We start from the raw sequence: 55870 nt of genomic DNA on the forward strand, positions 1-55870 counted from the left end.
AGCAGCGCCATCTCGCGGAGCCGCTGGGCAACGATCATCGCGAACGTGTTGTAGATGATGAACGTGCCGACCACTAGCGCGATGGCCCCGAACGCGAGCAGGAAGTAGTTGATGAACGACAGGTTCTGCTCGAGCTCGTTCTGCTGGCTATCGCGCGCCTCGCTGCCGGACAGGACGTCGAACCCGTCGGGCACGAGCGCCGCCACCTGCTCGCGCAGGTCCTCCTGCGAGACGCCTTCGGCGGCGGCGAGATCGAGGCGGGAGACATGGTCGCCGTCGGAGAACAGGTCAAGGGCCTGCTGCTCGACGAACTGCACCCCGATGAACCCGCCCACATCGACGGGCAGGTCGTAGGTCCCGGTGACGGAGACGGTGACGGTGCCACTGTTGGGGACGAGGACGTCCACGTCGTCGCCGACCTCGAGCCCGGCCCGCTCCATGCCGGACGAGTTGATGATGACCTCACCCTCGCGAGCGGGCGGCTCGCCGGACACCATCTCGATGGGTTGCCCGATCGCGGTCTCCGGCGGGAAGTAGGGCTCGCCCTCGCTGGGCGCGCCGCCCGTCTGCACCGCCGATCCATCCTTGATCAGGATGACCTGGCCACCGGCATACTTGACGGAAGCCCGCACGTCCGGCAGGGTCGCGATCTGATCGGCGAGCTCGAGCGGCACGCCCAGCGACGCCTGGTTCTCGGGCACCACGCGCACGTCGACGCCCTGCGAGGAACCGGTGAAGATCTGGTCGAAGGTCTTCTTCAACGTATCGGTGAACACGAACGAGCCGGTCACGAATGCCGTGCCGAGCACCACGGCGAGCACCGTGAGGAACAAACGCAGCTTGTGGGCCCCGAGGTTGCGCAGCGACACCTTGCGCATGGGCGCGCGCGACGGCGCGGCAGTCACCGGCATCAGATCTTCTCCAGGTTCTTCATCGTGTCGATGATGGAGTCCGCGGTGGGCTCGTACAGCTCGTCGACGATGTTGCCGTCGGAGAGGAACACGACCCGATCGGCGTAGCTCGCGGCGCGCGGATCGTGGGTGACGATCACGACGGTCTGCCCGAACTCGTTGACCGAGGCCCGCAGGATCTCGAGGACCTCCGTCCCGGAGCGGGAATCGAGGTTGCCGGTCGGCTCGTCGCCGAAGATGATCTCGGGGCGGCCCACGAGCGCGCGGGCACAGGCAACGCGCTGCTGCTGCCCGCCGGAAAGCTCGCTGGGACGGTGGTCGAGGCGATCACCGAGACCGAGCCGCGTCACGACAGTATCGAGCCATTCGTTGTCCGCTGCCCGGCCCGCGATATCGAGCGGCAGGGTGATGTTCTCCAGCGCCGTCAGCGTCGGAACGAGGTTGAACGCCTGGAAGACGAAGCCGATGCGGTCGCGCCGCAACTGGGTCATCTGCCGGTCGTTGAGCTCGGTGAGCTCGGTGCCGCCGATGTTCACCGACCCGGAGGTGGCGGTGTCGAGCCCGGCGAGGCAATGCATCAGGGTGGACTTGCCGGACCCGGAAGGGCCCATGATCGCGGTGAACTGGGCCCGGGCGAACTCGACATCGACCCCGTCCAGCGCGCGTACCTGGGTGTCTCCACTGCCGTAGATCTTCATGAGGCTGCTAGCGCTGGCGGCGATGTCATCGCGGCCTGGATTCGTCTCGACCATGCGCCCCATCATTCCAACCGGGGAGCCCCCGCGCCATCCGAACATGCCCCGGGATCCAAGGTGTCTCGGATCGGGGTGCTCCCTGAGTGCTAGGCGGCGTCGGCGATGGCCCGCCGATAGGGCCAGCGATAGGTCGTGGGCGTCGCGCCGTGGTGCAGGCTCAGGTCGATCGCGTCGAGGAAGGCCTGCCGGGGGCCGGAGCGCTGCAGGTGCTTGGCCTTGATCGCGAGGCGCACCACTCCGCCGCGCCGCGCGACCCGCTCGGAGGTCATGACCAGCGACCGGCACCACCACGGCTCGGACAGGAACCCCTCCCCCACCCCGAGCACGCGCGCCCGGGTGACGAGGTTGTGCTCGAGGTCGCGGATGGCGGTGAGATCGGCGCACAAGCGGAACCCGACGCGTGGCAGCATCATCAGCGCGCCCTCGGAGACGATCCAGCGTGGCGGGGCGAAAAGCCTGGTCCGCAGGCCCGATTCCTCCATCACGCGATCGGCCGCGATGAGCCGGAGCATCGCCTCGTGCGCGGGAAGGGTGGCGAACTCGGCGCGGCGCTTCTTCGTCGCGGCCTGGTCGTAGCCATGCATCAGGATCGAGGCGCCACGAGCCTGCTGGCCCCGCAGCCATTCCTGCGTCGCGGGGTCGTTGAGCAAGCGGTACTTGCCCTTCATGCGGGGCGCCACGAGCAGCGACGCCGGCACGTCCCGTCGCTCGAGCTCCTCGAGGAAGCTCGCCGCGAGATCCACGGTGGTATCGCGGATGCCGGACACCGAGACCAACAGTTCTGCGCTCATAATCCCACGGTCACATCACGGAATGTACGGACTCTGACCCCAAGGTGTCCGGTATGCGAACGTTTCGCGCCCGTGGCGCCGTCTCGGGGACGCGAGGCTCAGCGCAGCAGCGATTCGATGGCCCCGGTCACAGCTGGATCGTCCGGCGTGGTGCGCGGACGGAACCGCTTGGCCACCGATCCGCTCCCGTCCACGAGGAACTTCTCGAAGTTCCATTGGATATCCCCTGCCTCGCCCGCGTCGTCCGTGGCCGCGGCCAGCACCTCGTACAGCGGATGCCGCTGCGCGCCATTCACGTCGGCCTTCTCCAGCATCGGGAACGTCACCCCATACGTGGTGGAGCAGAACGTGGCGATCTCCTCCGCCGAGCCAGGCTCCTGCCCGCCGAACTGGTTGCATGGCACACCGATGACCGTCAGCCCGCGCTCCCGGTAGTGCCCGGCGATCTCCTCGAGCTGCCGGTACTGCGGAGTGAGCCCGCAGCGCGATGCCACGTTCACCACCAGGTACGGGCCCGGCCCAAGGTCCGAGAGAGTGGTGGGCTCGCCGTCGAGGGTCCGCAAGGGCATGGAGGCAACTGTTGTCGGCATGCCACCAAGGTACCGAGAACGGGATGGAAGGTCACGGATTCATCCACGCGCAGCGACCATTGCGTTGCGGGATTACCAGAGCATTACCTGGCCACGCGGGCACCGTGTGAGACTGGCGGCATGAGAGCTCGCTGGGGAACCCTCGCCGCCGCAAGCGTGCTAGCCATGCTCGCTGCGGGATGCATCTCCACCGAGCCCAGCGAAGCGCTGGCCGTGCGCGCGCCCGAGTCGCTGCGGGAGTCGCTCGACGAGATCGCCCAGCAGTTCGAGGACACGCACCCCGGCATCACCGTCACGATCCGGTACGACGACCCGCCGCGCGCCGGCGAGCAGGCCCTCGCGCAAGCCAGCCATGCCAACGACATCGATGTGCTGATCACCGAGGATACGTCGCTCATGTGGGAGGCAGCCGACCAGGGCCTCCTCGTCGGGGAACCCGTCATGGTCGCAAGCGACACCTACGTGGTGGCTCTCCCCAGCGGCACCCGTTCCACCTTCGATGATGTCGTTTCCGGCGCGATGGCCGTCTCCACCTGCTCGGACGAGCTTCCCTGCGGGCAGGCAGCCCACGAGGTAGCACGCCGCGCCGGGCTCGCGATCGACGCCGACCACCAGGAGCAGACATCGAGCGAGGTACTCGAGCGGGTCATCGACGGCTCAGCGGAAGCGGGACTGGTCCTCGCCACATCGGCGCGCAGCTCCACCGAGGACATCACGGTCCTCGACCTTCCCTTTCCCGCGACCGCCACCAAGCTCGCCGCGCCGCTCGCCGAGTCCCCCGACCTCGCTGCCGCGCAGCGATTCATCGAGCATCTCCGCTCCGATGAGGCGCGCGGCACCCTCGGCCATTCCGGGCTCGCCGCTGGCTAGCGGGACTGGCCGCTCGGTCATCCCTGCTAGGCGTCGGCGAGCCCCACCTGGTCAAGGACCCACGCGAACTCGAAGGCTACTTCCTTCCACTTCTCGTACCGGCCGCTCACGCCACCATGCCCGGCGCTCATCTCCGTCTTGAGCAGCACATCGCTGGCACCGGCCTCGCGCAGCCGCGCCACCCACTTGGCGGGCTCGACGTAGAGGACGCGGGTGTCGTTGATGCTGGTGATAGCCAGGATCGGCGGGTAGTCCTGCTCGGTGACGTTCTCGTAGGGCGAGTACGACTTCATGTACTCGTAGACGGCCTTCTCCTCGAGAGGATTGCCCCACTCATCCCACTCGATGACCGTCAGCGGCAGAGACGGATCGAGGATGGACGTGAGGGGGTCGACGAACGGCACGTTGGCGAGGATGCCGTCGAACAACTCGGGAGCCATGTTGGCCACCGCGCCCATGAGCAAGCCCCCAGCACTACCGCCGTCAGCGATGATGCTGCTCGCATGCCCGGTGTCGCGCAGATGGCGGGCGCACGCGACGAAATCGGTGAACGTGTTCTTCTTCGTCAGCGTCTTGCCGGTGTCATACCAGTGCCGTCCCATCTCGCCACCGCCCCGGACGTGGGCGACGACGAATGCCATGCCACGGTCGAGCAGGGAAAGCCTCGACACCGAGAACGAGGGATCGGTGCAGGACTCGTAGGAGCCATATCCATAGAGCAGCACGGGGGCGGGGCTGCGCAGATCGGTGCGCTGGATGATCGACAGCGGGATGCGCGTGCCGTCCTCGGCGGTCGCCCACTCGCGGCGCTGCTCGTACTGGCCGCGATCGTAGCCGCCGAGCACGGGCTGCTCCTTGCGCAGCAGCAGCTCGCCGCTGGAGAGCTCATAGTCGAACACTCGCACGGGCGTGATGAACGAGGTGAACCCGAGGCGCAGGTAGGGAGCCGCCCATTCGGGGTTGGTGCCAGCTCCAGCGGTGTAGAGCTCCTCGCCGAAGTCGATCTCCTGCATCTCGCCATAGCCGTCCTCGGTGAGGGGCCACAGCGCGAGGCGGGCGATGGCGCCGCGCCGGTACCCGACCACGAGCTGGTCGCGGAACGACTCGACATCCTCGATCCGCACGTCCTCGCGATGCGGGATGAGGATGCGCTGCGCCGTCGGATCAGTGACGGGCGCGTCGGCGAGCTCGAAGTTCTCGGCACCGTCGTTGTGGAGGATGAGGAACCGGTCCTCCCCCGCGACCACGACATGGTCGATGCCGTACTCGACTCCCTCGCGGCGGGGCAGCACGACGGTGAACTCGCCAGTGGGATCATCGGCCGGCAGCACGCGTGCTTCGCTGGTGATCTTGGAGCCCACCTCGATGACGAGGTACTGGCGGCTGCGCGTGATGCCCATGCCCGTCCAGTACCGCTCATCGGGCTCGTGGAAGACCACGACATCATCGCTGCTCGGAGTACCCAGCTGGTGCCGCCAGACAGTGTCGGGCCGCCAGGAGTCATCGACGGTCAGGTAGAACAGGTACGTTCCGCTGGGCTCCCACAATGCCCCGGGGAACGTGTTGGGAATCTCGTCACCAAGCAGTTCCCCGGTGCGCAGGTCCTTCACGCGCAGGGTGTAGCGCTCGTCCCCGGCGGTATCCACGCCGTAGGCGAGCAGGTTGCCGTCCTCGGTGACCGCGAAGCTGCCGAGGCTGAAGAACTCGTGCCCCTCTGCCTCCATGTTCGCATCGAGCAATACCTGCTCGCCGGGCATGCCTGCTCCCGCCTCCACGGCGGGCGGGGTCCAGTCAGCGTCATCCGAGACGGGGCAGCGGCAGCTCAGGCCGTATTGCTGGCCCTCGACGGTGCGGCTGTAGTACCACCAGGGGCCGCGCCGCACCGGCACGGACATGTCGGTCTCCTGGGTGCGGTTCTTGATCTCGCTGAAGATCTTCTCCCGCAGCCCCGCGAGATGCGCGGTGCGCCCCTCGGTGTGGGCGTTCTCGGACTCGAGGTACTCGATCACCTCGGGATCGGACTTGTCGCGCAGCCACTCGTAGTTGTCGATCACCACGTCACCGTGATGCTCGCGGCGGTGCGGGACCTGCTTGGCGCGGGGCGGGACCGGAGCCGTCATGCCTTCGCCCACGCGGACTCGCCCAGCCACTCGTCGAACGACAATCCCGAGATGCGCTCATACGCCTCGATGTAGCGCTTGCGGGTCGCATCAACGACGTCATCGGGCAGCGGCGGCGGCGGGCTGTCGGACTCCCGGTCCCAGCCCGACTCCGGGCTGGTCAGCCAGTTGCGCACGAACTGCTTGTCGAAGCTGGGCTGCACCTTCCCGGGCTCGTAGTCCTCCACCGTCCAGAACCGCGACGAGTCCGGCGTGAGCACCTCATCGGCGAGGATCAGGTTGTTGCCCGAATCGACCCCGAACTCGAACTTCGTGTCCGCCAGGATCAGGCCGCGCGCCTCGGTCAGCGTCGAGGCGCGGAGGTAGATGTCCAGCGTCTCCGCGCGCAGCGTGTACGCCAGGTCCGAGCCGAGCTTCGCCACGACCGCATCGAACGTGATGTTCTCGTCGTGCTCGCCGATGTCTGCCTTCGTCGCCGGGGTGAAGATGGCCTCCTCCAGCTTGGATGCCTCGCCCAGGCCCTCGGGCAGGGCGATGCCGCAGACGGCCCCGGTGGCCTGGTAGTCCTTCAGCGCCGAGCCCGATAGGTATCCACGGGCAACGCACTCGAACGGGATCATCGTCAGCTTCTTGACGATCAACGCCCGGCCCAGCACCTCCTCGGGGATGCGTGAATCGTCGGCGGCGGCAGCAAGATGGTTCGGCACGCCCAGCTCGTTGAAGAAGAACACGCTCATCGCAGTGAGCACGCGCCCCTTGTCCGGGATCGGGGTCTCGAGCACGTGGTCATAGGCGGAGATCCGGTCGGACACCACCATGAGCAGGCTCTCGCCGTCGATGTCGTACAGGTCGCGCACCTTGCCGGACGCGATGTGGGTGTAATCAGCCAAAGTAGGACGCACGGCGTACACCCTAGTGCTTCCTGCCGACAAACAGGGAGCCAAACTCCGCGAACCGTCCGATTGCTGGGCCAACCGGCCCTCGGGCGCCCTGGTGGCACGCCCCGCCGCCCTGCTGGAGCAGCTACTCGGGCAGGACGTTGCGGATCTGTCCGGCCTGGGCATCAAGGGTCATGCGATGCGGCCACTGGAAGGTGCCGCGCAGCCCCCACCCATCACCAGGCGTCCGGGGCAGCACATGCAGGTGCACATGGAACACCTCCTGGCCCGCGGCGACACCATCAGCGAGGAAGAGGTTGATGCCCGCGGGCTTGAGCGGGCTGCGGCGCAGCGCGGCCGCGAGGCGCTGGGCCGTGGCGAACAAGGGCCCGCCAAGAGCAGCGTCGAGCTCGGCGAGATCGGTGGCGTGCTGCTTCGGGATCACCAGCAGGTGCCCCGGCGTCATCGGGCGGATATCCATGAACGCCAGGACCTGCTCATCCTCGTGCACCACGCTGGCCTCGGCCCGCCCGGCCACGATGTCGCAGAAGATGCACGCCATCGGCACTCCTAGAGGATCGGCGCGGGCTGGTAGGCAGCGGCGTCCGGGTACTGCTCCACGAGGGCGGAGACCCGTGCGACCACGTGGGCGACCTGTGCCTCCGCGGCGCCGATGAAGGCCTTCTTGTCGGCGAGCGCCTCCTCGAGCCCCGCGCGATCGAGCGGGATGCGCGGATCCCCAGCGAGCCGGTCGAGCAGGTCCTGCCCGGCGCCCTGCTCGCGCATGGCGAGCGCGACGGCCACCGCATGCTCCTTGATGGCCTCATGGGCGGTCTCGCGGCCCACGCCTGCGCGCACCGCCGCCATCAGCACCTTCGTGGTGGCGAGGAACGGCAGGTAGCGGTCGAGCTCGCGCTCCACCACCGCCGGGTAGGCACCGAACTCGTCGAGCACCGTGAGGAACGTCTCGAACATGCCGTCGATGGCGAAGAACGCATCGGGCAGGGCCACGCGCCGCACCACCGAGCAGAACACATCGCCCTCGTTCCACTGCGCGCCGGCGAGCTCGGCGGCCATCGAGCCATAGCCGCGCAGGATCACCTGCAAGCCGTTGACGCGCTCGCACGAGCGGGTGTTCATCTTGTGCGGCATCGCCGACGAGCCGACCTGGCCCGGCTGGAACCCCTCGGTGACGAGCTCATGCCCGGCCATCAGGCGGATAGTGTGCGCGAACGAGGACGGCCCGGCACCGAGCTGCACGAGCGCGGACAGCACCTCGTGGTCCAGCGACCGGGGATACACCTGGCCAACGCTGGTGAGGACCTCGCGGAAGCCGAGATGATCGGCGATGGACTCCTCGAGCACCGCGAGCTTGCTGGCATCTCCACCGAGAAGATCGAGCATGTCCTGCGCGGTCCCCATCGGTCCCTTGATGCCACGCAGCGGGTAGCGGTCGATCAGATCGCGGATGCGGGCCAGCGCGACGAGCACTTCCTCGGCCGCGGAGGCGAACCGCTTGCCAAGAGTGGTGGCCTGCGCGGCGACATTATGGCTGCGCCCCGCCATGACCAGCCCGGAGTACTCGGTGGCCCGCTCGGCGAGGCGGGCAGCCACGGCGACGCCGCGATCGTGGACGAGCGCGAGGGCGCGCCGCACCTGGAGCTGCTCGACGTTCTCGGTGAGGTCGCGGCTCGTCATGCCCTTGTGGATGTGCTCATGCCCGGCGAGCGCGCTGAACTCCTCGATGCGGGCCTTCACATCGTGGCGGGTGACCCGCTCGCGCTGCGCGATGGAAGCCAGATCGACCTGATCGACCACAGCCTCGTAGGACTCGATGACACCCGCGGGCACGTCGATGCCGAGCTTCTGCTGGGCGCGCAGCACCGCGATCCACAGCTGCCGCTCGAGCACGATCTTGTTCTCCGGCGACCACACGTGGGTCATCCCCGCGCTCGCGTAGCGGGTAGCCAGGACATTGGGCACGGGGCGCTTGGGATCCTCGGTGGTCACAGCCCACGAGTGTAGTGCCCGGCGCGGGCAGCGCGAATTCGTGCCAGTCCGTTCCGATCCGATCGTGAGGATCTGGCCACGCGGGACGTGGCTGGATATTCACGATCCGAGGCTGGAAGTTCCCGATCCGGGGCTGGCCTGGACAGGCGCGAGAGCATCGAGCACCGGCTCGAGCGATCGCGCGACCATCTGCTCGGCATCGGGCGCACCACCGATCAGCGATTCGAGGAGAACGCCATCGAGCAGCGCACGAATCGTGCGCGTCGCATCCTCGGAAGCAACCCTGCCCGCGCGGGCCAGCACCTCCGCAAGGATCGACGCCTCCGCTTCCCGGACCCGCTGCGCGTGGGGGCGCAGCACCGGACGGCGCACCGCGGCCATCATCCGCTCGACGCGGGCAGGGATGCGCCGCGATGCAGCGGGACCACCAGCGATGATCTTGGCGATGTACCCGGCGAGCTCGCTGGCCTGCCCCGGCACGCCAGCTCGATCCGCGGCCCGTCCCGACGCTCCGCGCTCGAGCCGCTCGAGCTCCTGCTGGCCACTGCGATCGAACGCGGCGGCGAGCACGTCATCACGCGTGGCGAAGTAGTAGGTCGTCGAGGCCAGCGGCAGGCCAGCGCGCCGCGCCACGGCCCGGTGCGTCACCGCATCGAGCCCGAGCTCCTCGAACTGGTCGGCCGCGGCCTGGATCAGCGCCTGCTTGCGCCGCTCGCCCTTGGGCGTCGGGGCAGGGCTTGGCGAGGCAGGGGTCACCGACGCATCGTCACAGGTGCCATGCATCGCTGTCAGGCGAATACGTATCGGTTGACTAACTGCTCCGCTGCCACCCCAGCTCTAGGGCCCCGCTTCACGGCCCCGGGGGCCACAGCTCGGAGCGGTCCTGCCGCGGGCCTAGTCAGCGCTCGAGGAGCGGAAGCGCGCACTGAAGGCGCTCGAGGGCCTCGTGCATATCGGCGGTGGCTCCGGCGAAGCACAACCGGATGTGGGTGTGGCCGTGGGCCGTGTCGAAGTCGATGCCGGGCGCCACCGCCACACCAGTGGCGGCGAGCAGCCGCGAGCTCCAGCCGATGGCGTCGTCGGTGAGGTGACTGATGTCGGCATAGAGGTAGAACGCACCATCCGCGGGGGCGAGGCGCGTAATGCCAAGACCGTGCAGGCCCTCGAGAAGGATGTCGCGATTGATGCGGTAGCGCTGCACGTGGCCATCGAGCTCAGCGAGCGATTCGTCGGTGAACGCGGCGATGGCGGCATGCTGGGAGAGCGCGGGCGGGCAGACCGTCAGGTTGCTCGCGAGCCGATTGGCGACGTCGCGGTACTGCGGGGGAAGCAGCATCCAGCCGAGCCGCCATCCCGTCATGGAGAAGTACTTGGAGACCGATCCAATGACGGCGGCATGGCCGGGAAGGCTCCAGGCGCAGGTCTCGCCGTCGGTGCCGTAGCTGATGCCGTGGTAGATCTCATCGGAGACGAGCAGGGTTCCGTTGCGCTCGCACCATGCGGCGATGGCGGCGAGCTCGGCGCGGTCGATGATCGTTCCGGTGGGGTTCGCGGGGCTAGCGATGATGAGCCCCGCGGGCGGCTCGGGGAGGGCTTCGAGCTGGGCGAGAGTGGGCTGGAAGCGGGTACCGGGGCCGCAATCAAGCTCATGGACATGGCAGCCGAGGGCCTGGAGCACATTGCGGTATGCCGGGTAGCCGGGCCGCGCCATGACGACGGTGTCGCCAACGTCGAAGGCGGCGAGGAACAGGATCGTGAAGGCGCCGGACGAGCCCGTGGTGATGACGACATCGTCCGGATCAACGCTCACGCCGTAGCGCCGCTGGTAGTAGTCGGCGATGGTGTCCTTCAGCGGCCGGATGCCCGTGGACTCGGTATAGCCAAGGACATGCTGGTCGAGCGTCGAGCGGGCAGCCTCGAGCACAGGCCGGGGCGCGGGCGTGGAGGGCTGGCCCGCGGCGAGGGCGATGACATCACCGTGGGTGCGTTGCCGCTCCGCCGCTGCTTTCCACACGTCCATGACGTAGAACGGCGCGATGCTCGATCGCTGCGAGATGCGCGCCCCGGTCACAACGAGATGCGACCCTCGGCGGCAGCCTTGCCGATATCGGTGCGGAAGTGCCCAGCGCGCAGCGTGATGCGGCCGACCTTGTCGTAGGCATCCGCTCGGGCCGCATCGAGGTCCGCGCCGTGGCCGACGATGCTGAGCACGCGCCCACCAGCGGAGACGAGATCGCCATCGGCATTGCGGGCGGTCCCCGCGTGGAGGACGCCCTCGATGCCCGCGCCAGTGATGACATCTCCAGTGCGCGGCGAGGCGGGATAGTTCTCGGCGGCGAGCACCACCGTTACCGAGCTGCCCGGCTTCCAGCGCAGCGGGGGAAGCTCGCCGAGCGTCCCGGTGGCGACAGCATTGAGCACCTCCCCGAGCGGGCTGTCGAGGAGGTCGAGCACCACTTGGGTCTCGGGATCACCGAAGCGGCAGTTGAACTCCACCACCGCGGGACCGTCCTTGCCGATCGCGAGACCGGCATACAAGAGCCCGCTGAACGGGCAGCCGCGCTGAACCATCTGCCGCGCCACCGGCTCCACCACATCACGGACGATCTGCTCGACCATGCCGTCGGGCAGCCACGGCAACGGGGCGTAGGCACCCATGCCGCCGGTGTTGGGGCCCGAATCGTCGTCGCCGACGCGCTTGTGGTCCTGGGCGGGCAGCAGCGGCACCACGGTCTCGCCATCAACGAGGCAGAACAGCGACACCTCGGGCCCGTCGAGGAACGACTCGAGCAGCACCGGATGGCCCTTCTCCAGCAGCTCGGCGGCATGATCGCGGGCGACGGCACGATCAGCGCTCACCACAACGCCCTTGCCCCCGGCGAGGCGATCATCCTTGACCACCCAGGTGGGGCCGAACCGGTCCATCGCCGGATCAAGCGCGGCGGGGGTGTCGACGATCTCGGCATGCGCGGTGCGCACCCCGGCCTCGGCCATGATGTCCTTCGCGAAAGCCTTGGAGCCCTCGATCTGCGCAGCGGCGGCGGAAGGGCCGAAGCACGGCACACCGACCTTGCGGACAGCATCAGCGACACCCAGCACCAGCGGCACCTCGGGGCCAATGATCACCAGGTCAGGAGTCCAGTCGCGGACGAGCGCCACCACATCGTCAGTGGAGGCGGCATCGACATCGCGCTGCTCCGCGATGTCCGCTGTTCCGGCATTGCCGGGAGCGCACATCAGCGCCGTCACCGACGGATCGCGCTGCAACGCCAGCAGCAATGCATGTTCACGGGCACCAGAACCGATAACGAGGACTCGCACGGTAGACCAGCCTACGTGCTCGGGCCCGGATCGCCGGCACCGGGACGCGGTCGGTTCCGGCTTCGGAGCGTTCGCACGGCGCGGATGGTGGCGCGGGGCGCGCTGATCCACCATGCTCGTGGCATGGCATCCGTGTTCAGCAAGATCATCGCCGGGGAACTGCCCGGCAGGTTCATCTGGGAGGACGAGGACGTGGTGGCGTTCCTCTCCATCGCGCCGGTGGCAGCCGGCCACACCCTGGTGGTGCCCCGCGCGGAGATCGACCAGTGGCAGGACGTCGACCCCGGCCTGTTCGCGCGCTGCACCGGGATCGCGCAGCACATCGGCCAGGGCGTGCGCAAGGCATGGGACGCGCCCCGAGCCGGGCTGCTCATCGCCGGCATCGAGGTTCCCCACCTGCACCTGCATGTCTTCCCCGCGTGGAGCATCGAGGGCTTCGACATCTCGGGCGCCAGGCCGGGCGATGAGGCCGAGCTCGATGCGGCCGCCGTCCGCCTCCGGGCCGCGCTCCGCGAGCTCGGGCACAGCGACCACGTGCCCGCGGAACCCACCTCGGCGTAGTTGCTCGGGGCTCTCGGGGCGGGCCTGGCTCGCTTGGCAGGGCGGGCCGCGGGCGTGACTGGTCGGCGGGCGTGACTGGTCGGCGGGTGTGCGTATTGCGCGCGAGTGTGCCCGGCCCGCGAGTGTGCGAATTCCGCGCGAGTGTGCGAGGAACGACAGCCTCCGCGCCGAAACCTGTCGTTTTTCGCACACTCGCCGCCGTGGGGACGCACACCCGCCGCCGTGGGGACGCCACCGCCGCACACTCGCCGCCGTGGGGACGCCACCGCCGCGGGGCCGCACACTCGCCGGCACGGGCGGACAGCCATGATGTTGGCCACAGCGAGATAAACGTAACAGCGCCGCGAACGGGCAAAACCTACGATTCGGAGATGAGCTTGTTCACGCTTGTCACCGTTCCTGCCCGCACTGGCGCCTCTGTTGCCGGCGCGGCCATCGGGATCGCCACCGATACCGCGGCCACCGTGATCGATGAGACCAGCACAGTGCTGCGCCTCATTGATCCGCGCGGGCCGCTCGCGCTGCTGCAGAAGGTCGCGGAGAGCGCCGGCGATGATCGTGCGCTGGGCCGCGTTCTCGATGCTGACGGCCCCGTGGAGCGCCTCATGGCCAAGGATGGCGTGCTGGACAAGCTGACCGAGCCTGGTGGCCTTCTTGATCGGCTGCTCGAGAAGGATGGTCCCGTCGAGCGACTGCTCGAGAAGGACGGGCTCGTGGAGAAGCTCATCGACCAGGATGGCCTGCTCGACCGGATCCTCGAGAAGGACGGCGCGCTCGACCGGTTGCTGCAGCCCGACGGCCCGCTCGAGAACCTTCTGAAGAAGAACGGGCTGCTCGACAACCTCCTGTCGGAGAACAGCTCGATGGAGCGCATGCTCAAGCAGGGTGGCACGCTTGATCAGCTCATCTCGCTGTCGGACAGCCTCGATCGGCTCGGGCCGAGCCTCGACCTCCTCGCCAATAGCGTGGGCGCGCTGCAGGACGCGGCCGGGGTGGTCAATGGAGCGGTCGGGCCGGTCGGCGAGCTTGTCTCCATGCTTCCTGGCCGTCGGCGCAAGCCCCGCGCGGTGGACATGGCCGCGCGCCTCGCCGAGAACCCTGCCTAGCCGTTCGCGCCTCGCGTGATCGCTGCGCAGGAATCCGACGTGGGTTGCGGGGCAACGGCATAGGATCATCCCCAGGCTTTCGCATCCATCGCTCCTGGAGGAATCATGCGCCGCACCCGCGCCGCCATCATCGCTCTCGCTGCTGGCTCAGCGCTGCTCGCCGCGCCCGCCGTTGCTAGCGCCGCACCCATCGTGGAGACGACCAGCCTCGACGAGACGACGCTGGAGATCAGCTACACCAACACCAGTTCCTCCCCCGCGACCTGCGGTGGAGTGCTGCATTTCTTCGGCTCGCCGCTGTCCTGGTTCGGCTTGCCTCCCGCGGTGATCGTGCCTCCGAACGGCACTGCCACCCAGCAGGTGCCGTATGTCTTCGGCGGTATCCACACCGTGTCGTGGTGGTGCGACGTTCCTGGCGAGGAGCTGTACAGCGGACGGCTGGGCCCCGTGGCGGTCGGCGGTCTCGCTGATGTGCTCGTCGACGGGTTCAACCAGATGACGGGCAGCTAGGGCTGCTTGCCGACCCTGGCCACCGGTGCATCGGTAGGCAGCACGGATAAACGCGATAGAAACCCCGGGGAATGCCGGTCGGTTTCTATCGCGTTTGCCAGTTTCCGGTGCTTCTGCCGCGACAGACGCCCCGCCGCAGAAACACTGACGCGACAGACGCCTCGCCCGATGCTCAGCCCGCGAGATGCGTGCGGAAGAACGCGAACACCCGCTGCCACGCGTCCTCGGCAGCGTCGTGGCCGTACGCGAATCCGGTGATCTTCAGCAGCGGCGTGGCGGGGCCGTAGTCGAGCTTGTTGACGAAGCTATGCCCCACGCCCGGATAGGTGCGGGAATCCAGCTCGACACCATGCTCGTCGCAGGCCTCGCGCAGGCGCTTCTCTCCCCCGACCAGCAGCGGGTCGCGCTTGCCGAAGCTTGCCACCAGTGGGCAGGCGCCCTGCACTGCCTCCGCGAGATTGCGTGGCACCACGCCGTAGAAGGGGGCGCTCGCTCCGAAGCCCTTCGGTGCCATCACGATGGCGAATCCCCCACCCATGCAGAATCCGACGATGCCGACCGTGCTGGTGCAGTCGTCGCGGCCGAGGAGGTGGTCACGCGCGGCGAGGAGATCGTCGACGGTGCGGCCCTCCTGCGCCCACAAGTCCTTGAGCACGCGAGTGACGCAGCGGGCCTTACCGCCCCGCGAGTACAGGTCCGGCGCGAGAACCACGTGGCCCTCGTTGGCGATGCGCTGGCAGATCTGCTTGGTGTCATCGGTCAGGCCGATCGCGTCATGCACCACCACCACGCCCGGGAGCGGCTGCGTTGCTGGTCCAGCCTCTGGATGGAAGAGCCAGGCCGTCAGTGGTCCTGCCGGGGTGCTCAGTTGCTGCTCGTTCACCATGCGCTCCTTGCTGCCCGTGGGTTCGTGCCCTAAAAGTAACGGAGCGTGTTCCAGGAACATCATCGCCCTCGCGTACGGTGATCACGACCCCGGCCGCAGACGATTCCCCTGGTCCTCGACGGCACGCCGCCAGCGAGGGCACCATTGACCCAGGAGGCACATTGGCAAGCGATGCCCCGCCGCAGGCTGAGACCCTGACCGGGCTGATGGCCCGGCGGCGCGATGCGCGCGACGCCGACGACCACGACACGGTCACCGCCACCTCGCGCACGCTGTGGCAGCGCTGGATCGCGGCCGGTGACACCGAGCAGTTGCTCGCCGATGCGCGGGCCGAGCGTGCCCACGCGCGCCGGCAGGGCCTCGACGACTACCGGGCGATTTGCGACTCCGCGATCGGTCTCGCCCACCTGCGCCGCGGCGAGCTCGACGCTGCCGAGACGGCATTCCATGAGGCTGCCCGGCAGCTGACCCGCAGCGGCAACAGCGGCGAGCTCGCGGTGGCCAACCATCACCTCGGCGAGATCTGCACCAAGCTCGACCGCATCGATGATGCGCGCCGCCACCTCCAGGCCGCCGCCGGTGTCTTCCGCGAGCACAAGGCCGCTATATGGCTAGCGAAGTCGCACGTCAAGCTGGCCGAGACGTATGCGCTGCATGACAGCCAGGCGCGGCATCACTTCAAGGCCGCACTGGCCGCGCTCATGGAAGCGAAGAAGGCCCCCGAGGCCGGGCATTGCGCGATGCGGCTCGCGGCAGCCCACGCAGCGGCATCCGACACCAGGACCGCGATGACCCTCTACCAGGAGGCCGCCACGGTGCTCGAGCATGTCGAGCGGCATGCGCTCCAGGCCGAGGCACTCGCCCAGCTCGCCACCCTTCAGGCGACCAGCAACAAGATCCGCGAGGCGGAGTACAACTTCGACAAGGCGCGAACCGCCAGCATCACCGCCCGCACCAGTTCGCTCACCGCCGTGTGCGACATCGCCATCGCGCTGCTGTGGGACGAGCAGGCCCGCAAGTCGTACCGGCGCGAGGCGATCCTCTTCCACACCGTGAACCTGATGCTGCCCGCCACGATCGTCCTCACCGCCATCCACGGGACGAACGACCAGCGTGCCGGGACATGGCGCCCACTGCTCGCCCAATTGCTCGGATGGAGCACCACCGCGCTCCCCGGCCGCGAGCACGCTCCGCTGCGCAGCGCCATCACCGACTACGCCCGGCATCACGACGCCGTGAGCATCGACGACGAGCCGGAGCCGATCAGCAAGGGCCGCAAGCCGTACACCCCGACTCTGCTCCCGCTGCTGCCGCACATCGTGGACGGCATCGACAAGCTCGGCACGTTCCTGCCCGCTGCCAGCCACCTCACCGCGGCCGCGACGGGTGCGCACGGTCCCCTCGCGCCGTTCCGCGAATCGGCACTGCACCGGTTCCCGCGGCAGGCGGAGTAGCGGGCGCGCAGCCGCCGGGGCCAAGCAGCCCAGAATTGCAGCCCAGAATTGCAGCAAGGCCAGGTATCCGAACCTGGCCTCGCTCGTCGAGAGCTGGCGAAGAGACTTGAACTCTCAACCGCCCGATTACAAGTCGGGTGCGCTACCAATTGCGCCACGCCAGCGGTGGATCCCGCGGATCCGGGGATCATAGTAGCGGCTCGCGATCGTCGTTGCCGAATCTTCCGCAGTCCCTGCGGGGCGCTCGCTGGTTTGTGCGCGATTGCCCGTGCCAATGTTGGTCGGCGGTACTAGCGTTGGGGCATGAGCACGTCGGATATGGCTACGGTCCTTGCTTGGCATGAGGCGTTGAACGGTCGCGATTGGGAGACCCTGGTGGATCTGTCGAGCGATGATGTGGATATCGCGGCGGCGGATCATGCGAGCCAGGGCATCGCGGCGCTGCGGGAGTGGGCTCGCACGTTGACGGTGACGCTCTCGCCGGGCCGGATATTCGCCCACGATGGCGTGGTCGTGGTGGAGGAGCATGTGGCGGGCAGCGCGCCTGGCGACGACGCGGAGGCTGCGTCTGCGTTCCGTGTGGTGGATGACCAGGTCACGTCGATGTTCCGGCATGGGTCGGTCGAGGAGGCGCTGGCCGCTACCGGCTTGCGGGAATCCGATCTAGTGGACGGCGGCTAGCCCGAGGCCACTGCTTGAAGTGGCCGGGCAAGGCGCATGGCCGGGCAAGGCGCATAGCCGCCACCCTTGCCCCGTAGGTGCCACGGTTCCGCCATAGCCACCACCAATATTTGTGTGGCACGAGGACATGAGAGTGGCACCAATATGCGTTGGGTGGCACCTACGCACGCTCCGTGGCAGATTCGCCAACGGACGCACTAGCCAACCGACGCGCGCTGGCCACCGGGCGCGCTAGCCGCCGCAGCAAGCGACCGATGCACCAGTAACCCCCGTGGCCCGAGTGGGGCCGCGGGGGTTGCTCGTTCACGAACCGTGCTGCTCACCAGGCCGTGGCTCGCGCCAGGCGGTGATGCGGGCTTATTCGTCGTCGTCCTCGTCGGCGTCCGCGGCCATGGCGTCGCGGAGGCTCTTGGGACGGAGGTCGGTCCAGTTCTGCTCCACGTACTCGAGGCAGGCGGCCCGGCTGTCCTCGCCGAAGACGACCTTCCATCCTGCGGGCACGTCAGCGAACGAGGGCCACAGCGAATGCTGCTCCTCGTCGTTGATCAGCACGTAGAAGCGGCCGTTCTCGTCGTCAAAAGGATTGGTGCTCATCTGTCCTCACTCTGCTTCCAGCGTCGCGCCCCGCGCGGGGCAGTCCGGTGTCCCGTCCCTGCTGCTCGACCAGCCAATACCGTACTAGGCACGGTTTGGTCCCGTCCATTCGTCGCGCCGGGCACGGTCGCGGGTCCGGTGGTGTTCCGGGCGATGGTGCCGACGGTCATGTTGCTTGTCGCAGCTTATCGGTTGTGGTGCTTGTTCGGGCTCGCATGTGATCTTCCGGGGGGCGATTATTCTCACGCCGGGCCCTGGCTGCCCGGGCCATCGGCGGGGTTCTTGCCTCACGGGAGGTCATCGTCGTTGATGCTGTCCTTGTCGCGGCCTTCCCATGCGTTCCATAGCTCGGCGTAGCGGCCCCCTCTCTTGAGGAGCTCGCGGTGCGGTCCTTGCTCGATGATGCGTCCATGCTCGAGGACTATGACCCGATCGGCGCGGGCGGCCTGGGTGAGCCGGTGGGCGACGATGAGGGTGGTGCGCCCCTCGGTGGCCTCGTAGGCGTAGTGCTCGAGCTCGCGGGCTCCAGCGCTGCCTGCTTCGGCGGTGGCCTCGTCGAGGACGGCAACGGGCGGGTTCGCGAGGACGAGCCGGGCCAGGGCGATCTGCTGCGCTTGCGCGGCGGTGAGCTGGTACCCGCCTTCGCCGACCATGGTGGCGATTCCCTCGGGCAGGTTGTGCACCCAGGCGTAGGCGCCGACGGTGTGGAGGGCGGCCTGGAGGTCGTCGTCCCCGGCGAATGGGTTGGCGAGCCGGAGGTCCTCGAACAGGGGCCCGGAGAAGACGTGGACTTCCTGGCTGATGATGGCTACTTGCTTGCGCAGGTCCCGCGAGCCGAGCTCGGCGAGATCGACGCCGCCGATGCTGGCCTGGCCGGAGCTGGGCCGCAGCACCCCGGCAGCGATGGCGGCGACGGTGGTCTTTCCCGCGCCGGTGGAGCCGACGAGTGCCACCCGCTCCCCCGCCGCGATGGTGAGGGAGACGTCACGGACAACGATGGTGGTGCCGTCATAGGAGTGGCTGATGCCCTCGAGCTCGAGGGTGGCATCGGCGGGCAGGTCGTTGCGCCCGCGCTCGCGCACGACCTCGCTGTTGATGAGCCCGACGAGCCTGCGCATGCCCTCGCCCGCGGCCTGGATGTCGTTGAAGGAGAAGAGGATGTCCTGCATGGGGGCGAAGAGCCGGTAGAACAGCAGGGCCGCGATGGTGGCCTCGCCGATGGTGATCTGCTGGCCCTGCTGGATGAGCATGAAGCTGATCGCGAGCACTGCCCCGAGCCCGATGTACTGGACGATCTTGCCCGCGGAGACGAGGCGGGACAGGGATTGGTACCCGGCGAGGATCTGCTCCCGGGCCTGGCTCGACGCCTCGGAGATCTGGGCGGTCTGCTCGTGCTCGAGGCCATACGCCCGGACAGTGGGCACGCCTTGCATCCCGGCGATCAGTGCCTGCGCGCGATGGGAGGTGGCGTGGCGCTCCTGCGTGATGGCCCGCCGGGTCCGCGGGAGGTGCAGGCGCAGCACGATCAGCCCGAGGGGGATGGCGACGGCCGCGCCGAGCCCGAGCCGGTAGTCGATGAGGGTGACCGCGGCGATGCTGAGCACCACGAGCGTGAAGGTGGACATCATGCTCGCCAGCGAGTTGCGGACGAAGCGCGCGATGGCGGCGACATCATCGTTGATGCGGGTGAGCAGGTCGCCCTTGCCTGCTTCCTCGAGCACGGGCAGCGGCAGCAGCAGCGCGTGCTCGAGGGCACGCTCGCGGAGGTTGGCGAGAATGGTCTCGCCGGTCTTTCCCACGAGGTAGGTGGCGGCGCCGGTGAGCAGCCCCGCCACGATCGCGGCGAGGAGGATCTGCACGATGACCGAGGTGATGCGCGAGGTGGCCGCACCGTCGAGGACGTCGTCGACGAGCCGCCCGAGCACGTACACGGGAACGATGGTGGCGATGGCGCCGATGATGGAGAACAGGACCGCGAACGATACCTGCAGGGGTTCGCGGGCGAGCATGGACCGCAGCCACACCGCGGCTTGCCGGGAGGTGGCGATCGGGAGGCCGCGGCGCGCGGGTGGCTTGCGCGGGGTCATCGCAGCACCGCCCGGCGGTAGGCCTCGCTGGATCCGACCAGATGCTCGTGGGTGGCCATCGCCTCGATGTGGCCGTCGCGGATGACGATCACCTCGTCGCAGCGCGCCAGCAGGGTGGGGCTGGAGGTGACGAGGATGGTGGTGTGGGCGCGGGGCGTGGATCGGTGGCGGAACTCGACGAGGCCGTCGATGATCGTGTTCTCGGTCACCGCGTCCACCGCGGTGGTGGGGTCGTGCAGGACGAGCCCGGAGGGAGCGGCGACGAGGGCGCGGGCGAGCGCGATGCGTTGCCGCTGGCCGCCCGAGAGGCTCTGCCCGCGATCGGTGACGGGGTGATCGAGGCCGTCGCCGTGCAGCGAGACGACCTCGTCCGCGGCGGAGGCAGCGAGCGCCCGGTCGACGTGGTCCCCGGTGGCATCCGGGCGGCCCGCGGTGACGTTGGATCCGATGGTGCCGGTGAACAGGTCCGTGCTGTGCGGCTCGACGAGGAGCGCGCCGCGGGCTTGCTCGGCCTCGATGTCCTGCAACGGGATGTCCCCTACCAGCACGTCACCGCTGTATTCGCTGCGGGGCACCTGGCCCGAGAGGATCTCGACGAGCGCCTCGGCATCGTGCGGATCGTAGGAGACGATCCCGATGAGGCTGCCCGCGCGGGCTTCGAGCGCCAGCCCCCGCAGGGACTTGTAGCTGATGCCGCGCAGCGTGATGTCCCGCCGCCCCGGGGGCAGCTCGGCGCGGCGCTCCTCGAGGAGATGCTCGGCGCCGAGGATCGCGGAGACGTTGCGGGCGGAGGCCCGGGCGGTGGCCACCGCGCGTGGCAGGGCGGACAGCGTGCCGAGCGGACCGGGCAGGAACTGCGATAGCCCCACCACGGCGATCAGCTCGCCGACGGTGATGGTGCCCGCGAGGGCGAGGTAGCCGCCATAGCCCGCGACGAGGACGGCGAGCACGCCGTTGGCCGTGAGCGATGCGCCGGTGAAGAGTCCGTTGACCCGCGTGTACCGGGTGGCGGCGCGCAGGGCGATGCGGCTCTGGGTGCGGTACCGGTGGGCGGCCATCTCCTCGCCCCCGATGCCCCGCAGTGGCCGGAGGCCGCTGACGAGGTCGGTGGCGAGCGCGGAGGCCCACCCGGCCGCGGTCTGCTGCTCGCTGGCGTGGCGGGTGAGCGCTGGCGCGGCACGGTTGAGGGCACCGAGGATCAGCGGGGTCGCGATCACGACCGCGGCACCGAGCGCTGGGTTGATGACGAGGAGCGCGACGACCGCTACTCCGGCCGCGACGAGAGCAGCGACGGCTCTGGCCGCCACGCCGAGGATGCCGGCGGCCCGGTCCGCGGATTGCGTGCTGATGGTGAGGAGCTGGCCGATCCGTGGGCGCCGGCGCATCCCGCGCGGGTCGAGGATGCGGGCGACGAGCTCGATCCGCAGGCTGTGCGCCTCGGTCTCGATGACCCGGCGGAGCAGGCGCTGCGCGAGCCGCCAGGAGACGACGATGACGATGAAGAGGCCGAGCAGCAGTGCGCCGTACTCGAGCATCGAGTCCGTTTCGGCCGTGCCGACCACGCGGTCGATCAGCAGGCCGATCGCGATGGGGACGAGGGTCTCGGCGACCTGGTAGATGCTGAGCAGGATGACGGCAACGGGATACAGGAAGCGGTTGCGGCGGAACACGCGCGGCAGGATCTCGCGGCCCCGAGCCGCGGGGCGCCGTGCTCGTGGTGGTGAATCCTCCATGTCGCCTCCCTGCTGGGGCCATCCCCCGCCGACACTAGCCGACGCGCGGCCCCGCTGGTTGGCTCTTGGATGCCCGAATTTCGCATCGGATCGGCAGTTCGGTCATGCTGTAGGTCAAGCACGATCGCTCGTGCCGCTCGTGCTGGGCGCTGTCGAGGGCTGCGGCTCGCTGCCGGCCCCTCTGCTGACGAGCGACGATAACGCTGACGGTGACAGTACTGGAGGACAAGCATGGCCGCACGGGCCGAGAACCATGTCATCACTGATGACGAGATCGAGCCGCTCGCTGACGAGACGGCCCGGCAGGCGCAGCGCGTCGTAGCGGCGCATGCCAAGGACGCCGACGAGTGCCGCATGTTCCTCTCCATGCTGGGAATAGGTCCGGTCGCTCGCGCGGAGTGATCACTGAGCGGTTATCGTCGATACGGTTGCCGCTGCCCGGTAGCCAGGTTGGGCCCGACGAGCCAGCGAGGTGTCCGTGATTTCCTCTGGAGCTTCCTCCAGCAACAAGCCCGGTTCGGAAGCGGTGCCTGTCCCCGATACTCCGGATCCTGGCGCGCAGCTCGTGGTGGTGGCCAATCGCCTTCCTGTTGATCTCGAGCAGTTGCCCGATGGCTCCTCGCGATGGAAGCGGAGCCCCGGCGGCCTGGTGACCGCTCTCGAGCCGGTGCTGCGCCGCAACAAGGGCGCCTGGGTGGGCTGGCCCGGGGTGGCGGACGCGGATGTGGAACCCATCGTCGAGGATGGCCTCTCGCTGTTCCCGGTGCGCTTGTCCGAGCGCGAGGTCGCGGACTACTACGAGGGCTTCTCCAATGCCACGCTGTGGCCGCTCTACCACGATGTGGTGGTCAAGCCGGTGTATGACCGCACCTGGTGGAACACCTATGTGGAGGTCAATCGACGGTTCGCCGAGGCGACCGCCGAGGTGGCCCGCGAGGGCGCGACGGTGTGGATCCAGGACTACCAGCTGCAGCTGGTGCCGAAGATGCTGCGGATGCTGCGCCCCGACCTGACCATTGGCTTCTTCCTGCATATCCCGTTCCCGCCGGTGGAGATCTTCATGCAGCTGCCGTGGCGCGCGGAGATCGTCGAGGGGCTGCTCGGCGCGGACCTGGTGGGCTTCCACCTCCCGGGGGGCGCGAAGAACTTCCTGTACCTGGCGAACCGGCTGGCCGGGCACTCGACGAGCCGCGGGAACGTTGGCGTGCGCAGCAAGTTCGGCGAGGTCGCGGTGGGGTTCCGCACGGTGCGCGTGGGAGCTTTCCCCATCTCGATCGCCTCGGCGGAGATCGATGAGATCGCGCGCTCGAAGTCCGTGCGGGCGCGGGCGAAGCAGATCCGCGCGGAGCTCGGCAATCCGCGGCGCATCATGCTCGGGGTGGATCGCCTCGACTACACCAAAGGCATCAACATCCGGTTGCTGGCACTGCAGGAGCTGCTCGCGGAGGGTCGCCTCGAGCCTTCCGAGACTGTTTTCGTCCAGCTCGCCACCCCCTCGCGGGAGCGGGTGGATCACTACATGCAGATGCGCGACGAGATCGAGCGCAACGTCAGCCGCATCAACGGGGACTACGGCGAGGTGGGGCGCCCGGTGGTGCATTACATCCATCGCCCGATCCCCCGCCAGGAGCTGATCGCGTTCTTCGCCGCTGCCGATGTGATGCTGGTCACTCCGGTCCGGGATGGCATGAACCTGGTGGCGAAGGAATACGTGGCGAGCCGCAGCGACCTCGGCGGGGCGTTGCTGCTGAGCGAGTTCACCGGTGCCGCGATGGAGCTGCGCCAGGCCTACCTGGTCAACCCGCACGATCTCGATGGGGTGAAGGACACTCTGCTCGAGGCTCTCGACCAAGCACCAGCGGAGGGAAAGCGCCGCATGAAGGCGATGCGCCGGCAAGTCCTCGCTCATGATGTGGATCGCTGGGCCCGATCGTTCCTCGATGCCCTCGCGCTGGGGAAGGAGCCCCGGCCATGAGTGCTCAGGATCTTCCGATCGAGCTGCGCCGCGCGCTGGTGCAGGCGGCTCGCACTCCGCGGCTGCTCGTGGCGTGCGACTACGACGGCACGATGGCCCCGATCGTGGCCGACCCGGACCAGGCATACCCGAACTCTGCGTCGGTCCGAGCCCTGCGGGCGATGGCGACGTTGCCGTACACGACGGCGGCGGTGATCTCGGGCCGTGCCCTGCGGGATCTCGCGACGCTCTCGCGGCTTCCCGAGGAGGTGCACCTGGTGGGCAGCCACGGCTCCGAGTTCGAGGTCGGGTTCGTCCATGAGATCAATGCGGAGGCCAAGGCGCTGCTGCGCGAGCTGCAGGCCGAGCTGGAATCGATCGCCGAGCGCCATCCGGGCGTGACGGTGGAGGCGAAGCCGGCGAGCATCGCGCTGCATGTCCGTCGCGCGGAGAGCACCGCGACCGGGAACAGCGCGCTGGAGTCGGTGCGCACGGGCGCGGCCACCTGGGAGGGCGTGCAGGTCACCGAGGGCAAGGCGGTGATCGAGCTCGCGGTCATCTCCACCGACAAGGGCCAGGCGCTCGATATCCTGCGCCACCAGGAGGGCGCTTCCGCGGCGGTGTTCTTCGGTGATGACGTCACCGACGAGAAGGCATTCCGGCGCCTGCATGGCCCGGATGTGGGCGTGAAGATCGGCGACGGGGAGACCCTGGCCGAGCACCGCATCGAGTCGACCAACGATGTCGCGGCGGCGCTGGCGTTCCTCATGGAGGAGCGGCGCACGTGGCTGCACGGTGATAGCGCGACGCCGATCGAGCGGTTGACGATGATGGCGAGCCCGCGCGCGGTCGCGCTGCTGACACCGAGCGCCACGTTGAGCTGGCTGTGCCATCCGGAGCCGGATTCGGCGGCAGTGTTTGCCCACCTGCTCGGAGGCGTCGGGGCTGGGCACTTCTCGATCGGCCCGGAGCGGGATTCGCTGCCGCTGAGCCAGCAGTACGTCGATGGCACCATGACGGTGCAGACGCGCTGGTCGAGCTTGCTGGTGACGGATTACCTCCCGCATGACGCACCGGTCGGGCGCACGGATGTGACGCGCGTGATCAGTGGCGATGCGGCGGCGGTGGTGACGTTCGCGCCGCGCCCGGAATTCGGGCAGGTCCCGGTGCGGATCATCATCGAGCCGGATGGGCTGCGCGTGGAGGGCACGAACGATCCGATCGTGCTGCGCTCCCCCGGCGTCGCGTGGTCGGTCGAGAGCGACGGCGCGCAGGAGTCCGCGACGGCCGTGGTGCGGCCGAACGGGTCCGATGTGGTGCTGGAGCTGCGCTGCGGCACGTGGGACCTGGGGCCGCATGCGCTGCCCGAGGCCGAGCGGCGGCGGGCCGCCGAGTCGTACTGGGCGGACTGGGCGGCCGGGCTGCGCCTGCCACCGCTGAAGCAGGACCTGATGAAGCGCTCCGCGCTGACGCTGCGCGGCCTGGTGCATTCCGATACCGGCGCGATCCTCGCCGCAGCGACGACGTCGTTGCCCGAGGAGATCGGTGGGGTGCGCAACTGGGACTACCGCTACTGCTGGCTGCGCGATGCGGCAATGACCGCGTCGGCGCTAGTGGCGGTGGGCTCCACGAGCGAGGCGGAGGCGTACCTCGAGTGGGTGCATCGCGTGCTCGACACTGTTCCGGGGCCCGAGCGCCTGCATCCGCTGTACACGTTGCATGGTGGCGCGCTGCCGCCGGAGGCGGTGATCGACTCGCTGCCGGGATACGCGGGCTCCCGCCCGGTGCGGGTCTCCAACGCGGCGAACAACCAGGTGCAGCTCGATGTGTTCGGGCCGATCGTGGAGCTGATCCATGACCTCGCGATCGTCCGCCACGAGGCCGGGCATGCCGAGCCCTTGTCGGCGAGGGACTGGGAGCTCGTCACGGCGATGGTGTCGGCGGTATCGCGGCGCTGGGCGGAGCCGGATCATGGCATCTGGGAGATCCGTGGCGCGCCCCGGCACCATGTGTACTCGAAGGTGATGTGCTGGCTGACCGTGGATCGGGCGCTGCGCCTCGCGGAGCGGTTCGACCATGAGGTACCGCCAGGCTGGCAGACCTTGCGCGATGTCATCTCCGCCCAGGTGCGTGATCGTGGGTGGAACGATCGGATCAGCTCGTACACGGCTGCCTACGGCGGTGATGATCTCGATGCTGCGACGCTGCACATCGGGTTGTCCGGGCTGATCGATCCCTCGAGCGAGCGCTTCGCCGCGACCGTCGTGGCGACGGAGGCCGAGCTGCGCAGCGGGGCGACGGTATACCGCTACCACCACGATGATGGGTTGCCCGGTGGCGAGGGCGGTTTCCACTTGTGCGCGGCATGGCTTGTGGAGGCGTACTTGCTGACGGGGCAGCGCGCCCAGGCCGAGGCGTTGTTCGCCCAGCTCGTGGCGGCGGCCGGGCCGACCGGGCTGCTCAGCGAGGAATACGATCCGGTGGCCGAGCGCGCGCTGGGCAACCATCCGCAGGCATACAGCCATATCGGGCTGCTGCGCTGCGCGGCCTTGCTCTCGCGGTAGACGCTTGCTCAGCGGCGCCTGCTCATTGGCGCCGGGGCGCGGCGATGGTGGATCCGTGGTGGATGGAGGTCGCCAGCAGCTCCTCGCCGCTGCCGTGGCTCGCGGCGAGGGCGATGAGGATCTCCCCCGCCCGCTGCCCCTTCTCCTCCGAGGGCTGGACCACTGTGGTCAGGTCGGCGCGCATGGCGTCGACGGTCCCGTCGAAGCCGCTGACGCTCAGGTCCTCCGGGATGACGATGCCGTGCTCGGCGGCCCAGGTCATCGCGCCGAGGGCGAGCACATCGGTGGTGCAGAGCAGCGCGGTGATTCCGGGATCCTCATCGAGCGCTTCCCGCGCGGCGCGCGCTCCCGCCTCCCGGGTGTGGCTGGCGGTCTCGATGACGGTGACGGCCACTGGGCGGGGCTGCAGCGCGGCGGCGTCGGCGATGGCCTGGATGCGATCGCGCTGGACGCTGTACCTGGAGGACAGTGCCGCCTCGAGGGTGGTGGAGCCGTCGCGCTTGGTGTCGCCGAGCCGCATGGCGAGAATGCCGATGCGGCGATGCCCGAGCCCGAGCACGATGCGGGCGAGCTCGAGCATGGCAGCGTGGTCGTCGATGCCGACCCGGACGGTGCCGTCGAGCCCGGCGGGCTGGTCGCAGACGACGAGGGGAAGGTGGCGCTCCATCGCGGCGTCGAGGTAGGGGTCGTTCTCGGGGACCGAGTAGGCGACGAAGCCGTCGACGCTGGCCTTGTTGACGACGTCCGCAGCGGCACCGGGCTCGTGCTCGGGGGCAGCGGGAACGATGAGCAGTGCCCGTCCCGCGGCGTCGCAGGCGTTGGCGAGGCCAGCGACGAAGTCCACGGCGGCGGGGTCGCGGAACGAGTAGCTCAGCGGCTGGTCGAGCAGGAGCCCGATGGTGTCGGCGCGGCGGGTGCGCAGCGACCGCGCGACGGGGTCCGGGCCGGAGTAGCCGAGTTCCTTCGCTGCGTTGAGCACCCGCTCGCGCAGCTCGGGCGAGAGCTGGTCGGGGCGGTTGTAGGCGTTGGACACCGTGGTGCGCGAGACCTTGAGCTCTGCGGCCAGGGAGGCGAGCGTGACCCGTCGTCGTGGCCGGGGTGTTCGGGACATAGTGGTGGACGTTATCGGGGTTGTGTGAGGCATTGCATGAATTCGGGTTTTCGTGCTGGCCCCGTCACCCCGTAGACTGACATGGAAACCATAACCATTTCGGATAACAAGGGGGGAACCGTGCGCGCCCACACCCGCATCGGTGCCATCACTGCCTCGCTCGCGCTAGCCTCGCTCGGCCTCGCCGCGTGCGGATCGCCGGGCGACGAATCGGCCAGCGCCGGGAATAGCGCAGGGACCACCATCGTCACCAGCACTTCCACCTGGGCGAGCCTCGCCGCGGCCATCGCCGGCGACGACTTCACCATCGATGCCCTCATCAGCGATCCCGCCATGGACCCCCACCACTACGAGACCTCGCCCCGTGACATCGCCACCATCCAGGACGCGGATCTCGTCCTCTACAACGGCGGCGGCTACGACCAGTTCATCGCCGACGCGCTCGAGGCCACCAGCTCCGCCCCCCGCAGCATCAATGCCTACGACATCCACCTCGAGCATGACCACGAGGCCGATCCCGGGCATACTGGTGACCACGATGGACACGGTGAAGGTTCGGCGCCTGATGATGCGGATCACGACGATCACGATGCGCACGACGAAGGTGAGCACGAAGCTGGGGATCGTCATGGCGAAGACGGCCACGACGCTCCCGAGGGTGAGCGCGGCCACGACGACGACCACGGCCACGGCCCGGTCAACGAGCACATCTGGTTCGACCTCCACACCATGAGCGCTGTCGCCGACCACCTCGCCGAGGAACTCAGCGAGATGAACCCGGAGGGCGCCGAGGCCTACCAGGCCAACGCCGCAGCGTTCAACGAGCGGATCGACGAGATCGAGGATCGCGCGGCCAGCATCCGCACCGCCCACGAGGGCACCGAGGTCGCGCAGACCGAGCCGCTCACCGAGTATCTCCTCGCCGCGCTCGGATTCGTCGATATCGCGCCGAGCGAGTTCGTGCTCGCTGTCGAGAACGGCACCGACCCGGCCGCGAGCGTCACCGCCGCCTTCAGTGATCTCCTCGATGACCGGGAGGCCGCTGTGCTGATGTACAACGCCACCCGCGAATCCCCCACCACCCGCATCATGCGCGATCGCGCCGAGGCCAGCGGCACCCCCATCGTTGCCGTCACCGAGGCCGTGCCGGCAGGCATGGACTACGTTGAGTGGATGGACTCGATCCTTGATTCCGTCTCGGAAGCACTGGACCAGGAATGACCGATCACCAGCTCGATGATGTCATCGAGCTCCGGGCAGCCCAGCTGCGCTACGGCAACCGCACCGTGTGGGAGGAGCTCGACCTCGCGGTGCGGCCCGGCGAGTTCGTCGCCGTGCTCGGCCCCAACGGCTCCGGCAAGACATCGCTGCTGAGAGTCCTGCTCGGCGTGCAGTCGCTCAGCGCGGGCACCGCGCACGCGTTCGGCGATCCAGTCCGCGTTGGCGATCCCCGGATCGGCTACATCCCGCAGCAGAAAACGCTCGACCGCGGGCTCGGGCTGCGCGGCCGCGACCTCGTCGGGCTCGGCTACGACGGCCACCGCTGGGGGCTGCCCCTGCCCGGGCGCAAGCGGCGCGAGAAGGCCGAGCGCGTCGACGAGGCCATCGCGGCGGTGGGGGCGGCCGCCTACGCCGACATGCCTGTCGGCCAGCTCTCCGGCGGCGAGCAGCAACGCCTGCGCGTGGCGCAGGCACTCGTCTCCGACCCAGGCGTGCTGCTCTGCGACGAGCCCCTGCTGAGCCTCGATCTCGCCAGCCAGCGCCGTGTCGCTGAGCTCATCGACGCGCGCCGCCACCTCGCCGATACTGCTGTCCTCTTCGTGACCCACGAGATCAATCCCGTGCTCCCCATGGTCGATACGGTCGTGTACTTCGTCGATGGCCGCTTCCGCGTCGGCCCGCCCGAGCAGGTCATGACCTCCGAGGTCCTCTCGGACCTCTACCGCACCGAGGTCGAGGTCATCCCGGTGCGCGACAGGCTCATCGTCATCGGCACCGGCGATACGATCGACGTCCTCGGGCGCGCGGGCCACGAGCACCACGCGGAGCAATGATGTCTACCTTCCTCACCCAGCTCGTCGACTTCTCCACCACCGCCGATCTCCTCTCCCGCTCGTTCGTCCAGCACGCGCTGCTCGCGAGCGCCATCCTCGCCGTGCTCGCCGGTCTCATCGGGCCGCTGATCATCACCCGCCAGATGTCGTTCGCCGTCCACGGCACCAGCGAGCTCTCCGTGATGGGCGCTGCCGGAGGGCTGCTGCTCGGCATCTCCGTCGGCTATGGCGCCATCATCGGCTCCCTGTCGGCGGCGCTGCTCTTTGGCATCCTCGGGCTCCGCTCCCGCGAGCGCGATGCGATCATCGGGGTGATCCTGTCGTTCGGCCTCGGCCTAGCTGTGCTGTTCCTGTGGCTGAACCCTGATCGCACCGTCAACCAGTTCGCCCTCCTCGTGGGCCAGGTCGTCACCGTCAACAGCATCGGGCTGCGGCTCCTGCTCGCCACCGCCGCTATCGTGCTCGTGCTCCTTGCCGTGGTGTACCGCCCGCTGCTGTTCGCCAGCATGGATCCCGAGGTCGCTGCCGCCCGCGGCGTGCCCGTCCGTGCCCTCTCGATCGTGTTCGCCATCCTCGTGGGGCTCACCGTCTCCATCGGCGTGCAGATCATTGGTGCCCTGCTCGTCCTCGCCCTGCTCGTCACTCCAGCGGCCGCCGCGAGCCGGGTCACCGCGAGCCCGGCAATCCTGACCCTGCTCACCCTCGTGTTCGCGCTCACCGCCGCCGTCGGCGGGCTGGTGCTGTCGCTCGCGCCCGGGGTGCCCGTCTCGGTGTTCGTCACCAGCATCGCGTTCCTGTTCTACGTGGTGTGCCGGATCATCGGCTCGCGCACGATGGCCGCTCCCTGATCCACGCTCCCTGGACCGCGCGCGATGTGGCACGGTAGAGGCATGCCCGCGATGGACCTCAACTGCGACCTCGGCGAGAGCTACGGCACCTGGAGCCTCGGTGACGACTCGGCCATGCTCGGGGTGGTGACGAGCGCCAACGTTGCCTGCGGCTTCCACGCTGGCGACCCCCGCACCCTCCTCGACACCTGCGCCGCCGCGGTCGCCGGCGGCGTCGTCATCGGCGCCCAGGTCAGCTACCCCGACCTTGCCGGGTTCGGCCGCCGGTTCATCGACATCGCGCCCGCCGACCTCGAGGCCGACGTGCTCTACCAGCTCGGCGCGCTCGATGGCCTCGCCCGCGCCTCCGGCAGCCGGATCCGCTACGTCAAGCCGCACGGCGCGCTCTACAACGCGGTCGTCCACCATGAGGACCAGGCACGCGCCGTGGTCGCTGCCGTCGCCCGCTACGATCCAGCCCTGCCCGTGCTCTGCCTGCCCGGATCAGCACTGCACGCTCATGCCAGCGCCGCCGGGCTGCGCGCCGTCGCCGAGGCCTTCGCCGACCGCGCCTACCACGACGACGGCACGCTCGTATCGCGCCGGGAGGAAGGCTCCGTGCTGCACGACCCCGGCGCCATCGCCGACCGCGCCCTCCAACTCGTCCGCGAGGGCACGATCACCACCATCACGGGCAACGCGGTGGCCATCAGCGCGGAATCGCTCTGCGTGCACGGCGATACCCCAGGGGCGGTCGGCATCGCCCAGGCGGTCCGCGAAGCACTCGCCGGGCAGGGCATCGATGTGCGCCCGTTCTGCTGAGCCCGCGCCAGCACCCCGGTTCCTCGAGATGGGCCGCGACGCGCTCGTGATCGAGCTCGCCGATCTCGCCACCGTCCACGCCGCCTACGAGGTACTGCGCGAGGCCCGGCTGCCCGGCGTGATCGACCTGGTTCCCGCCGCCACCACGATCCTCGTGCGAGCCCTTCCCAGGACGACGCTGCCGCGGGCACGGATCATCGAGTTGCTCACCGATGCTTCCCCGCCCACCCGCGAGGACGGCGAGCCCACCACGATCACCATCAAGGTCCGCTACGACGGCCCCGACCTGGCCGACGTCGCCCGCCACACGGGCCTCGACCGCGACGGGATCATCGCCGCCCACACCGGGCGGCCCTGGCTCGTGGCGTTCGGCGGGTTCGCCCCCGGGTTCGCCTACCTCTCCCGCGAGGACGACCCGCTCGCCGTGCCGCGCCGCGACACCCCCCGCACGAGCGTGCCCGCTGGCAGCGTGGGCCTCGCCGGGCGGTTCAGCGGCATCTACCCCCGCTCCTCCCCCGGCGGCTGGCACCTCATCGGCACCACCGATGCGACCCTGTGGGACGCCGACCGCGAGCCGCCTGCCCTGCTGCGCCCCGGCATGCGCGTGCGCTTCGAGGAGGCCACGCCATGACGGCCGCGCTCGAGATCGTCGCGACGGGCCCCCTCGCGCTGCTCCAGGACGAGGGCCGGCCCGGCTACGCCGCCCAGGGAGTCACCTGGTCCGGCGCGGCGGACCTCGGCGCATACCGCGCCGCGAACCGGCTCGTCGGCAACCAGCCCGGCATGCCGTGCATCGAGATCACCCTCGGCGGGTTCCAGGCCCGCGCGCTGCGCGCCGTGTGCTGCACGATTACCGGCGCGGCGGCAGCCATACGGATCAATGGCACGCCGCATGCCGCGCACCACCTGCTGCGGCTCGGGCCCGGGGATCGCCTCGACGTGGAGGCCCCGGCTGCGGGATGCCGCTCCTACCTCGCCGCGCGGGGCGGGTTCCGGGGCACCCGCGTGCTCGGCAGTTGCAGCACCGATACGCTTTCCGGCCTCGGGCCTGCCCCGCTGGAGGCCGGGGACCTGCTGGAGCTCGATGATGGACAGGACCGCTGGCCGGCCGCGACGTCCTTGCCCCCCTTGATCGTCCCGCCTCGTTCGGGACCGGTGGACCTGCCGGTGCTGCGTGGACCACGCGATGACTGGTTCGCCCCTGGAGCCTGGGCGATGCTGCGCGGCAGCATTCTCGAGGTGACCGCCGAGGCCAGCCGGGTGGGCGTCCGCCTTGCTAGCCCCGAGCCCCTGGCGCGCTCCCGCGAGGGCGAGCTGCCCAGCGAGGGCATGGTGCCCGGGGCGATCCAGGTGCCGCCCGACGGCCAGCCGGTGGTGTTCCTGCGGGATCATCCTGTCACCGGCGGCTATCCCGTGATCGGTGTCGCGCTCGATGTCGACGCGGTGGGCCAGCTGCGCCCCGGCGACCAGGTGCGGTTCCACGCCGTGGCTAGCCAATAGCGCGGATCGGGCGGATCAGCCCACGAGCCCCCGGAGAACGCCCCGCAGGGCTTCGTCATCGCGGGCCCACGCTTGCACCGTGCTGCCGTCGCTCAGCCGCAGCCCGATCCCGTTGCGGCGCCTCGGCACCGTCGGCAGCTCCCCGAGCGCGCGCGCCGCCCACCAGTCGGGCTCCTCGTGCCCGGCCGCGGCAGGCAGTACCTCGGCGATGGATCCGATGCTGATCGTCTCGGCGCCCTGCCGCAGGACCTGCGCATCGCAGAACACGCTGACGTGGGCGCGGGCGGCAGCGATCTGCCACGCGAGGACCAGCGACACCACCACCACAGCGATGGCCCACCCCAGCCAGTGCACGGGCCCGGGCAGGAACGCCTCGGTGAGGATGCCCGCCACGCATCCCACCGGGACGATGAGCAGGGTCCGCCAGCTCGCGCCCTGCTCCTCGTAGGGCAGCGCCGGTCCGGTCATTCCGCGAACCAGGGCGCGGCCGAGGGCCGGTACACGAGGTAGCAGGCCACCGCGAGCGGCACGATCACCAGCAGGGCGAACATGCCGGCGAGAGGGAACGTCGCGGCCTGGTAGAGGGCGATCATGATGGAGAACGCGACGAGCGCCCGGCGGAATCGTGGCTCGCCCTTGCGGACCCGTCCGGCGACGTAGGCGATGAAGGCCCCGGCGGCGAGAGCGATGCCGCCGAACATGCGGAGCAGGTCACGCAGCCCACCAGGATCCTGCAGGCCGGGCTGCTCGCTGCGCAGCGTCTCGATGTCCACGAACAGCCAGGCGAGGCCCATCAGGACCAGCACCGCGGACGCGGCGAACCACAGCCAGTAGGCGGCCGTCACTACCGTGGGACGCATCGGCTGGTCACCCATTGCTGTCCTCCCCCAGGAAGTAGCGGGTCGATTCGGCCCGGTGCATCGCGATGAGCGCACCAACCCCGAACACTGCCTGCACGAGGCTGATCCCCGAATCGAAGAACATGATGATGCCCTCGCCACGGCCAGCGAAGAACACCGGTATGGCGAGGATGACCAGCACGATGGCGAACGCGGATAGCCCGACGCGGCCCCATTGCTTGCCCCGCAGCAGCGCGCGCGCCGCGAGGAGGATGATGCCGAGCAGGAGAAGCATGACGAGCGCCAGGAGGCCGATGGCGACCCAGGAGAGGATCCGGGCCTGCTCCAGGGTGAGCTCGATGTCCGAGGACTGCTGCTCCGCCTGCTCGAGGATCTGCTCGGTGAGGGTGTCGAGGTCCTGCGCCATGCGGGCGACGCGGAACGGGATGGCGAGCGCGCCGAGCAGGATGATGATCAGCCACACCTGGTAGGCGGTGATGACATCGTGCGGGGGCATGCGCCGCTTCCCGCCGCGCTGGCGGCGGGGCGGGCCTGCTGGTTCCGGCTGCTGCGCGCTCGGGGCTGGCGGCTGCCACGGGTCGCGGCCCGGTGGTGGCGGGGAGGGCTCGTGCGTCATGGGCGCAGCATCCTCGCGGCGTCGGTGGCCCAGTAGGTGAGGATGATCCCGGCGCCCGCGCGGTGAATGCTGAGCAGTGATTCCAGGATGGCCCGGTCACGGTCGATCCAGCCACGCTCGGCGGCGGCGCTGATCATCGAGTACTCACCGGATACCTGGTACGCGGCGACGGGGACCGTCGATGCAGCGGCGACATCGCGAATGATGTCGAGGTAGAGCATCGCTGGCTTGACCATCACCATGTCCGCGCCCTCGGCGAGATCGAGGGTGACCTCGCGGAGCGATTCGCGCGCGTTCGCGGGATCCTGCTGGTAGCTCGCGCGGGTGCCCTTCAGCGAGGAGCCAACGGCCTCGCGGAACGGGCCATACAGCGCTGATGCGTACTTCGCCGAGTATGCGAGGATCGCGACTTCCTGGTGACCGGCATCATCGAGCGCGCCGCGGATCCTGCCGACCTGGCCGTCCATCATGCCGCTCGGAGAGACGATGTGCGCCCCGGCGCTGGCCTGCGCGACGGCGAGGCGGGCGTAGTGCTCGAGCGTGGCGTCGTTGTCCACCCGCCCCTGCGCGTCGAGCACGCCGCAATGACCATGATCGGTGAACTCGTCGAGGCACGTGTCGGCCATCAGGACGGTGCTGTCGCCGAGGTCGTCGCGCAGCTGGCGCAACGATCGATTGAGGATGCCGCTCGGATCGCATCCGGCGCTGCCGTCGGCATCCTTGTCAGCGGGCTCGGGCACCCCGAAGAGCATGATGCCGCCCACGCCTGCCTCGGTGGCCTCCGCAGCAGCCCGGCGGGCGGAGTCGAGGGTGTGCTGCACCACGCCAGGCATGGATGCGATGGGCCGCGGCTCGGCCAGGCCGTCGGCAACGAACATGGGCAGCACTAGCTGGCGCGGGTCCACGTCATGCTCGGCAACGAGCCGCCGCAGGGCAGGGGTGGTCCGCAGTCGCCGCGGACGGTCCTTCGGATACATCAGCCTTCCTCGGCATCGAGGGTCGCAGGACGGCAGGCCGCCCGATCGTCAGCAGCCTACCTCAGCGGCGCGCGCGGGACCTCTTGCGCGGCGGCGGCAGCAGCCCCTCGGCGCGCAGGTAGGACGCGTGCGCGGCGAGAGCATCGACGAGCGCGCCGACCTGCGCGGTCTCGGGCTGCACATCCACGCGCAGGCCGAACTCGATCGCCGTCTCCGCGGTCTTCGGGCCGATGCAGGCCACGATGGTGCGCTGATGGGGCTTGCCGGCGATGCCGACGAGGTTGCGGACGGTGGACGAGGACGTGAACAGCACCGCGTCGAAGCCACCGGTCTTGATCATCTCGCGGATCTCGGCAGAGGGCGGGGCGGCACGGACGGTGCGGTAGGCGGTGACGTCGTCGATCTCCCAGCCGCGCTCGCGCAGGCCCTCGGCGAGCGTCTCGGTGGCGATGTCGGCGCGCGGGAGCAGCACCCGATCGACGGGGTCGAGGACATCGTCGTAGGGCGGGAAGTCCGCGAGCAGCCCGAGGCTGGACTGCTCCCCGGAGGGAACGAGCTCCGGGGTGATGCCGAAGGCGCGGACCTTCTCCGCGGTCGCCTCCCCGACGCACGCGATCTTGACGCCGGAGAATGCCCGGGCGTCGAGCCCGAACTCCTCGAACTTCTCCCACACGGCCTTGACGGCGTTGGTGGAGGTGAAGACCACCCACTGGTAGCGGCCATCGACGAGGCCCTTGACGGCACGCTCCATCTGGGCGGGGCTGCGGGGGGGCTCCACCGAGATGGTGGGCACCTCGATGGGGATGGCGCCGAAGTCGACGAGCCGCTCGCTCATCTCCCCCGCCTGGTGCTTGGTGCGCGGCACGAGGACGGTCCAGCCATACAGGTCGCGCGTCTCCCACCAGGACATCTTGCCGCGGGCGGCGACGACCTTGCCGACGGTGACGATCAGGGCGCCCTGCAGGTCCGTGCCAGCAGTGTTGAGCGTGGCGAGGGTGGCCTCGATGGTCCGCTGCTTGCAGGTGGTGCCGCCGATGGTGATGGCGGCGGGAGTCTGGGGCGCGAGGCCATGCTCGACGAGCGCGCTGGCCACCTCCGCGAGATGGCTGGAGGTGGCGTGGAGCACCAGCGGGCCGGGGGCCGCGGCGAGCGCGGGCCAGTCGACATTGCAGCGGACGTCAGCCTCTGTGTGCCCGGCACCGAGCGGCATGCCGGCGTAGGCAGGAACGACGCATCCCGGCGCGAGGCCCGGCACGACCTCGAACTGCACCTGGGTCCGGGCCACGGCCGTGATCTCGGCGAGCACGGAGTCGGTGGTCATGGGATCGCCAGCGACGAGCCGCACCACATCGTGGCCCTTGCGAGCCTCGGCGACGAGGGTGCGAGCGACCTCCGCGGGCTCCCCGAGGGCTGGCTTCACATCGATCGAGGGGGACTCGTCGGCGCCGGTGCAGAGGCATTCCCCGATGAGACCGACCACAGCCTCGCTGACATCAGCATCAACGAACGCGACCGCCGTCGACTCGAGGACCTGCTTGGCGCGCAGGGTCAGCAGAGCCGGATCACCCGGCCCGGATCCGACAAAGAGGATCCGGCCAGGTGTGCTCTTGCGTGCTCGGCTCATCGGCGAAACTCCAGTCAGGTCGCAATGGTGTGTCACGGGGCTGGCTGCGGGGATCACTGCCCGGGCGGATCAGGATCCGCCTCCCGGGTGGCAGGCATGAGATCCCGTGCGCCTAAGTCAAGCAGTTCGCGGGCGAGCGCTTGGCCGGTTTGCGCCGCTTCGTGCAAAGGTCCAGTTCGCGAGGCACGAATTACCTCGGAGCCGTCGAGTGCGACCACGCACGCGCGAAGGAAGATCTCGAGATGGGGCTTGCCATCATCGTCGAGCGATTCCGCGATCACCGCGAGCGCGCCGACCGGGGCGGTGCAGCCTGCCTCGAGCTCGGCGAGCAGAGCGCGTTCCGCGGCGACTGTGGCGCGGGTCTCCGCATCGTCCTGCGCGGCGACGGCGGCGATGATGGCAGAGTCCTCGCTGCGGCACTCCACGGCGAGGGCTCCCTGCGCGGGCGCCGGCAGCATCTGCACCGGGTCGAGCGACTCGGACACCTCATCGAGGCGACCGACGCGGGCGATGCCAGCGCGAGCCAGCACCACCGCATCGAGCTCGCCCGAGGTGACGCGGCCGATGCGGGTATCGATGTTGCCGCGCAGCGGAACGATCTCGAGGCCGAGGCCGAGCGCGCGCAGCTGGGAGGCCCGGCGCGGGGCGGACGTGCCGATCCGGGAACCCGGCGGCAGCTCGCCCAGGACTAGGTTGTCCCGCGATACCAGGGCGTCGCGGGGATCCTCGCGGGGTGGCACCGCAGCGATGACGAAACGGGGGTCGGCCGCGGTCGGCAGATCCTTGTAGGAGTGGACGGCGACATCGACATCGTCGGCAGCGAGCGCGTCGCGGACGGCGGCGGTGAATACTCCGACACCGATCTTCTCGACGGGCTCCGCGGAGGCGTCCCCGGCAGTGCGGACGATCACGAGCTCGGCGGGGTGCCCGGCAGCGATCAGGGCATCACGGACGGTGCCAGCCTGGGTGAGGGCGAGGATGCTGCCCCTGGTCCCGATGCGGAGCGGCCGATGCGGTTCACTCATCGTCGTGGCTCCGTGCCGCCTGCTCGAATCCTGCTGCGGGCACCTCGTGGGTCATGGCGGTCACCGCTGCGGTGGTGGCTGGCGTCAGCTCGAAGAGCTCCCGCAGCGCCTCCGCGTAGTTGCCCCCATCGGGGGATGATGCGAGCTGCTTGACCCGGACGGTGGGCGCGTGGAGCAGCTTGTCGACGACCCGGCGCACGGTGTTGGCGATCTCGTCGCGGTGCGCATCGTCGAGGGCGGGGATCTTCGAGTCCAGGCGCATCAGCTCGGCCTCGACGACCTCGGCCGCGCGGCGGCGCAGCGCGGTCACAGTGGGCGTGACCTGGGCGAGCCGCTGGTTGCCCAGGTAGGCGGCGAGCTCGTCGGCCACGATGGCGTGCGCGGCCTCCGCGTCACCCACGGCGGCCCCGGCTCCGGGATCGCGCCGCAGGGTCTCCATATCGAGCAAGTGCACCCGGGGGAGGCCTGCGATCGCGGGCTCGACATCGCGCGGCAGCCCGAGGTCGCAGATGACGAGGTCGCGGTCCATGCGGCGGGCCATCGCCTGGTGGGCGTCAGCGAGCTCGACGACCGAGCCCACAGCGCCCGTGCAGGTCACCAGGACATCGGCGGAGGCGATGGCATCGATGAGCCCGGACAGGTCGGAAGCAGTGGCCTCCACGCCGTTCTCGCGGGCGGTGGCGGCAAGGTTCGCGGCCTTGTCGAGCGTGCGGTTGACGACCTCGAGGCGGGCGATGCCGGCGCGGGAGAGGTGCGCGACGGCCAGGCCAGCCATGGCGCCAGCGCCGATGACGGCGGCGCTGCGCCCGGCGAGGCTGCCTTGCAGCTTCTGTGCCCGGTCGAGCGCGACCGACACCACGGATGCGCCCGCGGAGTCGATGCCCGTCTCGGTGTGGACACGCTTGCCGACGCGCAGGGCATGCTGCGCGAGCTCGTGCACGACCCGGCCCGCGGCCTGGTGCTCGTCGGACTCGGCGTAGGCGGTGCGGACCTGCCCGAGGATCTGCTGCTCGCCCACGACGATGGAGTCGAGCCCCCCAGCGACGGTGAACAGGTGCTCCACCGCGGCCTCGCTGTAGTGCACGTAGGCGTGGCGGGAGAGGACATTGATATCCAGGCCGGAATGCTCGGAGAGCAGGGTCGTGACGTCATTGAGCCCGCCGTGGAAGGCGTCGACGACGGCGTAGATCTCCACGCGGTTGCAGGTCGAGATGACCATGGCCTCGGAGACGTGCGGCGATGACATGATCGCGTCGAGCATCTTGGGGCGATCAGCCTCGGCGAACGCGACGCGCTCGAGGATCGGCACGGGGGCGCTGTGGTGGGACACGCCTAGCAGCAGGATACTCACAGCAGCATCACCGGCCCGCGTTCCGCGGACTGTGCCCTGCGTGCCACACAATGGTGCCGTCGAGTGGTGGGAACGATGGCGATGTTCCCTCGCCCTGTTGGCGCGCACGCTGCCAGGGGGTGCTCTGTTCCCTCACTTCGAAGGCTCCTTGCCAGCCAGTGGATATGCTGTTAACCACAGTAAACCCGTCGCACTGTTTGTCTAACGGTAACGGTTGATGATCGCCGTTTCCAAGTCACCGAAGCGCCCTGACCAGCCCCAATCGATTAAGGGCACCCTCACATCGCCAGGTCGGCGCGGAGACGGTCCACATCCACCCCGCCGTAACTGTGTTCCACGCCATTGAGCAGCACCACCGGCACGCGATCCCCGAACTCCTCGCGAAGCTCCGGATCGCGCGCCGCGACCTCATCGACGTCGACCTCCGCGAAAGCTAGCCCAAGCGGCGCGAGCACCTCCGTGAGGACATCCCGCGCCGCCGCGCACGCCGGGCACCCCGCCCGACCGAGCAACAGCACCGCTGCCCGCTCCCCCGCCATTGCCTCTGCCCCGGAATCATCAATGCCCACGCCACGAGCATAGGCGCGCGACCGAAGCCCCGTCCGCCACGCGGGCATTGGCGTGTGTGGCAACGTGGAGACGTCTAGTGTGTTGGACAGAGGCTGCGAATCGGGAGGTTGGGACGTGCCGGACCGTACAGGGTTCTTCAGCACTGGCTCGGATTGGATGCGGAGCCGTTGGGAGGCGCACCGGCCATTCGGCATGAGCATCGCCGAGAAGCGCCTCAACATCGCCGGCGAGGCCAGCGCGGAAATGGCCCACGCGCTCTACGAGGCCGCCCAGGATGCCCGCGACCGCGCGGTCCCCCGCGACCTCACCGCCGCGGCGTTCTTCGACGTCGACAACACGATGGTCGCCGGCGCCTCCTCGATCCACTTCATCCGCGGGCTCGCTGCCCGTGACTACATCTCCGTGCGCGATATGGCCGGCGCCGGCTGGACCCAGCTGAAGTTCCGGATCACCGGCAAGGAGAACAGCCGGGACGTGGCAAGCGGCAAGGAGAAAGCCCTGTCCTTCATCGCGGGCCGCTCCACCGCCGAGTTCACGCAGCTCGGCGAGGAGATCTACGACGAGCTGATCGCCGACAAGATCTGGCCCGGCACCCGCGCGCTCGCGCAGATGCACCTCGACGCCGGGCAGCAGGTCTGGCTGGTCACCGCCACCCCGGTGGAGCTCGCCCAGGTGATCGCCAAGCGCCTCGGCCTGACCGGCGCGCTCGGAACCGTCCTCGAGAGCAAGGACGGCAAGTTCACCGGCAGGCTCGTCGGCGACCTGCTGCACGGCCGCGGCAAGGCGCACGCGATCCGCGGCCTCGCCGCGCGCGAGGGCCTGAACCTGCGCCGCTGCACGGCCTACTCGGATAGCTTCAACGACCTGCCCATGCTCACCGCCGTGGGCACCGCCGTCGCGATCAACCCGGACTCGGACCTGCGCGTCGTCGCCCGGGACCGGAGCTGGGAGATCCGCGACTTCCGTACCGGCCGCAAGGCAGCGAAGGTCGGCATCCCGACCGCGCTCGCACTCGGGGCCCTCGGCGGCACCGTCGCTGCGATCGCGAGCCGGCGCGCCGAGCAGTGATCCTGCTTCCTCGCTAGCCGAGGAAGATGTTGCGCCGGTTGGCGAGCACCCGGTAGAGGGTTTGCTGGATCGTCTCGCGCACCTGGTCGGTCAGGTCGAAGACCACCATCGGATCCTCTGCGGCGGCGGGGTCATGCTCCGAGGTGTCGATGGGCTCGCCGAACACGATGTGCCACTTGGTGGGCAGCGGGATCATGCCGATCGGGCCGAGCAGCGGGAACAGCGGAGTGATCGGGAAGTAGGGGAGCCCAAGAAGCCGCGCGAGCGCCTTGAAATCACCGATCTTCGGGTAGATCTCCTCGGAGCCCACGATGGAGCACGGAATGATCGGCGCGCCCGTGCGAAGGGCGGCGGAGACGAACCCGCCACGGCCGAAGCGCTGCAGCTTGTACCGGTCGGAGTAGGGCTTGCCGACGCCCTTGAACCCCTCGGGGAAGACCGCGGTGAGCTCGCCGTTGCGGAGCAGGCGCTCGGCGTCGGGGTTGCAGGCGAGCGTGTGGCCCGCCTTGCGCGCGACGGTGGATACCCCTGGCATGTCGAACACCAGATCGGCGGCGAGCATGCGCATGGGGCGGTGGCCGGGGGTGCGATCGTGCACGGCCACCGAGGTCATCAGGCCGTCGATGGGAACCACGCCGGCATGGTTGGCAACGATGAGCGCGGCGCCCTTCTCGGGCAGGTTCTCGATGCCGGTGACGTCGACGCGGAACCACTTGTCGTACATGGGGCGCAGCAGGGGCAGCAGCACGTTGTCGTTGAGGTGCTCGTCGTAGCCGAACTCATCGATCTCGTAGTCGCCCGTGATGCGGCGGCGCAGGAAGGCAGCGGTATCCGAGACCTGCATGGCAATCTTGTTCCGGACGCCGCCGAGCGGGATCGGGATCGGCAGGGCGAAGTGCCCCGAGTCGACGGCCTCCCCGTCGGGCTCGCGCGCGGAGCCCTGGTCCTCGGCCTCCTCCGCGGTGAGGCCCGCGCCAGCATCCTCGTCCTGTCCTGCCGTCGCCTCGGCGTCACTGTCCCCGGAATGCACCGGGGGGTGATGCTGGATGAGGTCGTTCGCTGGCGCGTCCTGCGTCGCGGCAGACCCGGCGGATCGGCGCTGGAACGCATCACCGTGGAGCGGAATCACCTTGGCCATGCCTGTGCTCTCCCTTTGCGTCATGCCCACCGCGCAGCCGCGGCGACAACCTTCGATTCAAGCCGACGGACGGACTCCGGATCGATGATCCGGGACGATTTCCGGCTGCGGAGGAAATCGTCGAATGCCTGCATCGTGGTCCATCGTGGGTGGAACCCGAGCTTCTCGCGCATGCGCAGGGTGTCGAGCCCGCAGCCGAACACCAGGTAGTCCCGCTGGTCGCCCGCGTAGTCATGCATGCCCAGCTGCTTCTGGAGGCTGGAGACGAGGGGAAACATCGGGGGCACGAGTGGTGCCTGCACTCCCCCGGCGCGGCGGATGGCCTGCGACAGGGCAATGACGCCATCGGCGGCGATGTTATAGGTGCCGGGTGCGCCGGCGACGGTGGCACGCTCGAACGCGGCGAGCGCGTCCTCCTCGTGGAGCATCTGCAGGCGCGGGTCCCGCCCGAGGATCGTGGGCACGATCGGCTGCAGCAGGTAGCTCGTCAGCTCGGTCTCGAGCCGGGGCCCGATGATCGGCGCGAGCCGGAGGATCGTCGTCGCGATGTCGGGACGGCGGCGCCCGAGCGACCGGGTGTAGCCCTCGACGTCGAGGCAGTCCCGGGCGAACCCGCCCTTGGGCGGCTTGCGGGCGCTCATCTCCTCGGTGAACATCGCGGGGTCCTTGGCGCTCGACCCATAGATCGACCAGGAGGACTTGAGGATCACGCGCTGGACGTGATCAGACTTCTGGCAGGCGGCGAGCAGCTGCATCGCGCCGATGACGTTCATTTCCTTGGTCGCCGCGCGGCCACCGCTGCGGGTGGGGTGCGAGGCCATGGAGAGATGGACGACCGTATCGACCTCGGCGTTGCGCACGACCTTGGCGATCAGCGGATTGCGGATGTCCGCGCGGACGAAGTCGGCGCGGCCCATGCGGCGGCGCATGTCCTTCGAGGGCGGTACCGCATCGACGGCGATGACCCGCTCGATATCGGGGTTCTGCGCGAGCCGCGCGGTGAGGAACCCACCCAGGAACCTGCTGGCACCGGTGACCAGCACGACGCGTGGCGCATCGGATGGCTTGGCACCGGCGTCATCGCGGCCGGGCTCGGTGTCCCCGACGGCATCCGTGGGGGATCCATCGTCACGGTTCTCCGCCACGACCTGCTGCTCCTCCACTTTCGTGCTCACCATTCCTACCCTAGTGCGCGATCGAGGACGCCAACAATGCTGCTGCGGGACCGCGACCGCATCATGTCCGGATCGATGCGGAAAAACCCGTGCCCGCCACGTCATGATCGTGGCGGGCACGTTGGGCATCGATCAGCTTGCGGTGATAGTAGACCGTCCCGGAGGCAACGGTCTAGCCCCCGCTACTTGCCAAGTTTTCTGCGCTGCACCCGGGTGCGACGAAGAAGCTTGCGATGCTTCTTCTTCGACATGCGCTTGCGCCGCTTCTTGATCACTGAGCCCATATGGGTGCCCCTTAGTTCTGCTTGACGAATTCTCTGGACAGGCCTTGGCACGCATCACGCCACCTGCCGACCAGGACGCGGGCGGGAAGCCGGATAAGCACCAGCTGCACAACACCCGGCATTGATCGCACGACGGCCGACGCGCCGAAGGACCATATTACCGGTGATCCCCCAGGACCTGGTAACCGAGCGGGTCCTGGGGCGATTCCTTGACCGCGCGGGCGATCAGCTCACGTCGAAGTAAGCGGTCCGCAGGTAGTCGTGAACGGTCTTGGCGTGGACCCGGAACGACCGCCCGACCCGCACTGCAGGCAGCTCGCCGCTATGCACGAGCCGGTACACCGTCATCTTGGAGACACGCATGAGCGTGGCGACCTCAGCAACGGTGAGGAACTGCGTCGAGCCAAACATCGATTGGGTGACATTTTCGTCACGCCCTTGTCCCGCTGCCTCCGCGGGTGGCATATCTGTGGCCATACTGGTTTCACCTCCGGCACGCTGCGCGCCACCGGCTTCCCCTCCGGCAGTGTTGACACGCGCGTGTCCTCCCCGAGCTTACCGGGACACGTGTGCCTGATGCGACGCGTGGGCCCAAATAGGTCACAGAACGGACTCGCAGCGGCCCGTCATGCGTCCCGCGAGAGCCCAGCGCCCTACCCAGCAGGGGTCAGCCGTGCTTGCCGAGCTGCACCGAGCGTGCGCGCGCGGCCCCGAGCGCATCGAGCACCGCGCCCCGGAACCCCTGCCGCTCGAGCTCCGCGAGCGCTGCGGCGGTCGTGCCGCCGGGCGAGGTCACCGCGTAGCGCAGGTCCGACGCCACCGACAGCGGCATCGAGCCAGCACGCTCCTCCTCGGCGACCATCATTGCCCCCGCGCCCACCATCGTCTGCACGACGAGCTCGAGCGCTGCGGGCCGCGGCAGCCCCATCGTCACGGCCGAATCGACCATTGCCTCCACCATGAGGAAGAAGTACGCGGGACCGGACCCCGACACCGCGGTGACCGCATCCATCGACGACTCGGGCATCACCAGCACCCGGCCGACCGGCTCGAGCATCGTCGACACCGCGGACAGGTGCTCCTCGGTGGCGTAGCGGCCGCCAGCGACCACGCACATGCCCTTGTTGACCAGCATCGGCGTGTTGGACATGACCCGCACCACCGCGGCGCCAGCGGGCAGCTGCGACTCGAACCACTCGGTGGTCAGCCCGGCGGCCAGCGATACGACCAGCTTGTCCGTCTCGCTCACCTCGATCACCTCGACGAGGTCGGCGAGCACAGCCTCCACGTCGCCAGGCTTGACCGCGACCACCAGGGTGCTCGCCTCCTCGCCCGCGTCGCGCACCGACATGGCGCGCACGCCGTACCGCCGGCTCAGCTCCTTCGCCCGCTTCTCCGACTTCTCGGACACCACGACCTCGCGGGAGCCGGTCCCCGACGACAATGTTCCCGCCAGGAATGCCTCGCCGATCCGGCCACCGCCTAGTACTGCAATGCTCGCCATGCCGAGTAGCGTGCCACGATCAGCCGACCAATGCGAGCACCCCTGTCAACGGTTCCCCGGAGGCTGCTCATGGCCGACCGGCTCGGTCGCTGGCTCGAGGTGCTTGCGGGCGAACTGCAATGCCTCGGTGAGCAGCAGCGCGCGCTCCGGGACCGTGCGCGCGTGCTTCGTCGAGATCTCCAGGATGACCTGCCCCGAGAACCGCTGCGCGGCGAGCTGCTGGCACAGCTCGGCGCACGGCTGGGTGCCATGCCCCGGCAGCAGGTGCTCATCGATGGAGGCTCCCCGGCCGTCCGCGAGGTGGATGTGCGCGAGCCGCTCCCCCATCCGCCCCGCGAGCGCCATCGCGTCGGTGCCCGCCGTGGCGGTGTGGGACAGATCAAGCGTGTAGTGGGGATGATCGATGTCGGTGGGATCGTAGGACGGCGCGAACGCCGTCAGCCCCCGGCCCGGCCCGCCGCGGTCGCGCATGCGGGCCGCGGAACGCTCCTTGCGCCCGAACAAGCGGTCCGCGCGCATCGGGAACATGTTCTCCACCGCGAGCTTCACCCCCGTGGTGCGCTCGAGGTTCCAGGTCTGCTCGGCGAAGCCCTCGGCGTAGCGGCGCTGCCAGCGGAACGGCGGATGCACCACGACGGTCTCGGCGCCGAGGTCCGAGGCAAGCTGCGCGGAGCGATCGAGCTTGGCGACGGGATCACTGCCCCACACGCGCTGCGAGATGAGCAGGCATGGCGCGTGCACCGACAGGATCGGGACGCTGTACTTGCGGGAGAGCGCGGCGAGGGCGGCCAGGTCCTGGCTCGTGGCCTCCATCCACACCATGACCTCGACACCGTCGTAGCCGGCCTCCGCGGCGTAGCGGAACCCCGCCTCGGTGTTCTGCGGATACACCGAGGCAGTGGACAGACCGACCCGGACCTTGTGCCGACTACTCACTGTTCTCACTCGCCTTTCGTTCCACCGCCGAGATCGGTATCGAGCTTGCGCAGGATGAGCCCCTCCCGCAGCGCCCAGGGACAGATGTCCACGCTCTCCACCCCGAGCGCCCGCATGCTCGCCTCAGCGACGAGCGCGCCCGCGACGATCTGCGAGGCCCGGTCCGAGCTCACGCCCTCGAGCTCCGCCCGGTCCGAGGCCGTCATCCGCGAGATGAACGCGATGATCTGGCGCAGGCCCGTCGCGGTGAGGGTACGCCGCACCCGCGGCCCCGCCGAGGATGGCGCCGCACCGGTGAGCCGGGCGAGCGACCGGAAAGTCTTCGACGTAGCGACGGTGAGATCAGCCTTGCCTGCTTCCTTGACCTGCTTGGCGGCATCCGCGAGCTCGGCGTCGAGCCAATCCCGCAGCACCGAGATGCGGCGGCGATCCGGCGGATCCTCCGGCATCCACTCCCGCGTCAACCGGCCAGCGCCGAGCTGCAGCGAGAGCGCCACGTCCGGGTCCTCATCGATGCCGCTGCAGATCTCCAGGGAGCCACCACCGATGTCGAGGTTGAGGATCCGGCCCGCGCTCCAGCCGAACCAGCGGCGCACCGCGAGGAACGTCACCCGGGCCTCGTCCTCCCCGGGCAGCACCTCCAGCGTCACACCGGTCTCCGCGAGCACGCGCGCGAGCACCGCATCGGAGTTGCCGGCATCGCGCACCGCCGAGGTGGCGAACGCCATCATCTCCTCGCAGCCCGAGGATCGCGCGATGCCGGAGAACTCAGCGATCGTCTCGACCAGGCTGTCCTCGCACTTCTTGGTCAGATCACCGTTCTTATCGATCTGCTCGGCGAGGCGCAGCGCTGCCTTGGTGGAGCTCATCGGGGTTGGGTGACCACCCCGGTGCGCATCCACCATCAGCAGATGAACCGTGTTGCTTCCGACATCCAGGACCCCTAGGCGCACATCCTCCACGTTAGACCGCTACCGTCGAGCCTTGTGCACCAGCCCAACACTTCGGCCAACGCCGCGCCCCGCACGCCCGCCGCGGAGGTGGAGCCCGACTTTCCGCGCGAGTGGATCGAGCTCACCGATCCTGGCAATCCCGAGCATGTCATCGCCGCGGACCTCACCTGGCTGCTGTCGCGCTGGACGTGTGTCTTCGGCACCCCGAGCTGCCAGGGGATCATCGAGGGACGAGGCTCCGACGGCTGCTGCAGCCACGGCGCGTTCCTCGCCGACGACGAGGATCGCGACCGCGTGGCGGCCGCGGCGAACCGCCTCACCGAGGACGATTGGGAGCTGATGGCCGAGGCGCACCATCCAGGCTCCGGGGAGCTCGACATCTACGAGCTCGATGATCTCGACGGCGAGGAGGCGCTGCGCACCCGCCGCCATGATGGCGCGTGCATCTTCCTCAATCGACCAGGCTTCGCCGGGGGCGTGGGGTGCGCGCTGCACCACATGGCGCTGCGCACCGGCGAGGATCTCGTGGCCGTCAAGCCGGACGTGTGCTGGCAGTTGCCCATCCGGCGCACCCAGGAGTGGGTGGAGCGGCCCGACGGGGAGCAGGTGCTGCGCACCACGATCACCGAGTACGACCGGCGCGGCTGGGGGCCCGGCGGCGCCGACCTGACCTGGTGGTGCACGTCGTCGCCCGACGCGCACGTCGGCACCGAGGCGGTATGGCGATCGATGTCCGCCGAGCTGCGAGCACTGATCGGTGACGAGGCATACGAGGCCCTCGCGGTGATGTGCCGCCGCCGCGAGGGGCTCGGCCTGATCGCTGTGCACCCCGCGACCGAGCGCGCCGGAGCGGCGGGGGGCAGCTGATCGCCAGCGCGTCCCGCTAGGGCTCGAGCTTGTAGCCGAGTCCGCGCACGGTGACGAGATGGCGTGGCTTCGCGGGATCCTGCTCGATCTTGGACCGCAGCCGCTTGACATGCACATCGAGGGTCTTGGTGTCGCCGACGTAGTCCGCGCCCCAGACGCGGTCGATGAGCTGGCCGCGGGTGAGCACCCGGCCACTGTTGCGGAGCAGGTACTCGAGCAGGTCGAACTCCTTGAGGGGCAGCGTGATGGTTTCGCCGCTGACCTGGACGATGTGCCGCTCGACATCCATGCGCACCGGCCCGGCCTCCAGGACCGTGTCGGACGCCAGCTCGGCCTCCGGCTCCGCGCCGCGCCGCAGGACCGCGCGGATGCGGGCGATCAGCTCGCGCGAGGAGTACGGCTTGGTGACGTAGTCATCGGCACCGATCTCGAGGCCGACGACCTTGTCGATCTCGCTGTCGCGCGCGGTCACCATGATGACCGGCACCGCCGAGCGCGAGCGGAGCTGCTTGCATACCTCGGTGCCGCTCATCCCGGGCAGCATGATGTCGAGCAGGACGATGTCTGCCCCATCGTCATCGAAGGTGTCCAGCGCGGCGGGACCGTCCGTGGCGATCGTGACCTCGAACCCTTCCTTCCGGAGCAGGAACGCGAGCGGATCGGCCAGCGATTCCTCGTCCTCCACGATCAGCACTCTTGTCACCGGCGTGATTCCTCTCTGAGATCCGCTGGGGCTTTCCCAGCAGTCGGTTCGGTCGCATCATCGGATTCGACATAGGCGGGCAGCACCAGGGTGAATGTCGACCCGGTACCAGGGCGGCTCCACATGCGGATCGAGCCATTGTGGTTGGCCGCCACATGCTTGACGATGGCGAGGCCGAGACCAGTTCCCCCGGTCGCCCGCGAGCGGGCCTTGTCGACCCGGAAGAACCGCTCGAACACTCGCTCGTGGTACTCCGGCGCGATGCCTATGCCCCGGTCGGTCACGCTGATCTCGACATTGCCGTCGCGCATGTTGCGGCTGATCGTCACCGGGGTGTTCGACGGCGAGTACGAGATGGCATTGGACAGCAGGTTCGACAGCGCCGTCACCAGCAGGGTGCGATCGCCGAGTACCTCGAGCCCGCTCGGGAAGTCCGTGGTGATGGTGATGTCGGCGGCCTCCGCGGATACCGCGCCCCGCTCGAGGGCCTCCTTGACGATCTCGTCGACATCCACGACCTCGAGGTCCGGGAGCTTCTCCGCGCCCTGCAAGCGCGAGAGCGCGATCAGCTCGCTGACCATGCTGCCGAGCCGGTTGGACTCGTGCAGCATGCGTTCCCCGAAGTGCTGCACCGATTCGGGATCATCGGTGGACTCGAGCAGTGCCTCGGCGAGCAGGCTGATCGCCCCCACGGGCGTCTTGAGCTCATGGCTGACGTTGGCGACGAAGTCGCGTCGTGTCGCCTCCATGCGGACCTGCTCGGAATCGTCCTCCGCGTAGACCACCGCGATGCGTGGCTCGGTGGCGTTGAGCAAGTGGGCCCGGCCGCGTACCGCCACGGCCCGGCGAGCGAGAGGCCGCGTCTTGGCGGACATGTCGAAATCGACGCTCTCCCCGGTGGCGATGACCTGCTGCACCGCCGCCCAGGCACGATCGTCGAGCAAGTGGTTGCGCACCACCCCGAGCTCCTCCACCCGCACGTTCGACAGCACGACGCGCTGCTGGGCATCAACCACGGCGATCCCGATGGGCGAGGACGAGACGACGAGATCGAGGACCTGCGAGACAGTGAGCGTCTCGGGCTCGCGCGGGTTCGCGGCGGCCCGGCGCTGCAACCGGGCATTGATCAGCGACCCGGCAATTCCACCCATGCCCGCGGCGCAGAGCGCGAGCAGCAAGGCCTGGAGGATCGTCACGCTTCGAATGGTACGTAGGAATGAACAAACACCCTAATATCGTGGAGCCATTTCAACGCGCGTCACAATCGACGCGGTGGGAATTTCTTTCCTGTTCACGATCACGCAATGTTGCTTGTCCTATTCGGGCGGTGCGGCGCGTGGAGAAGCCACGGCACCACACCGCCCTGGACCTACTACTGGCCCTGGGTCTTCTACTTGCCCTGGGCCGCCACCGCTGCGGCCCCCGCGGCCGCGGCCTCGGGGTCGAGGTAGGTGCCGCTCGGGTTGGCAGGCGCGAGGTCCTCGCCATCGAACCGGTACACCAGTGGGATGCCAGTGGGAATGTTCAGCTGCGCGATCTCGGTGTCGGAGACGCCATCGAGGTGCTTGACCAGTGCCCGCAGCGAGTTGCCGTGCGCCGCTACCATGACGGTCTTGCCCGCCCGCAGATCGGCCGCGATGGTGGCCTCCCAGTACGGCACGAGCCGCGTGACCACATGCTGGAGGCACTCGGTGAGGGGCGCGTTCTCGATCTGCGCGTAGCGGGGATCCTGGTCCTGGCTGTACTCGCTGCCCACCTCGATGGGCGGGGGCGGGGTGTCATAGCTGCGCCGCCACTCCATGAACTGGTCCTCGCCATACTCGGCCTTGACCTGGGCCTTGTTCTTGCCCTGCAGCGCGCCGTAGTGGCGCTCGTTGAGGCGCCAGTCGCGATGCACCGGGATCCAGTGCCGGTCCGCGGCATCGAGCGCGACGTTGGCCGTGGTGATCGCGCGCCGCAGCAGGGACGTGTAGAGGACATCCGGGAGCACGCCATGCTCGACGAGGAGCTCGCCGGCCCGCTTGGCCTCGCCCATCCCCTTCTCGGTGAGGTGCACGTCCACCCAGCCGGTGAACAGGTTCAGCGCGTTCCATTCGCTCTCGCCGTGGCGCAGCAGCACGAGGGTTCCGATACTCATTCCCTCATCCTTGCATGACGCTCCCGCCCGGGTCGCGGGGTCATCGAAGTTCGCGGCGGGCAATCGCTCGCGCCCCGCTCCCCCGCGACCGCCGGGCTCCCCGGGCGCCTAGCTGGCGGCGGACTCCCGCGCGCGCAGATCCTTGCGGAGGATCTTGCCCGCGGCGGACTTCGGCACGGCCTCGATGAACTCCACCGCGCGCACCTTCTTGTGCGGGGAGACCTTCTCGGCGACGAACTCCATCACGGCATCCGCGGTGAGCTCCGCGCCCTGCTGCGCCACCACGTAGGCCTTCGGCACCTCCTCGCCCTCCGCGTCGATGACACCGATCACGGCGGCATCAGCGATCTGCGGGTGCGTCAGCAGCAGCGCCTCGAGCTCGGCGGGCGGTACCTGGTAGCCCTTGTACTTGATGAGCTCCTTGAGCCGGTCCACGATCGTGACCACGCCGTCGGCGCTCACCGTGGCCATGTCGCCGGTCCGCAGGAAGCCATCGTCCATGATGGTCTCCGCGGTGGCCTCGGCGTTGTTGAGGTAGCCCTTCATGATGTTGGGCCCCTTGCACCACAGCTCGCCCGGCGCGCTCACGCCCTCCTCCGGGACAGCGATCTCATCGCCGCTGGCCGGATCAACGAGCTTGCATTCCATGTTCGGAACCGTGAAGCCCACCGAATCCAGCGGCACGTCGTCCCGATCGAGCGGGATCAACTGGCTGACCGGGCTCATCTCGCTCATCCCGTAGCCCTGCCGCACGATGCAGCCCAGCCGCTTGGCCACCGCATGCCCCAGGTTCGCGTCCAGCGGAGCCGCGCCCGAGAAGACCAGCTCCACGCTCGACAGGTCCACCTCGTCCACCGCGGGATGCTTCGCGAGCGCCACCGCGATCGGCGGCGCGATAAAGATCTGCGTGCACTTGTTCTCCGAGGTGATCCGCAGGAACTCCGCGAGGTCGAACCGCGGCATCGTCACTAGCGTGGAGCGATTGCGCAGCGCCAGGTTCAGCAGCACCGTCATGCCATAGATGTGGAAGAACGGCAGGACCGCCAGGATGCGCTGCGGCCCCTCCCCGAGCAGCCCGCTCGCCTGCGACACGTTCGCCACGAGGTTGCGATGCGTCAGCATCACGCCCTTGGGCCGGCCCGTGGTTCCCGATGAGTACGGCAGCACCGCGAGATGCTCCGCCGGATCGATCTCCACCCGCGGTGCCGGCGCGAGCTCGCCGAGCAGGTCGCGCAGCGACGCGAAGCCCTCCGCGCCGTCGAGCACCACCACGCGCGACGCATCGAGCCCGGCCTGCTCCGCGCCCGCGCGTGCCTGCGGCAGCAGCGGCGACACCGTGAAGAGGAACACCGCGCCCGAATCGGTCAGCTGCTTGGCGATGTCCTCGGCGGTGTAGAGGGCGTTGATCGTCGTCGCGGTGGCGCCCGCCCGCAGGATGCCATGGAACACAGCACCGAACGCGGGCACGTTGGGCGAGTGCAGGGCCACGACATCACCGGGCTTCACGCCCCGCGCCGCGAGCGCGCCCGCCACGCCATTGATGTGCGCGATCAACTGGCCATAGGTGGTGACCTGGCCGGACGGACCGTCGATGAACGCGGGGATCTCGAGCTCCGCGTCCGTGATGGTGCCGAACAAGAAATCGTAGATTCCGGTATCGGGGATCTCGACGTCAGGGAAGGGACTGCGGAAGCTCATGATGCTCCTGTCGCTAGACGGTGATCGGCATCACGGTATCACCGGGCACCTCGCGGCAGGGGCGCTACACGCGCAGTCCGGAACGCCTCAGGAAGTGACCCGTTGCTCGCCCGCCGCGCCCACCGCGGACGCTGGGGCAGCGGCTTCGCCCGGCAGCGGCTCGACGTCCTCGTCCCTGATCAGATGCTCGAAAGCCTTCAGGTTGGCCAGCGACTCGCCGCGCGAGACGCGCCAGCGCCATTCGCGGCGGATCGCGGTGATGAATCCCATCTCGAGAAGCACGTTGAAGTCGCCATCAGCAGCCTCGAGCACCTGGCCGAGGAGCCGGTCGATCTCCTCGGGAGTGACGGCATGGTGCGACATGCGACCCACGAGATAGATATCGCCCGCGCGGTCGACGGTGTAGGCCACCCCGTACAGCCGCCGGTTGCGCTGCAGCAAGTACTGGTGCACCGTCGGCTCGTTCTCGTCGGGGTGCCGGCATACGAACGCCTCGATGCGCACACCGTGCGCCGACGGCGTGAGCAGGCAAGCCGTCTTGAGCTTCCGGGTACCGGGGAGCTCCACGACGAAGTGCGCGTCACCACGCCGCTCCACGGGCAGGTCACGCTCCCGCAGGGTCTCCTCGATGACCTGGATTGATCGTGCGATCTGATCAGACATGTGGTGGTCTCTCCTTGTGCGATCGGTACCGCGCCCCACCTACCAGGGTGCCACGGGTCACTGATCGCGCAATGCCTCGGCCGGCTAGCCGCCACCGATCACGATGCGACCACGGCTCCGCTTGCGCCGCAGCACCCGCTCGGCAGGGGCGCCCGCCCGCCGCGGCGGCACGCCAGGACCGCCCTGCTCCCGCAATGCGCGCGCATAGCAATCAATGAGCGCATCGGCCGTGTGCGACCAGGAGAATCCTGCCGCGTGGCGCGGGGCCGCGTCCGCGAGGCGCGCGCGCAGGCCATCATCGACGAGCAGCCGCGACAGCGCCGCCGACCACTCCGCCACCCCATGCCCCGGGACCAGCGCCCCGGTGACCCCGTCCGCCACGGCCACCCCGAGCCCGCCCACATCGGCGGCGATCACCGGCGTGCCGCAGGCCTGCGCCTCCAGCGCCACCAGCCCGAACGACTCCGAGTAGCTGGGCACGGCCACCACATCCGCGGCCCGGTACACCTGCGCGAGCTCGGCGGGCGGCTGCGGAGGAAGGAACGTCACGCGATCCTCGATGCCGAGCTCGCGCGCCAGGGCCACGAGATCATAGCCATGCTGGCCGGTGCCCGACGCGCCGCCAACGATGAGCACCCGCACTGGCAGCTCCGGAGCGCCAGCGATCACGGCAGCGGCCGCGCGGAGCAGCACATCGGGGGCCTTGAGCGGCTGGATGCGCCCCACGAACGCCACGACCTTCTCGCTCCGGTCGATGCCGAGCCGATCACGCGCGGCGCCCGGCGAGCCCGGCGTGTACCGGACGAGATCAGCACCGGGAGCGGCGATATCGATCTTGCCGGGCCGCGCGCCGTAGTAGCGCTGCAACTGCCGCGACTCCTCGATCGTATTGACCACCAGCCGGTCGGAGACATCGACGAGCTGCTGCTCCCCGGCCTGCCGGGCCAGCGGCTCGGGCGCATCGCCCTCGGCAAGCGACGCGTTCTTCACCGCGGCCAGGGTATGCGCGGTATGCACCAGTGGCACCCGCCACCGGTCCCGCGCCAGCCAGCCAACCTGGCCCGAGAGCCAGTAATGCGAATGGATCAGGTCGAAGTGGCCGGGCTCGTTGGCAGCTTCCTCGCGGAGCACCGCAGCAGTGAACGGGCACATCTGGCTCGGCAGGTCGGACTTGCCGAGGCCCTCGAACGGCCCCGCCACCACATTGCGGACCGTCACCCCGGGCGCGGCCTCCACCAGGTGCGGGTCCAGCGATGACGTGGCGCGCGTGAAGATGTCGACGGCGATGCCGCGGCGCGCGAGCTCCTTGGAGGTCTCCAGCACATACACGTTCATGCCACCGGCATCGCCGGTACCGGGCTGCGCGAGCGGGGAGGTATGCACCGAGATCACCGCTATGCGTCGCGGCAGCGGCCCGCTCGCGGTGTCCGGCGATAATCGGTCGCCGCCGTCGAGGCCTGCCCGTCGAGAATCCACTCGATCAATCCTGCCCTAAGTCCGTCGTGCATGGAAAAACTGCGCCCCGGTGCCGTGGGCATGGGGCGGGGGAACACGATCCCTCTAGCAGGAACCCGCGAACGCCTCGATTTCTTCCACGAACCGAGCCGGATCCTCCAGGAACAGGGCATGACCGGCCCCGTCCCACCAGCTCTGGCGGGCCCGCGGGACCAGGCCATGCCCGTGCCGCGCCGCCGCGATATCGACGACCTCGTCCGCGGTGCCGTGCTGGAACAGCACTGGGATGCCTAGCCCGCGCAGCGTCGCGTCATGGTCGACGTCGCGACGGAACAGCGCTCCCCGCACGCTGGGCGGCGTGCACAGGCTCGCGCCGAGGAGGGCTTGCGCCATCGCTCCCATGCCTGCCTGTCCTGGCGGGATGAGCGCGGGGCCGAAATCGGTGAAAGCCCGAGCCGCCTCGCGTGGATCCTCGGACAGCGCCCCCGGGATGACCCGCTTCATGGCCGGGCCCACTGCCGCGCCGGGCTTGTTCCTGCCCAGGCTCGTGATCGCCGATGCCAGCACTACGCCGGCCGCCCGATGCGTTCCATGCTCCGCCAGGTAGTCGCAGAGAACCAGGCCGCCGTAGGACCAGCCGACCAGGATCACGCCCCTCGCGTCCTCGCGCGCCAGAACCGCCTCGATGTCATCCGCCCACGCCCGTGGATCCGAGTACCCCTCCGAGGGCGCGCCCGAGGCTCCGTGCCCGCGCAGGTCCATCGCGATCACGCGGTGCCGGGCCGAGAGCTGGCGCAGCGCTTCGGGCCCCCAGCACGAGCCAGACTGCGCCCAGCCGTGCACCAGCAGGACCGCCGCTCCCTCGGGAGGACCGTCGACCCGGTACGCGATACGGGTGCCGTCGCTGCTGCTTGCCTGATCGATGCGCGCCATGGTGACGACGGTAGCGCTACCGAGCAGCCCCACTATCATCAGCGGCATGACCAATCCTGCCGATGCACGCGTAGCAGTAGTGACCGGTGCCAGCTCGGGCATCGGCGCGGCCACCGCCCGGGAACTCGCCCGCCAGGGCTTCCATGTCATCATCGGCGCCCGCCGCACCGACCGGCTCGCCGCCCTCGCTGACGAGATCGGAGGCACCGCGCTGCCCCTCGACGTCACCGACGATGCCTCGGTCGCGGCGTTCGCCAGCGAGATCCCGCATGTCGATGTCCTGGTCAACAACGCCGGCGGCGCCAAGGGCCTCGAGTCCGTCCTCGACGCTGATCTCGACAAGTGGCGGTGGATGTGGGAGACCAACGTCCTCGGCACCCTCCGCATGACGCGCGCCCTGATGCCCGCGCTCGTGGCCTCCGGCAACGGGCTGATCGTCACCGTCACCTCCATTGCCGCTCTCGAGATCTACCCCGGCGGCTCGGGCTACACCTCCGCCAAGCACGCGCAGGGCGTCCTCCACCGCACGCTGCGCGACGAGCTCCTCGGCCAGCCCATCCGGCTCACCGAGATCGCGCCCGGCGCCGTCGAGACCGAGTTCTCGCTCGTCCGGTTCGACGGGGATGACACCAAGGCCGCCAAG

At 69.2% G+C, this 55870-nt stretch carries 56 protein-coding genes and 1 tRNA gene (2 of these 57 running past the window's edge); 18 read left to right on the forward strand and 39 right to left on the reverse strand.

From position 1 onward, the window contains the following. From FXO18_RS13635 to FXO18_RS13650, 4 genes are all read right to left on the reverse strand, one after another. Positions 1-911, reverse strand: the start of a protein-coding gene (locus FXO18_RS13635) for an ABC transporter permease (RefSeq protein ID WP_235900658.1). The gene continues 1633 nt to the left of window position 1, outside the view; only the first 911 of its 2544 coding nucleotides appear in the window; the start codon lies at positions 909-911; the stop codon falls past the left edge of the window. Beyond that, entirely contained in the window at positions 911-1663 is a 753-nt protein-coding gene (locus FXO18_RS13640; protein ID WP_149361654.1) for an ABC transporter ATP-binding protein, read from the reverse strand. The genes FXO18_RS13635 and FXO18_RS13640 overlap by 1 nt, the downstream gene beginning before the upstream one ends. A gap of 89 nt (positions 1664-1752) precedes the next feature. Continuing rightward, the gene (locus FXO18_RS13645) at positions 1753-2457 is read right to left on the reverse strand and encodes a DUF2334 domain-containing protein (protein WP_149361655.1); all 705 of its coding nucleotides are present in this window, start codon (positions 2455-2457) and stop codon (positions 1753-1755) included. 98 nt (positions 2458-2555) lie between these two features. Next, the gene (locus FXO18_RS13650; protein ID WP_149361656.1) at positions 2556-3047 is read right to left on the reverse strand and encodes a glutathione peroxidase; all 492 of its coding nucleotides are present in this window, start codon (positions 3045-3047) and stop codon (positions 2556-2558) included. Positions 3048-3167: 120 nt separating this feature from the next. Here FXO18_RS13650 and FXO18_RS13655 point away from each other — a divergent pair, with 120 nt between their 5' ends. Then, entirely contained in the window at positions 3168-3917 is a 750-nt protein-coding gene (locus FXO18_RS13655; protein WP_149361657.1) for an extracellular solute-binding protein, read from the forward strand. A 26-nt stretch (positions 3918-3943) separates the two neighbouring features. Here the strand turns inward: FXO18_RS13655 and FXO18_RS13660 are convergent, their stop codons facing one another. The 7 genes from FXO18_RS13660 to purD all read right to left on the reverse strand — a co-directional run bounded on the left by FXO18_RS13660 (position 3944) and on the right by purD (position 12246). Next, the gene (locus FXO18_RS13660; protein WP_149361658.1) at positions 3944-6037 is read right to left on the reverse strand and encodes a S9 family peptidase; all 2094 of its coding nucleotides are present in this window, start codon (positions 6035-6037) and stop codon (positions 3944-3946) included. After that, positions 6034-6939: a phosphoribosylaminoimidazolesuccinocarboxamide synthase gene (locus FXO18_RS13665; RefSeq protein ID WP_149361659.1), complete on the reverse strand. Its 906-nt coding sequence runs from the start codon at positions 6937-6939 to the stop codon at positions 6034-6036. Before FXO18_RS13665 ends, FXO18_RS13660 begins: the two co-directional genes overlap by 4 nt. A gap of 121 nt (positions 6940-7060) precedes the next feature. Then, positions 7061-7477: an HIT family protein gene (locus FXO18_RS13670; protein ID WP_149361660.1), complete on the reverse strand. Its 417-nt coding sequence runs from the start codon at positions 7475-7477 to the stop codon at positions 7061-7063. Positions 7478-7485: 8 nt separating this feature from the next. Then, positions 7486-8925 (reverse strand): adenylosuccinate lyase, encoded by a 1440-nt coding sequence (gene purB, locus FXO18_RS13675; protein ID WP_268884969.1) that lies wholly within the window; start codon positions 8923-8925, stop codon positions 7486-7488. A gap of 99 nt (positions 8926-9024) precedes the next feature. Then, the gene (locus tag FXO18_RS13680) at positions 9025-9708 is read right to left on the reverse strand and encodes a TetR/AcrR family transcriptional regulator (RefSeq protein WP_149361661.1); all 684 of its coding nucleotides are present in this window, start codon (positions 9706-9708) and stop codon (positions 9025-9027) included. Between the two features lie 115 nt (positions 9709-9823). After that, positions 9824-10945, reverse strand: a complete 1122-nt coding sequence (locus FXO18_RS13685; RefSeq protein ID WP_149361762.1) for a pyridoxal phosphate-dependent aminotransferase — start codon at positions 10943-10945, stop codon at positions 9824-9826. Between the two features lie 47 nt (positions 10946-10992). Then, positions 10993-12246 carry a phosphoribosylamine--glycine ligase gene (gene purD, locus FXO18_RS13690; RefSeq protein WP_149361662.1) on the reverse strand — a complete coding sequence of 418 codons (1254 nt, stop codon included), beginning with the start codon at positions 12244-12246 and terminating at the stop codon, positions 10993-10995. Positions 12247-12369: 123 nt separating this feature from the next. Here purD and FXO18_RS13695 point away from each other — a divergent pair, with 123 nt between their 5' ends. The 3 genes from FXO18_RS13695 to FXO18_RS13705 all read left to right on the forward strand — a co-directional run bounded on the left by FXO18_RS13695 (position 12370) and on the right by FXO18_RS13705 (position 14423). Further along, on the forward strand, positions 12370-12807 hold the full coding sequence (locus tag FXO18_RS13695) for an HIT family protein (RefSeq protein WP_149361663.1): 438 nt from the start codon (positions 12370-12372) through the stop codon (positions 12805-12807). A 371-nt stretch (positions 12808-13178) separates the two neighbouring features. After that, the gene (locus FXO18_RS13700) at positions 13179-13913 is read left to right on the forward strand and encodes an ABC transporter (RefSeq protein WP_149361664.1); all 735 of its coding nucleotides are present in this window, start codon (positions 13179-13181) and stop codon (positions 13911-13913) included. A gap of 105 nt (positions 13914-14018) precedes the next feature. Further along, positions 14019-14423: a hypothetical protein gene (locus FXO18_RS13705; RefSeq protein ID WP_149361665.1), complete on the forward strand. Its 405-nt coding sequence runs from the start codon at positions 14019-14021 to the stop codon at positions 14421-14423. A gap of 172 nt (positions 14424-14595) precedes the next feature. On the opposite strand, the gene FXO18_RS13710 is transcribed toward FXO18_RS13705, so the two are convergent. After that, on the reverse strand, positions 14596-15309 hold the full coding sequence (locus tag FXO18_RS13710; RefSeq protein ID WP_149361666.1) for a dienelactone hydrolase family protein: 714 nt from the start codon (positions 15307-15309) through the stop codon (positions 14596-14598). A gap of 161 nt (positions 15310-15470) precedes the next feature. Here FXO18_RS13710 and FXO18_RS13715 point away from each other — a divergent pair, with 161 nt between their 5' ends. Continuing rightward, complete coding sequence (locus tag FXO18_RS13715) at positions 15471-16763, forward strand: tetratricopeptide repeat protein (protein ID WP_149361667.1); 1293 nt, start codon at positions 15471-15473, stop codon at positions 16761-16763. A gap of 91 nt (positions 16764-16854) precedes the next feature. Here the strand turns inward: FXO18_RS13715 and FXO18_RS13720 are convergent. Further along, positions 16855-16927, reverse strand: a tRNA-Thr gene (locus tag FXO18_RS13720). A 139-nt stretch (positions 16928-17066) separates the two neighbouring features. Here FXO18_RS13720 and FXO18_RS13725 point away from each other — a divergent pair. Then, on the forward strand, positions 17067-17444 hold the full coding sequence (locus FXO18_RS13725) for a nuclear transport factor 2 family protein (RefSeq protein WP_149361668.1): 378 nt from the start codon (positions 17067-17069) through the stop codon (positions 17442-17444). 357 nt (positions 17445-17801) lie between these two features. On the opposite strand, the gene FXO18_RS13730 is transcribed toward FXO18_RS13725, so the two are convergent. The 3 genes from FXO18_RS13730 to FXO18_RS13740 form a co-directional block, all read right to left on the reverse strand. After that, positions 17802-18038, reverse strand: a complete 237-nt coding sequence (locus FXO18_RS13730; RefSeq protein WP_149361669.1) for an MbtH family protein — start codon at positions 18036-18038, stop codon at positions 17802-17804. A gap of 287 nt (positions 18039-18325) precedes the next feature. Beyond that, on the reverse strand, positions 18326-20125 hold the full coding sequence (locus FXO18_RS13735; protein ID WP_149361670.1) for an ABC transporter ATP-binding protein: 1800 nt from the start codon (positions 20123-20125) through the stop codon (positions 18326-18328). Further along, complete coding sequence (locus FXO18_RS13740) at positions 20122-21858, reverse strand: ABC transporter ATP-binding protein (RefSeq protein ID WP_149361671.1); 1737 nt, start codon at positions 21856-21858, stop codon at positions 20122-20124. Before FXO18_RS13740 ends, FXO18_RS13735 begins: the two co-directional genes overlap by 4 nt. Positions 21859-22089: 231 nt before the next feature. Between FXO18_RS13740 and FXO18_RS15980 the strand changes: the two genes are divergently transcribed. The 3 genes from FXO18_RS15980 to otsB all read left to right on the forward strand — a co-directional run bounded on the left by FXO18_RS15980 (position 22090) and on the right by otsB (position 26376). Continuing rightward, entirely contained in the window at positions 22090-22260 is a 171-nt protein-coding gene (locus FXO18_RS15980) for a hypothetical protein (RefSeq protein WP_187774365.1), read from the forward strand. 124 nt (positions 22261-22384) lie between these two features. Beyond that, complete coding sequence (locus FXO18_RS13745) at positions 22385-23833, forward strand: alpha,alpha-trehalose-phosphate synthase (UDP-forming) (RefSeq protein ID WP_149361763.1); 1449 nt, start codon at positions 22385-22387, stop codon at positions 23831-23833. After that, positions 23830-26376 carry a trehalose-phosphatase gene (gene otsB / locus FXO18_RS13750; protein WP_149361672.1) on the forward strand — a complete coding sequence of 849 codons (2547 nt, stop codon included), beginning with the start codon at positions 23830-23832 and terminating at the stop codon, positions 26374-26376. Before FXO18_RS13745 ends, otsB begins: the two co-directional genes overlap by 4 nt. 22 nt (positions 26377-26398) lie before the next feature. Here otsB and FXO18_RS13755 read toward each other — a convergent pair whose 3' ends face one another. After that, positions 26399-27487, reverse strand: coding sequence for a LacI family DNA-binding transcriptional regulator (locus FXO18_RS13755; RefSeq protein ID WP_149361673.1), 1089 nt, complete (start codon positions 27485-27487; stop codon positions 26399-26401). A gap of 120 nt (positions 27488-27607) precedes the next feature. Here FXO18_RS13755 and FXO18_RS13760 point away from each other — a divergent pair, with 120 nt between their 5' ends. From FXO18_RS13760 to FXO18_RS13785, 6 genes are read left to right on the forward strand one after another with little or no spacing between them, the layout of a single operon-like run. Beyond that, the gene (locus tag FXO18_RS13760; RefSeq protein ID WP_187774366.1) at positions 27608-28708 is read left to right on the forward strand and encodes a metal ABC transporter solute-binding protein, Zn/Mn family; all 1101 of its coding nucleotides are present in this window, start codon (positions 27608-27610) and stop codon (positions 28706-28708) included. Then, positions 28705-29541: a metal ABC transporter ATP-binding protein gene (locus tag FXO18_RS13765; RefSeq protein ID WP_149361675.1), complete on the forward strand. Its 837-nt coding sequence runs from the start codon at positions 28705-28707 to the stop codon at positions 29539-29541. Before FXO18_RS13760 ends, FXO18_RS13765 begins: the two co-directional genes overlap by 4 nt. Further along, complete coding sequence (locus tag FXO18_RS13770; RefSeq protein ID WP_149361676.1) at positions 29538-30389, forward strand: metal ABC transporter permease; 852 nt, start codon at positions 29538-29540, stop codon at positions 30387-30389. The genes FXO18_RS13765 and FXO18_RS13770 overlap by 4 nt, the downstream gene beginning before the upstream one ends. A gap of 42 nt (positions 30390-30431) precedes the next feature. Next, positions 30432-31190, forward strand: coding sequence for a LamB/YcsF family protein (locus FXO18_RS13775; protein ID WP_149361677.1), 759 nt, complete (start codon positions 30432-30434; stop codon positions 31188-31190). Continuing rightward, complete coding sequence (locus FXO18_RS13780) at positions 31171-31821, forward strand: 5-oxoprolinase subunit B family protein (protein ID WP_149361678.1); 651 nt, start codon at positions 31171-31173, stop codon at positions 31819-31821. Before FXO18_RS13775 ends, FXO18_RS13780 begins: the two co-directional genes overlap by 20 nt. Next, entirely contained in the window at positions 31818-32690 is an 873-nt protein-coding gene (locus tag FXO18_RS13785; RefSeq protein WP_149361679.1) for a 5-oxoprolinase subunit C family protein, read from the forward strand. Before FXO18_RS13780 ends, FXO18_RS13785 begins: the two co-directional genes overlap by 4 nt. 15 nt (positions 32691-32705) lie before the next feature. Here FXO18_RS13785 and FXO18_RS13790 read toward each other — a convergent pair whose 3' ends face one another. The 8 genes from FXO18_RS13790 to FXO18_RS13825 all read right to left on the reverse strand — a co-directional run bounded on the left by FXO18_RS13790 (position 32706) and on the right by FXO18_RS13825 (position 39682). Continuing rightward, positions 32706-33158, reverse strand: a complete 453-nt coding sequence (locus FXO18_RS13790) for a hypothetical protein (RefSeq protein WP_149361680.1) — start codon at positions 33156-33158, stop codon at positions 32706-32708. Further along, positions 33155-33565 carry a hypothetical protein gene (locus FXO18_RS13795; RefSeq protein WP_149361681.1) on the reverse strand — a complete coding sequence of 137 codons (411 nt, stop codon included), beginning with the start codon at positions 33563-33565 and terminating at the stop codon, positions 33155-33157. Before FXO18_RS13795 ends, FXO18_RS13790 begins: the two co-directional genes overlap by 4 nt. Then, complete coding sequence (locus FXO18_RS13800) at positions 33558-34166, reverse strand: hypothetical protein (protein ID WP_149361682.1); 609 nt, start codon at positions 34164-34166, stop codon at positions 33558-33560. The genes FXO18_RS13795 and FXO18_RS13800 overlap by 8 nt, the downstream gene beginning before the upstream one ends. Further along, positions 34163-35143 (reverse strand): porphobilinogen synthase, encoded by a 981-nt coding sequence (gene hemB / locus FXO18_RS13805; protein ID WP_149361683.1) that lies wholly within the window; start codon positions 35141-35143, stop codon positions 34163-34165. Before hemB ends, FXO18_RS13800 begins: the two co-directional genes overlap by 4 nt. A 61-nt stretch (positions 35144-35204) precedes the next feature. Then, positions 35205-36767: a bifunctional uroporphyrinogen-III C-methyltransferase/uroporphyrinogen-III synthase gene (locus tag FXO18_RS13810; protein ID WP_149361684.1), complete on the reverse strand. Its 1563-nt coding sequence runs from the start codon at positions 36765-36767 to the stop codon at positions 35205-35207. 53 nt (positions 36768-36820) lie between these two features. After that, positions 36821-37792: a hydroxymethylbilane synthase gene (gene hemC / locus FXO18_RS13815; RefSeq protein WP_149361685.1), complete on the reverse strand. Its 972-nt coding sequence runs from the start codon at positions 37790-37792 to the stop codon at positions 36821-36823. Beyond that, positions 37785-39143: a glutamyl-tRNA reductase gene (locus FXO18_RS13820; RefSeq protein ID WP_149361686.1), complete on the reverse strand. Its 1359-nt coding sequence runs from the start codon at positions 39141-39143 to the stop codon at positions 37785-37787. Before FXO18_RS13820 ends, hemC begins: the two co-directional genes overlap by 8 nt. Positions 39144-39421: 278 nt before the next feature. Next, entirely contained in the window at positions 39422-39682 is a 261-nt protein-coding gene (locus tag FXO18_RS13825) for a glutaredoxin family protein (RefSeq protein WP_149361764.1), read from the reverse strand. A gap of 187 nt (positions 39683-39869) precedes the next feature. On the opposite strand from FXO18_RS13825, the gene FXO18_RS13830 reads away from it, so the two are divergent. Next, entirely contained in the window at positions 39870-40781 is a 912-nt protein-coding gene (locus FXO18_RS13830; protein ID WP_149361765.1) for an HAD family hydrolase, read from the forward strand. Between the two features lie 13 nt (positions 40782-40794). Here FXO18_RS13830 and FXO18_RS13835 read toward each other — a convergent pair whose 3' ends face one another. The 7 genes from FXO18_RS13835 to FXO18_RS13865 all read right to left on the reverse strand — a co-directional run bounded on the left by FXO18_RS13835 (position 40795) and on the right by FXO18_RS13865 (position 46771). Then, positions 40795-41919 carry a lysophospholipid acyltransferase family protein gene (locus tag FXO18_RS13835; protein WP_149361687.1) on the reverse strand — a complete coding sequence of 375 codons (1125 nt, stop codon included), beginning with the start codon at positions 41917-41919 and terminating at the stop codon, positions 40795-40797. Positions 41920-41939: 20 nt separating this feature from the next. Beyond that, positions 41940-43094, reverse strand: coding sequence for an NAD-dependent epimerase/dehydratase family protein (locus tag FXO18_RS13840; RefSeq protein WP_407936477.1), 1155 nt, complete (start codon positions 43092-43094; stop codon positions 41940-41942). Positions 43095-43276: 182 nt separating this feature from the next. Continuing rightward, positions 43277-43378: a 30S ribosomal protein bS22 gene (locus tag FXO18_RS13845; RefSeq protein ID WP_003402602.1), complete on the reverse strand. Its 102-nt coding sequence runs from the start codon at positions 43376-43378 to the stop codon at positions 43277-43279. A 225-nt stretch (positions 43379-43603) separates the two neighbouring features. Continuing rightward, on the reverse strand, positions 43604-43789 hold the full coding sequence (locus FXO18_RS13850; protein ID WP_235900676.1) for a helix-turn-helix domain-containing protein: 186 nt from the start codon (positions 43787-43789) through the stop codon (positions 43604-43606). A gap of 256 nt (positions 43790-44045) precedes the next feature. Then, positions 44046-44882 (reverse strand): pyrroline-5-carboxylate reductase, encoded by an 837-nt coding sequence (proC, locus tag FXO18_RS13855; RefSeq protein ID WP_149361689.1) that lies wholly within the window; start codon positions 44880-44882, stop codon positions 44046-44048. Between the two features lie 45 nt (positions 44883-44927). Beyond that, positions 44928-45818, reverse strand: coding sequence for a sugar phosphate isomerase/epimerase family protein (locus tag FXO18_RS13860; RefSeq protein ID WP_187774367.1), 891 nt, complete (start codon positions 45816-45818; stop codon positions 44928-44930). 5 nt (positions 45819-45823) lie between these two features. Then, the gene (locus tag FXO18_RS13865) at positions 45824-46771 is read right to left on the reverse strand and encodes a Ppx/GppA phosphatase family protein (RefSeq protein ID WP_149361690.1); all 948 of its coding nucleotides are present in this window, start codon (positions 46769-46771) and stop codon (positions 45824-45826) included. A gap of 33 nt (positions 46772-46804) precedes the next feature. On the opposite strand from FXO18_RS13865, the gene FXO18_RS13870 reads away from it, so the two are divergent. After that, entirely contained in the window at positions 46805-47638 is an 834-nt protein-coding gene (locus FXO18_RS13870; protein ID WP_149361691.1) for a hypothetical protein, read from the forward strand. 16 nt (positions 47639-47654) lie between these two features. Here FXO18_RS13870 and FXO18_RS13875 read toward each other — a convergent pair whose 3' ends face one another. The 7 genes from FXO18_RS13875 to FXO18_RS13905 all read right to left on the reverse strand — a co-directional run bounded on the left by FXO18_RS13875 (position 47655) and on the right by FXO18_RS13905 (position 55227). Then, a complete protein-coding gene (locus tag FXO18_RS13875) occupies positions 47655-48341 on the reverse strand; it encodes a response regulator transcription factor (protein ID WP_149361692.1) in 687 nt (228 codons plus the stop codon). Continuing rightward, the gene (locus FXO18_RS13880; RefSeq protein ID WP_149361693.1) at positions 48338-49537 is read right to left on the reverse strand and encodes a sensor histidine kinase; all 1200 of its coding nucleotides are present in this window, start codon (positions 49535-49537) and stop codon (positions 48338-48340) included. The genes FXO18_RS13875 and FXO18_RS13880 overlap by 4 nt, the downstream gene beginning before the upstream one ends. Positions 49538-49731: 194 nt before the next feature. Next, entirely contained in the window at positions 49732-50478 is a 747-nt protein-coding gene (locus FXO18_RS13885) for a phosphoglyceromutase (RefSeq protein ID WP_149361694.1), read from the reverse strand. Between the two features lie 108 nt (positions 50479-50586). Then, positions 50587-52176, reverse strand: a complete 1590-nt coding sequence (locus FXO18_RS13890) for an AMP-binding protein (protein ID WP_149361695.1) — start codon at positions 52174-52176, stop codon at positions 50587-50589. A gap of 87 nt (positions 52177-52263) precedes the next feature. Next, complete coding sequence (locus FXO18_RS13895) at positions 52264-52839, reverse strand: type III secretion system chaperone family protein (RefSeq protein WP_235900659.1); 576 nt, start codon at positions 52837-52839, stop codon at positions 52264-52266. Between the two features lie 84 nt (positions 52840-52923). Continuing rightward, a complete protein-coding gene (gene mshA / locus FXO18_RS13900) occupies positions 52924-54249 on the reverse strand; it encodes a D-inositol-3-phosphate glycosyltransferase (RefSeq protein ID WP_149361769.1) in 1326 nt (441 codons plus the stop codon). Positions 54250-54399: 150 nt separating this feature from the next. Further along, positions 54400-55227: an alpha/beta fold hydrolase gene (locus tag FXO18_RS13905; protein ID WP_149361770.1), complete on the reverse strand. Its 828-nt coding sequence runs from the start codon at positions 55225-55227 to the stop codon at positions 54400-54402. Positions 55228-55273: 46 nt separating this feature from the next. Here FXO18_RS13905 and FXO18_RS13910 point away from each other — a divergent pair, with 46 nt between their 5' ends. Then, positions 55274-55870 carry the 5' portion of an SDR family NAD(P)-dependent oxidoreductase gene (locus tag FXO18_RS13910; RefSeq protein ID WP_149361696.1) on the forward strand. Its footprint extends 150 nt past the window's final position, so the window shows 597 of its 747 coding nt (coding positions 1-597); the start codon lies at positions 55274-55276; its stop codon lies off the right edge, out of view.

The organism is Lolliginicoccus suaedae (genome assembly GCF_008312885.1).
Taxonomy (GTDB): domain Bacteria; phylum Actinomycetota; class Actinomycetes; order Mycobacteriales; family Mycobacteriaceae; genus Lolliginicoccus; species Lolliginicoccus suaedae.

Excerpts from the sequence above, each read along its gene's own strand:
- FXO18_RS13655 (WP_149361657.1), top strand. The coding sequence starts at position 3,168 with ATGAGAGCTCGCTGGGGAACCCTCGCCGCCGCAAGCGTGCTAGCCATG.
- FXO18_RS13850 (WP_235900676.1), bottom strand. The coding sequence starts at position 43,789 with ATGTTTGGCTCGACGCAGTTCCTCACCGTTGCTGAGGTCGCCACGCTC.
- otsB (WP_149361672.1), top strand. The coding sequence starts at position 23,830 with ATGAGTGCTCAGGATCTTCCGATCGAGCTGCGCCGCGCGCTGGTGCAG.
- FXO18_RS13740 (WP_149361671.1), bottom strand. The coding sequence starts at position 21,858 with ATGGAGGATTCACCACCACGAGCACGGCGCCCCGCGGCTCGGGGCCGC.
- FXO18_RS13835 (WP_149361687.1), bottom strand. The coding sequence starts at position 41,919 with ATGGCCAAGGTGATTCCGCTCCACGGTGATGCGTTCCAGCGCCGATCC.
- FXO18_RS13700 (WP_149361664.1), top strand. The coding sequence starts at position 13,179 with ATGAGCTTGTTCACGCTTGTCACCGTTCCTGCCCGCACTGGCGCCTCT.
- FXO18_RS13770 (WP_149361676.1), top strand. The coding sequence starts at position 29,538 with ATGATGTCTACCTTCCTCACCCAGCTCGTCGACTTCTCCACCACCGCC.
- FXO18_RS13785 (WP_149361679.1), top strand. The coding sequence starts at position 31,818 with ATGACGGCCGCGCTCGAGATCGTCGCGACGGGCCCCCTCGCGCTGCTC.
- FXO18_RS13725 (WP_149361668.1), top strand. The coding sequence starts at position 17,067 with ATGAGCACGTCGGATATGGCTACGGTCCTTGCTTGGCATGAGGCGTTG.
- FXO18_RS13775 (WP_149361677.1), top strand. The coding sequence starts at position 30,432 with ATGCCCGCGATGGACCTCAACTGCGACCTCGGCGAGAGCTACGGCACC.
- FXO18_RS13680 (WP_149361661.1), bottom strand. The coding sequence starts at position 9,708 with ATGCATGGCACCTGTGACGATGCGTCGGTGACCCCTGCCTCGCCAAGC.
- FXO18_RS13640 (WP_149361654.1), bottom strand. The coding sequence starts at position 1,663 with ATGGTCGAGACGAATCCAGGCCGCGATGACATCGCCGCCAGCGCTAGC.
- FXO18_RS13650 (WP_149361656.1), bottom strand. The coding sequence starts at position 3,047 with ATGCCGACAACAGTTGCCTCCATGCCCTTGCGGACCCTCGACGGCGAG.
- FXO18_RS13795 (WP_149361681.1), bottom strand. The coding sequence starts at position 33,565 with ATGGGTGACCAGCCGATGCGTCCCACGGTAGTGACGGCCGCCTACTGG.
- FXO18_RS13755 (WP_149361673.1), bottom strand. The coding sequence starts at position 27,487 with ATGTCCCGAACACCCCGGCCACGACGACGGGTCACGCTCGCCTCCCTG.
- FXO18_RS15980 (WP_187774365.1), top strand. The coding sequence starts at position 22,090 with ATGGCCGCACGGGCCGAGAACCATGTCATCACTGATGACGAGATCGAG.
- FXO18_RS13645 (WP_149361655.1), bottom strand. The coding sequence starts at position 2,457 with ATGAGCGCAGAACTGTTGGTCTCGGTGTCCGGCATCCGCGATACCACC.
- FXO18_RS13660 (WP_149361658.1), bottom strand. The coding sequence starts at position 6,037 with ATGACGGCTCCGGTCCCGCCCCGCGCCAAGCAGGTCCCGCACCGCCGC.
- FXO18_RS13800 (WP_149361682.1), bottom strand. The coding sequence starts at position 34,166 with ATGACGCACGAGCCCTCCCCGCCACCACCGGGCCGCGACCCGTGGCAG.
- hemB (WP_149361683.1), bottom strand. The coding sequence starts at position 35,143 with ATGTATCCGAAGGACCGTCCGCGGCGACTGCGGACCACCCCTGCCCTG.
- FXO18_RS13710 (WP_149361666.1), bottom strand. The coding sequence starts at position 15,309 with ATGGTGAACGAGCAGCAACTGAGCACCCCGGCAGGACCACTGACGGCC.
- FXO18_RS13830 (WP_149361765.1), top strand. The coding sequence starts at position 39,870 with ATGCGGAGCCGTTGGGAGGCGCACCGGCCATTCGGCATGAGCATCGCC.
- FXO18_RS13845 (WP_003402602.1), bottom strand. The coding sequence starts at position 43,378 with ATGGGCTCAGTGATCAAGAAGCGGCGCAAGCGCATGTCGAAGAAGAAG.
- FXO18_RS13810 (WP_149361684.1), bottom strand. The coding sequence starts at position 36,767 with ATGAGCCGAGCACGCAAGAGCACACCTGGCCGGATCCTCTTTGTCGGA.
- FXO18_RS13705 (WP_149361665.1), top strand. The coding sequence starts at position 14,019 with ATGCGCCGCACCCGCGCCGCCATCATCGCTCTCGCTGCTGGCTCAGCG.
- FXO18_RS13765 (WP_149361675.1), top strand. The coding sequence starts at position 28,705 with ATGACCGATCACCAGCTCGATGATGTCATCGAGCTCCGGGCAGCCCAG.
- proC (WP_149361689.1), bottom strand. The coding sequence starts at position 44,882 with ATGGCGAGCATTGCAGTACTAGGCGGTGGCCGGATCGGCGAGGCATTC.
- FXO18_RS13730 (WP_149361669.1), bottom strand. The coding sequence starts at position 18,038 with ATGAGCACCAATCCTTTTGACGACGAGAACGGCCGCTTCTACGTGCTG.
- hemC (WP_149361685.1), bottom strand. The coding sequence starts at position 37,792 with ATGAGTGAACCGCATCGGCCGCTCCGCATCGGGACCAGGGGCAGCATC.
- FXO18_RS13895 (WP_235900659.1), bottom strand. The coding sequence starts at position 52,839 with ATGTCTGATCAGATCGCACGATCAATCCAGGTCATCGAGGAGACCCTG.
- FXO18_RS13735 (WP_149361670.1), bottom strand. The coding sequence starts at position 20,125 with ATGACCCCGCGCAAGCCACCCGCGCGCCGCGGCCTCCCGATCGCCACC.
- FXO18_RS13780 (WP_149361678.1), top strand. The coding sequence starts at position 31,171 with ATGTGCGCCCGTTCTGCTGAGCCCGCGCCAGCACCCCGGTTCCTCGAG.
- FXO18_RS13790 (WP_149361680.1), bottom strand. The coding sequence starts at position 33,158 with ATGACCGGACCGGCGCTGCCCTACGAGGAGCAGGGCGCGAGCTGGCGG.
- FXO18_RS13890 (WP_149361695.1), bottom strand. The coding sequence starts at position 52,176 with ATGAGCTTCCGCAGTCCCTTCCCTGACGTCGAGATCCCCGATACCGGA.
- FXO18_RS13685 (WP_149361762.1), bottom strand. The coding sequence starts at position 10,945 with ATGGACGTGTGGAAAGCAGCGGCGGAGCGGCAACGCACCCACGGTGAT.
- FXO18_RS13670 (WP_149361660.1), bottom strand. The coding sequence starts at position 7,477 with ATGGCGTGCATCTTCTGCGACATCGTGGCCGGGCGGGCCGAGGCCAGC.
- FXO18_RS13885 (WP_149361694.1), bottom strand. The coding sequence starts at position 50,478 with ATGAGTATCGGAACCCTCGTGCTGCTGCGCCACGGCGAGAGCGAATGG.
- FXO18_RS13905 (WP_149361770.1), bottom strand. The coding sequence starts at position 55,227 with ATGGCGCGCATCGATCAGGCAAGCAGCAGCGACGGCACCCGTATCGCG.
- FXO18_RS13825 (WP_149361764.1), bottom strand. The coding sequence starts at position 39,682 with ATGGCGGGGGAGCGGGCAGCGGTGCTGTTGCTCGGTCGGGCGGGGTGC.
- FXO18_RS13695 (WP_149361663.1), top strand. The coding sequence starts at position 12,370 with ATGGCATCCGTGTTCAGCAAGATCATCGCCGGGGAACTGCCCGGCAGG.